General features: G+C 63.0%; 57 protein-coding genes and 1 tRNA gene (2 of these 58 cut by a window edge). 41 read left to right on the top strand and 17 right to left on the bottom strand.

The annotated features are described in order from the left end of the window. From bamA to ACYU8T_RS06990, 5 genes are all read left to right on the top strand, one after another. Positions 1–502, top strand: the final stretch of a protein-coding gene (gene bamA, locus ACYU8T_RS07010; protein ID WP_461159770.1) for an outer membrane protein assembly factor BamA. It extends 2,138 nt beyond the left edge of the window; the window shows 502 of its 2,640 coding nt (coding positions 2,139–2,640); its start codon lies off the left edge, out of view; it ends in the stop codon at positions 500–502. Beyond that, positions 502–1,164 carry an OmpH/Skp family outer membrane protein gene (locus ACYU8T_RS07005; protein ID WP_201513530.1) on the top strand — a complete coding sequence of 221 codons (663 nt, stop codon included), beginning with the start codon at positions 502–504 and terminating at the stop codon, positions 1,162–1,164. The genes bamA and ACYU8T_RS07005 overlap by 1 nt, the downstream gene beginning before the upstream one ends. 9 nt (positions 1,165–1,173) lie before the next feature. Then, positions 1,174–1,656 (top strand): 3-hydroxyacyl-ACP dehydratase FabZ, encoded by a 483-nt coding sequence (gene fabZ / locus ACYU8T_RS07000; RefSeq protein ID WP_461158934.1) that lies wholly within the window; start codon positions 1,174–1,176, stop codon positions 1,654–1,656. 107 nt (positions 1,657–1,763) lie between these two features. Next, a complete protein-coding gene (gene rpmE / locus ACYU8T_RS06995; RefSeq protein ID WP_097091292.1) occupies positions 1,764–1,988 on the top strand; it encodes a 50S ribosomal protein L31 in 225 nt (74 codons plus the stop codon). Positions 1,989–2,197: 209 nt separating this feature from the next. Then, positions 2,198–2,710 (top strand): RES family NAD+ phosphorylase, encoded by a 513-nt coding sequence (locus ACYU8T_RS06990; protein WP_461159769.1) that lies wholly within the window; start codon positions 2,198–2,200, stop codon positions 2,708–2,710. 100 nt (positions 2,711–2,810) lie between these two features. On the opposite strand, the gene aroB is transcribed toward ACYU8T_RS06990, so the two are convergent. Both aroB and ACYU8T_RS06980 read right to left on the bottom strand, forming a co-directional pair. Further along, positions 2,811–3,923, bottom strand: a complete 1,113-nt coding sequence (gene aroB / locus ACYU8T_RS06985; RefSeq protein WP_461158933.1) for a 3-dehydroquinate synthase — start codon at positions 3,921–3,923, stop codon at positions 2,811–2,813. Next, a complete protein-coding gene (locus tag ACYU8T_RS06980; protein WP_201513534.1) occupies positions 3,914–4,462 on the bottom strand; it encodes a shikimate kinase in 549 nt (182 codons plus the stop codon). The genes aroB and ACYU8T_RS06980 overlap by 10 nt, the downstream gene beginning before the upstream one ends. A gap of 82 nt (positions 4,463–4,544) precedes the next feature. Between ACYU8T_RS06980 and ACYU8T_RS06975 the strand changes: the two genes are divergently transcribed. The 5 genes from ACYU8T_RS06975 (at position 4,545) to ACYU8T_RS06955 (ending at position 9,979) form a co-directional block, all read left to right on the top strand. Further along, positions 4,545–4,733 carry a hypothetical protein gene (locus ACYU8T_RS06975; RefSeq protein ID WP_097091295.1) on the top strand — a complete coding sequence of 63 codons (189 nt, stop codon included), beginning with the start codon at positions 4,545–4,547 and terminating at the stop codon, positions 4,731–4,733. Between the two features lie 4 nt (positions 4,734–4,737). Then, a complete protein-coding gene (locus ACYU8T_RS06970) occupies positions 4,738–6,549 on the top strand; it encodes a hypothetical protein (RefSeq protein WP_461158932.1) in 1,812 nt (603 codons plus the stop codon). Between the two features lie 4 nt (positions 6,550–6,553). After that, complete coding sequence (locus tag ACYU8T_RS06965; protein ID WP_461158931.1) at positions 6,554–7,471, top strand: tyrosine recombinase; 918 nt, start codon at positions 6,554–6,556, stop codon at positions 7,469–7,471. 11 nt (positions 7,472–7,482) lie between these two features. Beyond that, positions 7,483–8,427 (top strand): acetyl-CoA carboxylase carboxyltransferase subunit alpha, encoded by a 945-nt coding sequence (locus ACYU8T_RS06960; RefSeq protein WP_097091298.1) that lies wholly within the window; start codon positions 7,483–7,485, stop codon positions 8,425–8,427. Between the two features lie 76 nt (positions 8,428–8,503). Then, positions 8,504–9,979: a M48 family metalloprotease gene (locus tag ACYU8T_RS06955; RefSeq protein WP_461158930.1), complete on the top strand. Its 1,476-nt coding sequence runs from the start codon at positions 8,504–8,506 to the stop codon at positions 9,977–9,979. 87 nt (positions 9,980–10,066) lie between these two features. Here the strand turns inward: ACYU8T_RS06955 and ACYU8T_RS06950 are convergent, their stop codons facing one another. Continuing rightward, a complete protein-coding gene (locus ACYU8T_RS06950) occupies positions 10,067–10,231 on the bottom strand; it encodes a Flp family type IVb pilin (RefSeq protein WP_461158929.1) in 165 nt (54 codons plus the stop codon). Between the two features lie 131 nt (positions 10,232–10,362). Next, complete coding sequence (locus tag ACYU8T_RS06945) at positions 10,363–10,548, bottom strand: Flp family type IVb pilin (protein ID WP_201513539.1); 186 nt, start codon at positions 10,546–10,548, stop codon at positions 10,363–10,365. An 81-nt stretch (positions 10,549–10,629) separates the two neighbouring features. Between ACYU8T_RS06945 and ACYU8T_RS06940 the strand changes: the two genes are divergently transcribed. Continuing rightward, positions 10,630–11,037 (top strand): (deoxy)nucleoside triphosphate pyrophosphohydrolase, encoded by a 408-nt coding sequence (locus ACYU8T_RS06940; RefSeq protein WP_461158928.1) that lies wholly within the window; start codon positions 10,630–10,632, stop codon positions 11,035–11,037. Positions 11,038–11,077: 40 nt separating this feature from the next. Here the strand turns inward: ACYU8T_RS06940 and bfr are convergent, their stop codons facing one another. The 3 genes from bfr to ACYU8T_RS06925 all read right to left on the bottom strand — a co-directional run bounded on the left by bfr (position 11,078) and on the right by ACYU8T_RS06925 (position 13,188). After that, positions 11,078–11,557: a bacterioferritin gene (bfr, locus tag ACYU8T_RS06935; protein ID WP_097091301.1), complete on the bottom strand. Its 480-nt coding sequence runs from the start codon at positions 11,555–11,557 to the stop codon at positions 11,078–11,080. Positions 11,558–11,717: 160 nt separating this feature from the next. After that, the gene (locus tag ACYU8T_RS06930) at positions 11,718–11,888 is read right to left on the bottom strand and encodes a (2Fe-2S)-binding protein (RefSeq protein ID WP_097091302.1); all 171 of its coding nucleotides are present in this window, start codon (positions 11,886–11,888) and stop codon (positions 11,718–11,720) included. Positions 11,889–11,943: 55 nt separating this feature from the next. Next, positions 11,944–13,188: a DUF418 domain-containing protein gene (locus ACYU8T_RS06925; RefSeq protein WP_461158927.1), complete on the bottom strand. Its 1,245-nt coding sequence runs from the start codon at positions 13,186–13,188 to the stop codon at positions 11,944–11,946. Between the two features lie 59 nt (positions 13,189–13,247). Between ACYU8T_RS06925 and ACYU8T_RS06920 the strand changes: the two genes are divergently transcribed. Beyond that, positions 13,248–14,015 carry a methyltransferase domain-containing protein gene (locus tag ACYU8T_RS06920; RefSeq protein WP_461158926.1) on the top strand — a complete coding sequence of 256 codons (768 nt, stop codon included), beginning with the start codon at positions 13,248–13,250 and terminating at the stop codon, positions 14,013–14,015. Between the two features lie 33 nt (positions 14,016–14,048). On the opposite strand, the gene purL is transcribed toward ACYU8T_RS06920, so the two are convergent. Further along, complete coding sequence (purL, locus tag ACYU8T_RS06915; protein ID WP_461158925.1) at positions 14,049–16,226, bottom strand: phosphoribosylformylglycinamidine synthase subunit PurL; 2,178 nt, start codon at positions 16,224–16,226, stop codon at positions 14,049–14,051. A gap of 105 nt (positions 16,227–16,331) precedes the next feature. Here purL and ACYU8T_RS06910 point away from each other — a divergent pair, with 105 nt between their 5' ends. Beyond that, positions 16,332–16,775, top strand: a complete 444-nt coding sequence (locus ACYU8T_RS06910; RefSeq protein ID WP_461158924.1) for a DUF805 domain-containing protein — start codon at positions 16,332–16,334, stop codon at positions 16,773–16,775. Between the two features lie 50 nt (positions 16,776–16,825). Here the strand turns inward: ACYU8T_RS06910 and ACYU8T_RS06905 are convergent, their stop codons facing one another. Next, positions 16,826–17,209 (bottom strand): hypothetical protein, encoded by a 384-nt coding sequence (locus tag ACYU8T_RS06905; protein WP_097091307.1) that lies wholly within the window; start codon positions 17,207–17,209, stop codon positions 16,826–16,828. Positions 17,210–17,379: 170 nt separating this feature from the next. On the opposite strand from ACYU8T_RS06905, the gene ACYU8T_RS06900 reads away from it, so the two are divergent. From ACYU8T_RS06900 to queA, 5 genes are all read left to right on the top strand, one after another. Beyond that, positions 17,380–17,640 carry an exodeoxyribonuclease VII small subunit gene (locus ACYU8T_RS06900; protein WP_461158923.1) on the top strand — a complete coding sequence of 87 codons (261 nt, stop codon included), beginning with the start codon at positions 17,380–17,382 and terminating at the stop codon, positions 17,638–17,640. 11 nt (positions 17,641–17,651) lie between these two features. Next, positions 17,652–18,560, top strand: a complete 909-nt coding sequence (locus tag ACYU8T_RS06895) for a polyprenyl synthetase family protein (protein ID WP_097092734.1) — start codon at positions 17,652–17,654, stop codon at positions 18,558–18,560. Between the two features lie 3 nt (positions 18,561–18,563). Continuing rightward, positions 18,564–19,076: a pantetheine-phosphate adenylyltransferase gene (coaD, locus tag ACYU8T_RS06890; RefSeq protein ID WP_461158922.1), complete on the top strand. Its 513-nt coding sequence runs from the start codon at positions 18,564–18,566 to the stop codon at positions 19,074–19,076. Between the two features lie 93 nt (positions 19,077–19,169). Continuing rightward, positions 19,170–19,928, top strand: a complete 759-nt coding sequence (locus ACYU8T_RS06885) for a peptidylprolyl isomerase (protein ID WP_461158921.1) — start codon at positions 19,170–19,172, stop codon at positions 19,926–19,928. A gap of 68 nt (positions 19,929–19,996) precedes the next feature. Then, positions 19,997–21,025: a tRNA preQ1(34) S-adenosylmethionine ribosyltransferase-isomerase QueA gene (queA, locus tag ACYU8T_RS06880; RefSeq protein ID WP_461158920.1), complete on the top strand. Its 1,029-nt coding sequence runs from the start codon at positions 19,997–19,999 to the stop codon at positions 21,023–21,025. A gap of 17 nt (positions 21,026–21,042) precedes the next feature. Here queA and ACYU8T_RS06875 read toward each other — a convergent pair whose 3' ends face one another. After that, positions 21,043–21,381: a DMT family protein gene (locus ACYU8T_RS06875; RefSeq protein WP_097091312.1), complete on the bottom strand. Its 339-nt coding sequence runs from the start codon at positions 21,379–21,381 to the stop codon at positions 21,043–21,045. 156 nt (positions 21,382–21,537) lie between these two features. Continuing rightward, positions 21,538–22,461, bottom strand: coding sequence for a DUF2171 domain-containing protein (locus tag ACYU8T_RS06870; protein ID WP_201513547.1), 924 nt, complete (start codon positions 22,459–22,461; stop codon positions 21,538–21,540). Between the two features lie 197 nt (positions 22,462–22,658). On the opposite strand from ACYU8T_RS06870, the gene ACYU8T_RS06865 reads away from it, so the two are divergent. From ACYU8T_RS06865 to ACYU8T_RS06850, 4 genes are all read left to right on the top strand, one after another. Then, a tRNA-Ala gene (locus ACYU8T_RS06865) sits at positions 22,659–22,734 on the top strand. Between the two features lie 70 nt (positions 22,735–22,804). Further along, on the top strand, positions 22,805–23,575 hold the full coding sequence (locus ACYU8T_RS06860; RefSeq protein ID WP_461158919.1) for an NUDIX hydrolase: 771 nt from the start codon (positions 22,805–22,807) through the stop codon (positions 23,573–23,575). 3 nt (positions 23,576–23,578) lie between these two features. Then, positions 23,579–24,304 (top strand): extensin-like domain-containing protein, encoded by a 726-nt coding sequence (locus ACYU8T_RS06855; RefSeq protein ID WP_461158918.1) that lies wholly within the window; start codon positions 23,579–23,581, stop codon positions 24,302–24,304. 155 nt (positions 24,305–24,459) lie between these two features. Continuing rightward, on the top strand, positions 24,460–24,744 hold the full coding sequence (locus ACYU8T_RS06850) for a DUF4242 domain-containing protein (RefSeq protein ID WP_461158917.1): 285 nt from the start codon (positions 24,460–24,462) through the stop codon (positions 24,742–24,744). A gap of 2 nt (positions 24,745–24,746) precedes the next feature. On the opposite strand, the gene trpE is transcribed toward ACYU8T_RS06850, so the two are convergent. Continuing rightward, complete coding sequence (trpE, locus tag ACYU8T_RS06845) at positions 24,747–26,288, bottom strand: anthranilate synthase component I (RefSeq protein WP_461158916.1); 1,542 nt, start codon at positions 26,286–26,288, stop codon at positions 24,747–24,749. Continuing rightward, positions 26,272–28,224, bottom strand: a complete 1,953-nt coding sequence (locus ACYU8T_RS06840) for a peptidylprolyl isomerase (RefSeq protein WP_461158915.1) — start codon at positions 28,222–28,224, stop codon at positions 26,272–26,274. Before ACYU8T_RS06840 ends, trpE begins: the two co-directional genes overlap by 17 nt. Before the next feature lie 174 nt (positions 28,225–28,398). Between ACYU8T_RS06840 and tpiA the strand changes: the two genes are divergently transcribed. The 3 genes from tpiA to ACYU8T_RS06825 all read left to right on the top strand — a co-directional run bounded on the left by tpiA (position 28,399) and on the right by ACYU8T_RS06825 (position 31,376). Beyond that, the gene (tpiA, locus tag ACYU8T_RS06835) at positions 28,399–29,142 is read left to right on the top strand and encodes a triose-phosphate isomerase (RefSeq protein ID WP_461158914.1); all 744 of its coding nucleotides are present in this window, start codon (positions 28,399–28,401) and stop codon (positions 29,140–29,142) included. A 130-nt stretch (positions 29,143–29,272) separates the two neighbouring features. After that, the gene (gene secG, locus ACYU8T_RS06830; protein WP_097091317.1) at positions 29,273–29,653 is read left to right on the top strand and encodes a preprotein translocase subunit SecG; all 381 of its coding nucleotides are present in this window, start codon (positions 29,273–29,275) and stop codon (positions 29,651–29,653) included. Positions 29,654–29,744: 91 nt separating this feature from the next. Continuing rightward, positions 29,745–31,376, top strand: coding sequence for a CTP synthase (locus ACYU8T_RS06825; protein ID WP_097091318.1), 1,632 nt, complete (start codon positions 29,745–29,747; stop codon positions 31,374–31,376). 115 nt (positions 31,377–31,491) lie between these two features. Here the strand turns inward: ACYU8T_RS06825 and ACYU8T_RS06820 are convergent, their stop codons facing one another. After that, entirely contained in the window at positions 31,492–32,763 is a 1,272-nt protein-coding gene (locus ACYU8T_RS06820) for a serine hydrolase domain-containing protein (RefSeq protein ID WP_461158913.1), read from the bottom strand. Positions 32,764–32,857: 94 nt separating this feature from the next. Continuing rightward, positions 32,858–33,994, bottom strand: coding sequence for a PQQ-dependent sugar dehydrogenase (locus tag ACYU8T_RS06815; protein ID WP_461158912.1), 1,137 nt, complete (start codon positions 33,992–33,994; stop codon positions 32,858–32,860). A 248-nt stretch (positions 33,995–34,242) separates the two neighbouring features. On the opposite strand from ACYU8T_RS06815, the gene rimP reads away from it, so the two are divergent. The 13 genes from rimP (at position 34,243) to ligA (ending at position 50,488) form a co-directional block, all read left to right on the top strand. Continuing rightward, positions 34,243–34,767 carry a ribosome maturation protein RimP gene (gene rimP / locus ACYU8T_RS06810; protein ID WP_461158911.1) on the top strand — a complete coding sequence of 175 codons (525 nt, stop codon included), beginning with the start codon at positions 34,243–34,245 and terminating at the stop codon, positions 34,765–34,767. A 12-nt stretch (positions 34,768–34,779) separates the two neighbouring features. After that, complete coding sequence (gene nusA / locus ACYU8T_RS06805) at positions 34,780–36,351, top strand: transcription termination factor NusA (RefSeq protein ID WP_097091322.1); 1,572 nt, start codon at positions 34,780–34,782, stop codon at positions 36,349–36,351. Between the two features lie 6 nt (positions 36,352–36,357). Continuing rightward, entirely contained in the window at positions 36,358–36,594 is a 237-nt protein-coding gene (locus tag ACYU8T_RS06800) for a tautomerase family protein (RefSeq protein WP_247231499.1), read from the top strand. 150 nt (positions 36,595–36,744) lie between these two features. Further along, positions 36,745–37,401 carry a DUF448 domain-containing protein gene (locus tag ACYU8T_RS06795; protein WP_247231497.1) on the top strand — a complete coding sequence of 219 codons (657 nt, stop codon included), beginning with the start codon at positions 36,745–36,747 and terminating at the stop codon, positions 37,399–37,401. A gap of 69 nt (positions 37,402–37,470) precedes the next feature. Continuing rightward, positions 37,471–40,062, top strand: a complete 2,592-nt coding sequence (gene infB / locus ACYU8T_RS06790; RefSeq protein WP_461158910.1) for a translation initiation factor IF-2 — start codon at positions 37,471–37,473, stop codon at positions 40,060–40,062. 122 nt (positions 40,063–40,184) lie between these two features. Further along, positions 40,185–40,583: a 30S ribosome-binding factor RbfA gene (gene rbfA / locus ACYU8T_RS06785; protein ID WP_201513560.1), complete on the top strand. Its 399-nt coding sequence runs from the start codon at positions 40,185–40,187 to the stop codon at positions 40,581–40,583. Positions 40,584–40,600: 17 nt separating this feature from the next. Next, positions 40,601–41,623: a tRNA pseudouridine(55) synthase TruB gene (gene truB / locus ACYU8T_RS06780; RefSeq protein WP_461158909.1), complete on the top strand. Its 1,023-nt coding sequence runs from the start codon at positions 40,601–40,603 to the stop codon at positions 41,621–41,623. Between the two features lie 19 nt (positions 41,624–41,642). Beyond that, positions 41,643–41,912 carry a 30S ribosomal protein S15 gene (rpsO, locus tag ACYU8T_RS06775; protein WP_021237747.1) on the top strand — a complete coding sequence of 90 codons (270 nt, stop codon included), beginning with the start codon at positions 41,643–41,645 and terminating at the stop codon, positions 41,910–41,912. A 177-nt stretch (positions 41,913–42,089) separates the two neighbouring features. After that, the gene (pnp, locus tag ACYU8T_RS06770; RefSeq protein WP_201513561.1) at positions 42,090–44,438 is read left to right on the top strand and encodes a polyribonucleotide nucleotidyltransferase; all 2,349 of its coding nucleotides are present in this window, start codon (positions 42,090–42,092) and stop codon (positions 44,436–44,438) included. Positions 44,439–44,644: 206 nt separating this feature from the next. After that, a complete protein-coding gene (locus ACYU8T_RS06765) occupies positions 44,645–45,661 on the top strand; it encodes a sensor histidine kinase (protein ID WP_461158908.1) in 1,017 nt (338 codons plus the stop codon). A 68-nt stretch (positions 45,662–45,729) separates the two neighbouring features. Then, positions 45,730–46,515 (top strand): outer membrane protein assembly factor BamD, encoded by a 786-nt coding sequence (locus ACYU8T_RS06760; RefSeq protein WP_097092738.1) that lies wholly within the window; start codon positions 45,730–45,732, stop codon positions 46,513–46,515. Positions 46,516–46,625: 110 nt separating this feature from the next. Further along, positions 46,626–48,287 carry a DNA repair protein RecN gene (gene recN / locus ACYU8T_RS06755; RefSeq protein WP_461158907.1) on the top strand — a complete coding sequence of 554 codons (1,662 nt, stop codon included), beginning with the start codon at positions 46,626–46,628 and terminating at the stop codon, positions 48,285–48,287. Positions 48,288–48,343: 56 nt separating this feature from the next. Further along, positions 48,344–50,488: an NAD-dependent DNA ligase LigA gene (gene ligA / locus ACYU8T_RS06750; protein ID WP_461158906.1), complete on the top strand. Its 2,145-nt coding sequence runs from the start codon at positions 48,344–48,346 to the stop codon at positions 50,486–50,488. A gap of 115 nt (positions 50,489–50,603) precedes the next feature. Here ligA and yghU read toward each other — a convergent pair whose 3' ends face one another. Next, the gene (gene yghU / locus ACYU8T_RS06745) at positions 50,604–51,476 is read right to left on the bottom strand and encodes a glutathione-dependent disulfide-bond oxidoreductase (protein ID WP_461158905.1); all 873 of its coding nucleotides are present in this window, start codon (positions 51,474–51,476) and stop codon (positions 50,604–50,606) included. A 94-nt stretch (positions 51,477–51,570) separates the two neighbouring features. Further along, positions 51,571–51,996, bottom strand: a complete 426-nt coding sequence (locus ACYU8T_RS06740) for a universal stress protein (RefSeq protein ID WP_201513565.1) — start codon at positions 51,994–51,996, stop codon at positions 51,571–51,573. 390 nt (positions 51,997–52,386) lie between these two features. Between ACYU8T_RS06740 and groES the strand changes: the two genes are divergently transcribed. From groES to ACYU8T_RS06725, 3 genes are all read left to right on the top strand, one after another. Beyond that, the gene (groES, locus tag ACYU8T_RS06735; protein ID WP_022681207.1) at positions 52,387–52,674 is read left to right on the top strand and encodes a co-chaperone GroES; all 288 of its coding nucleotides are present in this window, start codon (positions 52,387–52,389) and stop codon (positions 52,672–52,674) included. 130 nt (positions 52,675–52,804) lie between these two features. Further along, on the top strand, positions 52,805–54,451 hold the full coding sequence (gene groL, locus ACYU8T_RS06730) for a chaperonin GroEL (RefSeq protein ID WP_097091333.1): 1,647 nt from the start codon (positions 52,805–52,807) through the stop codon (positions 54,449–54,451). 309 nt (positions 54,452–54,760) lie between these two features. Further along, positions 54,761–55,372 carry the start of a putative bifunctional diguanylate cyclase/phosphodiesterase gene (locus tag ACYU8T_RS06725; protein ID WP_247231483.1) on the top strand. Its footprint extends 1,380 nt past the window's final position, so 612 of the gene's 1,992 nt are visible here — the first part of the coding sequence; its start codon is at positions 54,761–54,763; its stop codon lies beyond the right edge, outside the window.

Below are 55,372 nucleotides of genomic sequence, written 5' to 3'. Positions count from 1 at the left end.
TGACAGCCCAACTGGTTTCTCGCGTAGTTCGAGCGATAATAATGTTCGCGACGACGCATTGGGCGGTAAGATCTACTATCTGGCCCGCGCCGAAGTGGAAATCCCATTAGGATCGGGCGCTCGCGAAATGGGGCTTCGTCCGTCGATCTTTGTGGATGCTGGCGCGGTTGCTGGACTGCGTGACCCGGTGCCGACCAATTTCCCAGGCTATTGTTCGGTAACTCCAAACACGGGGACGACAGGGTCCGCCAGCACTGTTCGCGCTCCCGCGCTGGGACAGTGCGATCCAGCCCCGACGGGCTTCACGGCCGACTATCTCGACGGCACCGGATTTGAAGAAGTTTATCTCGGCGACACGCTCAAGCCGCGCGTGTCCGTGGGCTTTGGCGTCAACTGGAACTCGCCGTTCGGGCCGTTCCGCATCGACATCGCCAAGGCCCTGCTCAAGGAACCAGGGGACGACACTCAGCTCATCAGCTTCAACGTAGGGACTCAATTCTAATGAATAAGATGCTCAAGGCCGCGGCGCTTGCTCTTGCGCCCATGACTGCCATCGCGCTCTCCAGCGTGCCTGCCGCAGCTCAGTCTAAGACCGGGATCGCCGTTGCAGACCTGCAGCGGGCAGTCGCCACCAGCTCGGCTTATACCACCGCGCGCTCGCAGATTCAGACGACCTACAAGGCTCAGATCGACAGCTTCACAGCGCGCAAGAATGCGATCGACGCTGATTTGAAGTCGAAGGGCAGTGCGCTCGAAGCGGCCATGAAGGCTGCGGGCAACAAGCCCACGCCTGCGATCCAGACGCAGTATGAAGCCTATCAGAAGGCCGGTCAGAACGGCCAGGCCGAACTGCAGCGCCTGGGCCAGCCGATCGCGCTAGCCAATGCCTATGTCGAAGAGCAGATTTCGGCCAAGCTGTCGGATGCGCTGAAGTCCGCGATGACGAAGGCGAAGGTGGACCTGATCCTCGCGCCCGACGCGACCGTCTCCTATCAGCCGAGCGTCGATATCACGCAGCAGGTGGTGACGGAGCTCAACGCGCTGGTGCCGAGCGTCGGCATCACGCCGCCCGCGGGCTGGCAGCCCGGCGGCGCGCGCGGTCAGGCACCGACGCCTGCCGCCGCGGCTCCCGCCAACCCGTCGCAGCAGCCGACCTCGCGCTGATATCGGCCGATGACGGGGGAAGTTGAAGCGGCACCAGCCGCCATGGGCGCCATCGATATTCGTGGCATCATGGCAGCGCTGCCGCACCGCTATCCGATGCTGCTCGTCGACCGCGTGGCCAATCTCGTGCGCAACGAGAAGATCCACGCGGTCAAGGCCGTCTCGATCAACGAATCATTTTTCCAGGGGCATTTTCCTGGCCGCCCGATCATGCCGGGCGTGTTGATCGTCGAAGCGATGGCGCAGGCAGCAGGCGTGCTGACGGTCGAAACGCTCGATCTGCGCGGCTCGGGCAAGCTGGTCTATTTCATGAGCATCGACGGGGCCAAGTTCCGCAACCCGGTGGAGCCGGGCTGCCTGCTCGACCTGCATGTTGAACTGCTCCAGATTCGGGGCCGGGTCTGCAAATTCGTCGGCAAGGCATCGGTGGACGGCAAGCTGTGCGCCGAGGCGAACTTTGTCGCGATGATTGCCGACCCGCCGGAAGACTAAAGGCCGCGCGGGGCTTGCGTTCGTGGGAAATCCCATGTAACCGCGCGCCTTCGCAAGATTTCGCATCCATGGCCGGTCGGAAACCGGCCCATTGACGGAGCAGACCCATGAAGGCCGATACCCACCCCGATTACCACTTCATCACCGTCCAGATGACCGACGGCAGCACCTTCCGCACCCGTTCGACCTGGGGCAAGGAAGGCGACACGATGGCGCTCGACATCGATCCCAAGTCGCACCCGGCGTGGACCGGCGGTCAGCGTCAGCTGGAGCAGGGCGGCCAAGTGGCGCGCTTCAACAAGCGCTTTGGCGGCCTGACGCTGAAGAAGTAATCGCTCGGTCACATGAGCAAATGAAAAGGGCGCCCGACGAGGCGCCCTTTTTTTGTCTGTAACGAAGACGGCTGCAGGGAAGCTTGATCGCTTTCGACCGCGATAGCCATAGTGCTCAGCCAGTCATCTACCCCAAAGCGGTCGTTGTTTCCCCGTCGACCGACAAGTAGGCTGGCCCAGTGACGAACGATATCAGCCCAAGCTTGCGAATGGTCAGCGGCAGATTTTTCCGGTCTGTTCTCGCAGATCGGGTAGATGACGTCCTTAAGTCACCTAGTCCGGATAGTGCGGGTCGCTATCATCGTCCGGGCCAAGCCGTGCTCTACATGAGTCCGCAACTGGAATGGGCCATGATAGCAGTTTCGGGCTACATCCGAGAAGATGGCCGGCCCCGCGTCGTAGTTCCACTGATCGTAGGCGAAGCACATGTACTTGATCAACGCGATGAACATGCCTGCAGCCTTCTCGGCATCGACCGCGATTTGTCTAATGCGCAGTGGCGACAAGCCTTAATGGCCGGACGGGAGCCTCCATCCTGGCGCAACGCGGATGTGGCGCGTTCGGCGGGCGCGGATGGAATCATCGATCGTTCGCGCATGATTCCAGGCGGATGGCACGTAAATCTATTTCGGTGGAATGAGCTTGGCGGCCCATCTGTATTAGTTGCTGGAAAACCGGTTTTAATTCAGCTTTCAAGCGACGGCCCAAAGTGGGGCTTGTAGTCATCGCTGGACATAACTGTTCTTGGGACTTGGTCTCCCATAAATCACCATCGCGCACATCACCCGTCATCCCATAGGTGATGATGTCGGCATACCGTCCTTAAGCGTGAGCCACGCGGTCCTCGTCCAGAAACGCTGCCACATCATCCAACACGACGTCCTTCGACAGGAACGTCTTCCCGATGCCTCGCGCCAGCAGGAAGGGTAGAGTGCCTGCCGCCATTTTCTTGTCGTGCAGCATATGGGCCACCAAAGCAGCGCCGTCCGCTTCCACATGGGCGCTGGCAAGATCATGCGGCAGGCCCACCGACTTCAGATGCGCCGTCACCCGATCCGCATCCTCAGGCGCGCACAGCCCCAGCCGCGCGGAATAGCGGAAGGCGAGCGCCATGCCCGCCGCCACGCCCTCGCCATGCAGCAGCAAATCGGAAAAGCCCGTATCCGCCTCCAGCGCATGTCCGAACGTATGGCCAAGGTTCAGCAGCGCGCGACGGCCGGATGTTTCGCGCTCATCGTCGGCGACGATAGCCGCCTTCGCACGGACGCTGCGTTCAATCGCGAACTCGCGGGCATCGCGATCGCCGGTCAGCAGCCGATGCCCCTCAGCCTCACACCATGCGAAAAATTCGGGATCGTCGATCAGGCCATATTTCACGATCTCGGCATAGCCCGCGCGCGTTTCACGATGCGGCAGGCTGTCAAGGGTCGACGGATCGATGAGGACGAGGCTCGGCTGATAGAAGCTGCCGATCAGATTCTTGCCCGCGCTCGCGTTGATCGCGGTCTTTCCTCCAACCGAACTGTCGACCTGGGCGAGCAACGTCGTTGGCACCTGGATAAAGTGGCAGCCGCGCTTCAGGATGGACGCGGCAAAGCCCACGAGATCGCCGATCACGCCGCCGCCCAGCGCCACGACATGGTCGCCGCGCTCCACTTCCAGAGCCAATAGCTGATCGAGCAATTGCTCAAGGTGGCGCCAGCTCTTCGTCTGCTCGCCTGCGGGCAGGATGATGGGCTGAACCGTGATGCCGGTGCTGCGCAGGCTGTTTTCAAGCCTGGGTAGCTGTGCCTTTGCGACATTGGCGTCGGTCACGACCACCATCCTGCCGCCCCTTGCATAGGAACCAAGATGACCGGCCGCGCGATCCAGCGCGCCTTGTTCGATCACGATGTCATAGCTGCGCGCATCCAGCGCGACGCGGACTATTGCCATGCCGCCAATTTCTCCAAAATGCTCTCGACCGCCACTTCATGCGGCGCGGCAATGCTCTTCACGTGGATGGGGGCCAACGAGTAGACCGGGTTCCGAACTGCCGCCAATTCGGTCAGCACGACGCGGGGGTCCTTACCTTTCAACAAGGGGCGGCCTTCCCGCCGCGATACCCGATCGACCAGCGTGTCGATGTCGGCGTCCAGCCATATCGCGGTCGCCTGGTCAAGGATCAGGGCGCGCGTATCTTCCTGCATGAATGCGCCGCCGCCGGTGGCGATCACCTTGGGCTCATCGTCCAGCAACCGGGCGATCACCCGCCGCTCGCCATCACGGAAATAGCCCTCGCCATAGCGTTCGAACATTTCCGTGATGGTCATGCCCGCGGCCTTTTCGATCTCTTCGTCAGCATCCACGAAGGCAAGGCCGAGCCGCGCTGCCAGCCTGCGTCCGACCGTCGATTTGCCGACGCCCATCATCCCTATCAGGACGATGGAACCGCGCTTTGACTGCGGAGGCACGGATTTGCTGTTTCGCTGCATTGCGGAGGGGGCTATACATCCCCCCGTCGCGGAGGCAAATCGCAACTTTCCTCAACTAGACGGCTAGGCCGCACAAGGATCCATGAGAAGCAATCGTTCCTTCAGCACCTTCGAAAGCAGCTCACGCCGTCGCGGGACGCGCCTGCCACTCATTCCCATTGTTCTGATCGTCCTGCTTGCGGGTCTCGTCGCGCTGCTTTGGTCGCGTGGCGGCGAACAGCCGCAGCAGCGGGTGGAAAAGACCATCCCCGCCGAAAAGCTGGGCAAATAAATTCATGCGTCAAAGCCGGGTGAATGCGAAATGGGCGCTGGGGACGCTTGCGTTCGCTCTCGCGCTGCCGGTGATTGCGCAGGAGTCGCCGGAATCGCTCCTGCCCCCGGGCTTCGGAGAGGCGCCTCCGGCACCACCGCCTTCCGCGCCTCAGCCCGCGCGTCCGGCAACCCCCGGCGCGCCTGTGCCGATGGTTCAGCCCTTGCCGCCCAGCAGCGACGTACCGTCTGCGGACAACGCCTTGGCGGGCGAGGCGGTGGATGAGCTGTCCGAGGAAGAGCTGGCGGCGCAGAAGCAGAAATATGATCTGCCCCCCGGGGCGCAGCGGTCGCTGGACCGTGTTGGGCCGCTCACGCCCGCGCGGCTCGGCCTGGAACCTGATGCATTTGGCGGCCAGTCGGGCCTGTTTCTCGCGACATTGATGAAGGAAACGCGCGCGCCGGTCACGTCGCGCTGGGCGTCCATCCTGCTGCGCCGGGCGCTGCTTTCGGCAACGGACACGCCGCGCGATATCAATGGCGCAGACTGGGTTGCCGAACGGGCGTGGCTGCTGCTTCGGATGGGCGAAGCGGACAGCGCGCGGCTGCTGGTGCAGAGCGTCGATTCCGACAAGTTCACACCGCGCCTCTATGCCGTGGCGATGCAGACCTACTTGGCGACCGCAGACCCGGCCGGCTTGTGTCCGCTTTCCACCGGTGCGCTGCGCTATAGCAAGGAACCGGGATGGGACATGATGCGGGCGATCTGCCCGGCGCTGTCGGGTGATCAGGGTTCTGCCAGTGCGGCGCTCAACCAGGCGCAGCGGCGGGGGGTCGTGCGCGGCGTCGATTATCGCCTGGCAGAGAAGGTGGTCGGCACGGGATTCAATGCGCGCCGGTCGGTGAAGATCGAATGGGACGGCGTAGATGGGCTGACGGCGTGGCGTTTCGGCCTTGCCACCGCTCTTAATGTCGAAATCCCCGACGCGCTTTACGCCACGGCGGGGCGCCATGTGCGGGCATGGGAAGCGCGCGCGCCTGCATTGAGCGCGGTTCGCCGCCTGCCGGGTTCGGAAGCAGCCGCGCGACTGGGCGTTTTCTCCAATCAGGCGCTGGTCGGCTTCTACAGCCAGTTGGCCGCTGATGGTGATGCGACCCCCGAAATTGCCGACAAGGTCGATGCGCTGCGCAACGCCTATGGCGCAGGCTCGCCAGGAGAGCGCGTTCAGGGGATGCGGACGCTGTGGCGCGACAATGGTAACCCTGACTATGTCGGCCTGATCGCGACGGCGAAGGCGGCGGCCGCCTTGCCCGTCGTGACGATCGACGCGCGGGAGGCCGCCCATCTGGTCGCGTCCATGCTGACGGCAGGCTATGACCGCAGCGCCGCGCGGTGGAGCGGCGTCGCACGGCAGGCGGAAGGCGAAGGCGCGGGCGACCTTTGGGCTTTGCTGGCGGTGGGAGCGCCGAGCGCGGTGGTCGACATCAGCGAAGGGCGTGTATCCTCCTTCGCCGATGAGGCTGGCGCGGCAAAAGGCCAGATGTTGATTGCGGCTTTGGCGGGACTTGCCCGCCTCAATCCGCAGGCCAGTGCCTCCCTGGCGCAGGATAATGGCCTGAACCTTGCGGTGAACAGCCGTTGGGCGCGGGCGATTCACCAAGCCGCAGGGCGGGGAGAGAAAGCGACAGTCGCGTTGCTTGCCGCCGTGGGCATGCAGGCGGCGGAGTGGGATCGCCTGCCTGCCGCTCACCTCTATCACATCGTTGCGGCTCTGCATCAGGTCGGGCTCGACCCCGAAGCGCGGATGATCGCGGCGGAGGCCATAACGCGGATCTGAGCCCATGGGAGAGGATGGGGCGCTAATCGGCCGTTTTCTGGAGATGATGGCGGCGGAACGCGGTGCCTCGCGCAATACCTTGCTCGCTTATCGCGCTGATCTGGAAGGCGCGGCTAAGATTTTGGGTGGCCTCTCCGCCGCCAGCAAGGACGCCATTGCGGGGCTTGCCGCTGCCTGGGCGGAACTGTCCGCTTCTTCGGTGGCGCGAAAGGCTTCGGCACTGCGCGCCTTTTACGGCTTTCTGGAAGAAGAAGGGCTGCGCGGCGACAATCCTTCCGCTGCATTGCCGCGTCCGGTCACCCGGCGTCCCCTGCCCAAGATTTTGTCGGCGCAGGAGGTCGAATCTCTGTTCGCCTTGATCGAGGAGAAGCTCGCCGTCGCGCATCCGTCGCCGCTCGACCTTCGTCTCTCGGCCTTGATCGAGTTGCTGTACGGCTCAGGACTGCGCGCTACCGAACTGGTCTCCTTGCCGCGCAGGGCGCTGGCCGCGGACCGGCCGTTCCTGATCCTGAAGGGCAAGGGCGCGCGGGAGCGACTTGTGCCGATATCGGACCGGGCGCGAGCCGCCGTCTCCGCCTGGCTGCCGCACGTCCCTGAGACCAGCCCATGGCTCTTTCCCTCCGGCAAGAGCCATTTGAGCCGCATTCGCCTCTATCAGTTGGTGAAGCAGCTTGCCGCCGCAGCAGGCATAGCGCCGCAGCGGGTAAGCCCCCATGTGCTGCGCCATGCCTTCGCCACGCATCTCCTCGAAGGCGGGGCAGACTTGCGCGCGCTCCAGTCCATGCTTGGCCATGCCGACATTGGTACGACGCAGATATATACGCATGTCGACAGCCGCCGTCTGGTCGAATTGGTGAACAGCCGCCATCCACTGGCGACAATGCGCCATCGTTTCGTTGACGAAGAAGCGTCTGCACCCTAACGCCGTCGGCCATGGTTAGCTTTCTGGAATTTGAAAAACCTATCGCCGAGCTTGAGGCGCGCGTCATCGAACTGCGCGCGACGGCGAGCGCCGGTGATATCGATATCAGCGGCGAGATCGAGAAGCTGGAGCAGCGCGCCGCCAAGATGCTGGTGGACACCTATGCGAAGCTGACGCCCTGGCAGAAGACGCAGGTTGCCCGGCATCCCGATCGCCCGCACTTCAAGGATTATGTCGCGGGCATGTTCGACAATTTCATGCCGCTCGCCGGGGACCGGGCCTTTTCCGATGATCAGGCGATCATCGGCGGCCTGGCGATGCTGGGCGATCGCCGGGTGATGGTGATCGGTCATGAAAAGGGTGACGACACCGCCAGCCGCGTCCGCCACAATTTCGGCATGGCAAAGCCCGAGGGCTATCGCAAGGCAATCCGCCTGATGCAGTTGGCTGACCGGTTCGGCCTGCCTGTCGTGACGCTGGTCGATACGTCGGGCGCATTCCCGGGCGTTCAGGCCGAAGAACGCGGCCAGGCAGAGGCTATCGCCCGTTCGACCGAACAATGCCTGGCGCTGGGCGTGCCCATGGTCGCTGCGGTGGTGGGTGAGGGCGGCTCGGGCGGCGCGGTCGCGCTGGCTGCCGCGAACCGGGTGCTGATGTTCGAACATGCGGTCTATTCGGTCATTTCGCCTGAAGGTTGTGCCTCCATCCTGTGGCGGACCGCCGACAAGGCGAGCGACGCCGCCACGGCCATGCAGGTGACGGCGCAGCATCTCAAGGGTTTGGGCGTCATCGACCGGATCGTCACGGAACCCATCGGCGGCGCGCACCGCGAACCTGTGCAGGCGATCGCCAGCCTTGGCGCAGCCATTGGTGAAGAGCTGGACTCACTCGCAGGCCTCGGGCCCCAGGAACTTCGCACCGACCGGGCGGACAAATTTCTAGCCATCGGCGCTTGATCTCACTCTTCCTGAAGGAACATGCAGCCCGGAGCCTCGTTTCGTCCGGGTAACAGGTTCAGCATGTGGAGGAGCCGTGAATAAGGCATTGGCATGGACAAGCGGCGCGATTGCTATCGCGGCCGCCATCGCAGCACCGTCAGTTCTGGGGCAGCAACGCGCGATCCGGACGGTGACGTCGATCAGCCCGCAGGAAAAAGCAAGCGGAGCGAAGCAGCACCCGCAGCTGCTTAATGAATTTGGCGGCGCCTATACTGGCCCTCAGGCGAAATATGCCGAGACAGTGGGCCGTCGCATCGCCGTTCAATCCGGACTGTCCAACGCTCAAGGCGATTTCACCGTAACGCTGCTGAATTCGCCGGTTAACAACGCTTTCGCCATTCCCGGCGGCTATGTCTATGTGACCCGTCAGTTGATGGCGCTGGCCAATGACGAAGCAGAGCTTGCAGGCGTACTCGGCCATGAAATCGGGCATGTCGCGGCTCAGCATGGCCAGCGGCGACAGCAGGCGGCGCAGCGCAATGCCATTGGCGGAACATTGCTGCAGGTGCTGACGGGGGCCCTGCTGGGCGATTCTGCCTTTGCCGGGTTGCTGCAGAAGGGCATTGGCACGGGCAGCCAGTTGCTGACCCTCAAATTCTCGCGCACGCAGGAATATGAGGCCGACGACCTCGGCATCCGTTACCTTGCGTCCGCTGGCTATGATCCTCGGGCGCTATCGTCCATGCTGGCGTCCTTGGGTGCTCAAAGCAGTCTGGATGCGCGCGTGACGGGCAATGCGCGGTCTGTTCCGGAATGGGCGAGCACGCACCCCGACCCCGCGTCCCGTGTCGGGCGCGCGGCGCGTAACGCCTCCGCCCAGAAAACGTCCGCTGGTGCACGCAATCAGGATCAGTTCTTGAAGGCGCTGGACGGCGTCCTTTATGGCGACGATCCGCGGCAAGGCGTGATCGAGGGCAGCCGTTTCCGTCATCCAGACCTGCGCCTGGCTTTCACCGCACCTTCCGGCTTCGGCATGGAAAATAGCGCGAGCGCGGTCTCGATTTCCGGCTCTGGCGGGCAGGCGCAATTTGGTCGCGGCGCTTATTCAGGCGATCTTGGTGCCTATATCGACTCGGTCTTCGCTAAGTTGGGCGGCAGCAATAGCCGCGTGCCAGAAGGAGAGGTGCGCCGCACCACGGTAAATGGCATTCCCGCTGCGTGGCGCAGCATTCGGGCAAACGCCAACTCTACCCAAGTGGACGCGACCGTATTCGCCTATGATTTCGGCGGCGGTAAAGCATATCATTTCCTGCTCCTGACGCCTGCCGGGCAGGGAATAGGGCCATTCGCTCCCCTGGTGCAGTCGGTCACGCGACTCACGTCTCAGGAAGCAGCAGCCATAAAGCCGCGCCGCGTGAATGTGGTTACGGTAAAGGCAGGAGATACCGTGCAGTCGCTCAGCCGGCGAATGGCTTATCCGGATTATCAACTGGAAAGATTTCTCACGATCAATGCGCTCAAGGCTCAGGCAGTGCTTCGTCCTGGTCAGCGGGTGAAGATCATTATTTGAGATCTGGGCCGATCGTGCTGAGCGTGCGAGACAAAAAAGGCGGCGGGATCGCTCCTGCCGCCCTTTTCTAAAAGATCAGGTCGAAACTTACGTTCCCATGTTGCCCTGAACTTTGTTGAACGTGTTGGTCAGTTTGCCACCCAGGCTGGTCATCGCGCCGATAGCGGCGACTGCGATCAGCGCAGCGATCAGGCCGTATTCGATGGCCGTAGCACCCTTTTCATTCTTCAGCATCTTGCGAACGAACTTCATGTGAAGTCTCCTTGACTTGAATTCCCGTTTAACTACCCAGCCGCCCCGCTAGAAATAGGTCAGCAATGGACGGTTTATGAGGGTTAGGTTGACAAAGCTTTAATATCGTCGAGCAGGTCTGAGATTAATGGTTAATGCGCGAGAACTTCAGTTGCGACGTTGTTCCACATGCCCACGGTCTTGTTTGCGACGTTCGATACTGCAGCGATCATCGCGAGAAAAACGAGGGCCAAGATTAATCCATACTCAACAGCTGTTGCCCCCCGCTGACACTGCAACAATCCCGATCGGGACAGGCGTTTGATCACCCCACGCATTGTACCACCCGTTTATTGCAGACAGCCCCGCTTACCCCTGTAAAAGGGCCACAGTTAACAAACCCCTTTTGCTGGACTGATATGACGACAAATTTCCCGCTTCTGGTCGTTGCTGCAGCGTTGGTCGATCCGGACGGCCGGGTGCTGCTTCAGCAACGGCCCCCAGGCAAAGCCATGGCGGGCCTGTGGGAATTTCCTGGCGGAAAGGTGGAAATGGGGGAGGCGCCAGAAGCGGCCTTGATTCGCGAACTGGAGGAAGAATTGGGCATCCGCACCCATGCAAGCTGTCTTGCGCCCGCCGCTTTCGCCAGCGAGGCGCTTGGCGACAGGCACCTGCTCCTCCTGCTCTATGTTTGCCGAAAATGGGAAGGCTTGCCCGAAGCGCGGCACGCTACCGATCTGAAATGGGTGAGGCCCAATCAGATGTATGCGTTGGACATGCCTCCCGCCGACTTGCCGCTGATCGGCTTGCTCGATTCGCTGATTTGAGAAAGGGGGCAGGCGAACAAGCGCCCACCCACCTTATGAATCAATCTTCCGCAGCTTTGCTCTGAAGCTGGATATAATTCTGGATACCCATGCGTTCGATCATTTCGAACTGGGTCTCCAATGTGTCGACATGCTCTTCCTCGCTTTCGAGGATCGACTGGAACAGGTCGCGGCTGACATAATCGCGTACGGTCTCACAATAGGCGATCGCGTCCTTCAGGACGGGAAGCGCTTCATATTCCAGTGCGAGGTCGGCCTTCAGCACCTCTTCGACCGTTTCGCCAATCTTCAAACGGCCGAGCAGCTGGAAATTGGGCAGACCATCGAGAAACAGGATGCGTTCCGCGACCTTGTCCGCATGCTTCATCTCATCGATCGACTCTTCATATTCGAACTTGGCCAGCTTCTCGATGCCCCAATGATCGAGCATCCGGTAATGCAGGAAATATTGATTGATCGCGGTCAGCTCGTTCTTGAGGACCTCGTTGAGATAGTCGATGACCTTGGAGTCACCCTTCATGGCGCTGTCCTCCGGCTATTGGAATGAAAGCGTAACTATAGGGTGCGTGATCCGGTTTGTTAACCCGAAAGCCCAGGAAAACAGCCATTTTTCTCTAGCGCTATTGCGTCGAGTTCTCGGCGACTGAAGGGGATTAACTGCGGATGATTTGCAATGCTGATCAGGCGCTGGCACGCTCGGCAGCGATCAACGTGCGGGCGAAGGGGACGCACTGCCCGCATTTGGGACGACGGCCGAGACGGGCATAAGCGCTGCAGGGGGTATCCGCGCCACTGCGCACGGCTTCCTTAAGATCCTTTTCGCGAATGGCATTGCAGACACAGACGACCATGAGGCTCTCCCTGAATCGGGAAATATCTCAGATGATAATGGGTCGCAATAGAATATTAGATGCTGTTGCGAATCTTTTGCGTTTTTCCTCGCGCGAGGGTGCGCCAAAGCCATTCCGAAGGTCCGACGGCGAATCGGGCAAGCCATGCCGTCGACCACACCAGCATGAAAAGCCAGGCGCAGAGCACCAGCAGCGGCAATTGCGACGGCCGCAGCAGGGCAAATAGCCCGAGACCCCACCCATAAAATAGGGCGCACATGAAGAGGCTGCTGCCCAGATAGTTGCTGAGCGCCAACCGACCCGTGCGCGCAACCGCCATCACGATCCGCCGCTCACCATGGCCGACGAACACCCATAGGATCAGCGCTGCCCAGCCCACCGCGAGCGGGATGCGGAAGGGAAAGGACCAGGCAAGCGACGTGGCCAGGGATGGCAAGGCAGGGAAATCCCGCAGGATCAGCCAGGCTGCGAGACCCGCCATCGGAAGCAGCCCGATCAGGAAACAATGCTTGGCCGTGCGCCAATATTGCTCCGCTTGCCACCGTCCGGTCAGAAACCCGCCCTTCAGCATGGCCATGCCCATCAGCATGAAACCGAGCGTGTCGAACGCGCTGAGGAAAAAGGACCACCACCAATTGCTGACATAGAGCTCAAGATGATGCGCCACTATGGTTGCAAAGCCGCTCCGGTAGGTGGCGATTTCTTCTCGGATCGCGGGATCGTCCGGATTGCTCAATGCGCCGATATAGCGGGCAAAGCTGTCCTTGAGGGTTGCAGCGGCGTCTGGCGCGGCGGCCGTCTCCGCCCATCCATGGAGGCTAAGGACAAATGCCGTGCAGATCAGGAAATGAGCAAGGAAGAACAGGAACGCCCATTTGAGGAGCGACAGCGGCTCCTTACCGATGAACATCATCGCGACGAGCCCGATCAGGGCATAGTTCATCAATATGTCGCCGGACCATAGCAGCATATAATGCGCGAGGCCGAAGGCGAAGAGCCAGGCTGCCCGGATGATCTGCGCGCGCTGCCCGTTGCGCCCCGCCATTTCCTCGCGATCGATCAAAAGCAGCATCGACGCGCCGAATAGCATGGAGAAGAGGGCCCGCATCTTGCCGTCGAACAGCAGGAAGCTGGTCAACCAGAACAGCTTGTCGCCAACCGAAAGCGGCCCCGCGACGCTCGGATTGAAATAAGCGGTCTGCGGCAGGGCGAAGCTGCTGATGTTCATCCACAATATGCCCATCGCCGCGCAGCCGCGCAGCACGTCCATGGCGGCGATCCGGGATGAAGGGGCGATCATGTGGCAAGGTTCCTTAAAGACGCTGGAAAAGGCGGCGTTGCTCTGCCATGCGACTAGCCATGAACAGCGGCCGCAAGCAACGGATAAGCGAGGCGTTCGGCGCGGCGGCGGATCATTATGAGGATCATGCCGGTCCGCAGCGCGCGGCAGCGGCCTTGGTCGCCGACCTTGCTCAATGGCAGAAATCTTCCGGGGTGGAGCGCATTCTGGAAATCGGCTGCGGAACGGGGCTGTTGACCCGCGACATTCAGCAGCGATGGCCTGCGGCCGAACTGTTCGTTACCGACCTCTCGCCAGAAATGCTCGCGCGCACCGCGACCGGAGCCTTTGTCGCGGGCACTTTCCTCGCAATGGATGGAGAAGCGCCTGCCTTCGAAGGCGAGTGGTTCGACCTGATCCTTTCCAGCCTGGCCTTCCAATGGTTCGACGATCTGGAAGAAGCGATCGCTCGCTTGGTCGGCTTGTTGAAGCCGGGCGGAAGCATCATTTTTTCGACGATGGGGCGGGGGAGCTTCGCGGAATGGCGCGCAGCTCATGAAGCCTGCGGCCTGATACCCGGCGTCCCTGACTACCCGTCGATTGGCGAACTATCTTCCATGCTGGCCCGGTATGAAGACGCGTTCGTTTTCGAGGAAGACTATGCTCTCCACTGCGGCGGCGCGCGGGGCTTGCTCTCGCATCTGAAAGGGATCGGCGCGGTGGTGTCCAGCGAGGGGCGCCAACCCCTTTCCCCCAAGGACCTCAGAAAGGTGATGGCCGTATTCGATGCGGAGGGGGGCGATGATGTCTATCAACTGCTGTTCGGGCGGGTGACGAGGTCTGCCTGACCCGCCCCGCCCATCAACTCGCCAAATCCGCCCTTACAGTTCGGCATCCATCAAATTGGGGAAGAAGCCCTCATGTGCTAAGCGGAGATCGGCAAGGCTGACGCCCGCGACCTGGCCGCCGCCAACGGTCCCGATCTTCACCGCGCCCGGAATGTCCACGCCCGCCGCTGCTGTCACGACATAACGGCCCTGATCCTCGCCAAAGGCTGCTGCGGTGGTCAATTCTGTGCTGAGCTCTGCGCCCTTGCCGCTCGCGAGCGCCATTTCAGCGATGGCGACGAGCAGGCCGCCATCCGAAATATCATGAACCGCGCTGACCTTTCCGTCGGCGATGAGCGCGCGGACCGTTTCCGCATGAGCGCGCTCGGCGGCGAGGTCGACCTTCGGCGCTTCCCCGGCTTCGCGGCCTGCGATTTCACGCAGCCAGATGGACTGGCCAAGATGCGTGCCTTGGCCACCGATCAGCCAGATGGCGTCGCCCTCCTTCTTGAAGGCAACGGTCGCCATCACATCGATATCCTTGAGCAGGCCGATGCCGCCGATCGCAGGCGTGGGCAGGATGGCCGAACCGCCACCCGTCGCCTTCGACTCATTGTAAAGCGACACATTGCCCGACACGATCGGGAAGTCGAACGCGCGGCAGGCATCGCCCATGCCGTCGAGGCAGCCGGTCAGCTGCGCCATGATCTCAGGCCGCTGCGGATTGGCGAAGTTCAGGCAGTTGGTGACGGCCAGCGGCGTCGCGCCGACTGCGCTGATGTTGCGATAGCATTCCGCAATGGCCTGCTTGCCGCCTTCATAGGGGTCGGCATAGCAGTAGCGCGGGGTGCAGTCGGTGCTGATCGCGATGCCCTTTTGCGTGCCATGGACGCGGACCACCGCGGCATCGCCGCCAGGACGCTGCACCGTGTCGGCGCCGACCATATGGTCATATTGTTCCCAGATCCAACGGCGGCTGGCGATGTCGGGCGAACCCATGAGCTTTACCAGATCCGCGCCAATGTCGCTGCTTTCCGCGATCTCGCCCAGCGGCTCGACCTTGGCCCAGGCCTTATAGTCTTCCTTCCGCATCGATGGGCGGTCATAAAGCGGCGCATCATCGGCCAACGGAGCAAGCGGGATGTCGCAGACGGTCTCGCCCTTGTGCACCAGCACCATGCGGCCGGTGTCCGTCACATGGCCGATAACCGCGAAGTCCAGTTCCCACTTGCGGAAGATCGCTTCGGCGAAAGCTTCCTTGCCCGGCTGGAGCACCATCAGCATGCGCTCCTGGCTTTCCGACAGCATCATTTCATAAGCCGTCATGCCGGTTTCGCGCTGCGGCACGTCATCCATGTTGAGCTGAATACCGACGCCGCCCTTCGATGCCATTTCCACCGACGAGGAGGTGAGGCCTGCCGCGCCCATGTCCTGGATCGCGACGATCGCGTCGGAAGCCATTAGTTCAAGGCAAGCCTCGATCAGCAGCTTTTCGGTAAAGGGATCACCGACCTGCACCGTTGGGCGCTTGGCGTCCGCATCGTCGCCGAAGTCGGCAGAGGCCATGGTCGCGCCATGGATACCGTCGCGGCCCGTCTTTGAGCCAACATAGACGATCGGATTGCCGATGCCCGACGCGGCCGAATAGAAGATCTTGTCCGTCTCCGCGACGCCCACGGTCATCGCATTGACCAGGATGTTGCCGTCATAGGCCGGGTGGAAATTCACCTCGCCGCCCACCGTCGGCACGCCCACGCAGTTGCCGTAGCCGCCGATGCCATGAACCACGCCGCTGATGAGATGCTTCATCTTCGGATGATCGGGACGGCCGAAGCGCAGCGCGTTCATGTTCGCAACCGGCCGCGCGCCCATGGTGAACACGTCGCGCAGGATGCCGCCCACGCCCGTCGCCGCGCCTTGATAGGGTTCGATGTAGGACGGGTGGTTGTGGCTCTCCATCTTGAAGATCGCCGCCTGGCCATCGCCGATATCGACGACGCCCGCATTCTCGCCGGGACCGCAAATGACCTGCGGGCCTTCGGTCGGCAGCTTCTTCAGGTGGATGCGGCTCGACTTGTAGGAGCAATGCTCCGACCACATGACCGAGAATATGCCCAATTCGGTAAGGTTGGGCTCGCGCCCGAGGGCGTTCAATACGCGGTCATATTCTTCCGGCGAAAGGCCATGTTCGGCGACGATTTCCGGGGTGATCTGAGTGGCTGCGGTCGACATGAGCGCGCCTTTAGCCGGGGAGGGGCGGATAGACAATCCTTGGCCAGCCCAACTCGGGAAAACATGCTATTAATATGCGTTGGATCACGGCCGGGAGGACGGAAAATGGAATGGATGTTGTTGCCGCTGCGTCGCTACGCCCGTCTTTCGGGGCGGGCGCGGCCGAAGGAATATTGGATGTTCATCCTCTTCCTCCTGATCTGCTTCATCGCGATCAGCCTCATAGAGGGGCTGCTGGGGCTCAGCACGACGGAGCATTGGGTGCGGCGTGGGCCATGGTGGTTCGACACCGGTTATCAAACCCGCGGCGGCCCACTCACGGGCCTGTTCGGCCTCGCCATGCTGATCCCATGGCTGGCGGTAGCCGTGCGCCGTTTGCATGACACCGACCGGAGCGGCTTCTGGCTGTTGATCATCTTCTTTCCGTTGATCGGCAGCCTTATTCTGTTGGTGTTCTTCATCATGAGCGGGACGCGCGGGGCCAACCGCTTCGGTCCCGATCCGATTGAAGTTGGCGAGCCTGAACTGGCGTCCCCGTCGCCCAAATGAAAAAGGCCGGGCGGTGAGGCCCGGCCTGTGAAAGACATGGGAGGCGGTGATCAGGCCTTGCAGCTGATGCCGCTCTTGCCCGGAAGAGTTGCGATGATCTGCTTGCCGCTGCCTTCGACCGAATAGCCGCCTTCTGCCGTAAAGGGCTTGCCCGGCTCTGCCGCGACGAGCTTCGTCGGCGCGCCAGTCTTTTCAGTGCGGAGGTTCGCGGTCTTATCATCGCTCAGGAAGTCGACGAAGATCAGGCTGTTGTCCTTGCAACGATACTGATGGCTCACCTTCACGGAAGGGGGGAGTTCAACAGGCGCTGCGTTGGCGAGTTGCGCAGCCATCGGATCGGCGGGGCCGCCGACGACTTCGGGTTCATCATTCTTGTTGCAAGCGGAAAGGAGGCTGAGAGCAACGACGGAAATTAGGGGGAGATAATATTTCATAGCGGTCCTTCTATGTGCACTTGCTGACGCAAGCGTCAACGCAAAACTGCCAAAATCCCGCCATTCTTGTGGCTTCTTTCATGACGCTTTCGTGACGAAGTGGTCGGGAATCAGGGCTCCGGCACGGTGCGGACTTGACCGCGCCTCCAGCGCCCGCCAATGCAGAGATCATGGCCGAAGACAGCAAGACAGAGCCGGGCGACTTGTCCCAATTGTCGTTTGAAGATGCGCTGCGCGCACTCGAGACCATTGTCCGGCGGCTGGAGAGCGGCGATGTGCCGCTTGACGAGTCGATCTCGCTCTATGCCCAGGGTGAAGAGCTGCGCAAACGCTGTCTGGACCGCTTGCAGGCCGCCGAAGCCCGTATCCAGAAACTGACCCTCGACCAAAGCGGCGCCGTCACGGGTGCCCAGCCGTTCGGCGCGGATTGAGCGCCGCGATGATGGAGGGAAGGGCCTCCGGATCAGCATTGTTGGCGGATCGGGCATCTGCCGTCGCTGCCGCCATAGATCGCGCGTTCGATCTGTTGCTAGCCGTCCCGCAAGATCCGCGCGCGCGGCTTTATGAAGCGATGCGGCACGCCGCCATCGGCGGGGGCAAGCGATTGCGGCCACTGCTGGTGCAGGCCGCTGGCGAGTTGTTCAACATCTCGGCGGAATCGCTGCTGCGCGTCGGCCTCGCGATCGAGTGCATCCATGTCTATTCGCTGGTGCATGACGATTTGCCCGCGATGGATGACGACGACATGCGCCGGGGCAAGCCGACGATCCACAAGGCCTTTGATGAAGCGACCGCGATCCTTGCGGGTGACTGCCTCCACGACCTTGCCTTTGAAGTGCTGGCGGATGAGGAAACCCATCCTGATCCGTTCGTGCGGGTGGAACTGGTAAAGGCGCTCGCGCTGTCCAGCGGCCCGGCTGGCATGGCGGGCGGGCAGATGATGGATCTGGAGGCGGACGGCACCAGCTTCGACCTCGCCACCGTCACGCGGCTGCAACAGTTGAAGACCGGCGCGCTCATCGGCTTTTGCGTGGATGCGGCCGCCATCATGGCGCGGATTCCGGCGGAGTCCCGGACCAGCTTGCACGGCTATGCGCGCGACATCGGCCTTGCCTTCCAGATCGCCGACGATCTGCTGGACGTCGAAGGGGACGCCGACCTTGCGGGCAAGGCCGTGGGGAAGGATGCGGCGGCTGGCAAGGAAACCTTCGTCTCCCTGCTCGGGATAGAGCGTGCGCGGGAACAGGCGCGTCTGCTGGTCGATCAGGCCAAGGCGCATCTGCACGGCTTCGGGGCAGAAGCGGACCTGCTGCGCGCGATCGCGGATTATATCGTGGAAAGGGACCGGTAAGGCATGAGCAGTCAGCGGGTAGGGGTCTATCCCGGCACGTTCGACCCGATCACTTTGGGTCACATGGACATCATCCGCCGGGGCGCCAAGCTGGTCGACAAGCTGGTCATCGGCGTCACCACCAATATCGCAAAATCGCCCATGTTCACCGATGAAGAACGGCTGGAGATGGTGCAACGCGAATGCGTCGGTATCGACGCGGAGATCGTCGTTACCGGCTTCAATTCGCTGCTGATGGATTTCGCCGAATCGCAGGGCGCCAGCGTCATCATCCGCGGCATTCGGGGCGTCACCGATTTCGAATATGAATATCAGCTCACCGGCATGAACCGCCAGATCAACCACCGGATCGAAACCGCCTTTCTGATGGCCGATGTATCGCTCCAGCCGATCGCTTCGCGCCTGGTGAAGGAAATCGCGCTGTATGGCGGGCCGATCGACAAGTTTGTCAGCGCCCGCGTGCGGGATGATGTAGTCGCTCGGGTGGCGATGCTCGGGCAGAAGGGCGGCCAATAACAGGCCGCTCAGCCTTCGTTCAGTTGCCAATCGCGAAGAGCGCGCTATCAGGGCAGCTTCGCCTTCAAGGTCCAAATCAGGGAAAGCTTATCCATGCGGTTCAGTTCGGCGTTCAAGACCGTGGCGATCACTGTCGCTCTCTATGCGTCGGGCGGCGTGGCGCTGGCCCAGGGTGGCGCTCCTGGCGGCAATGGCGAAGAGATGAAGCGGGCGGAAGCCGCCGCGCGTGCTGAACAGAACGCGAAATCGATGGGTCAGGACGCAGAAGTGAAGCTGCCGCCTGCGACCGTGCCGGTGGATCCGGAAAATGTGTGGGATCTCGACCTGTCGAGCGGCGGGCGCGTGCGCATCCAGCTGCGCCCTGACATCGCCCCGCAGCATGTCGAACGCATCAAGCAGTTGACGCGTCAGGGCTTCTACAATGGCCTGAAATTCCACCGCGTCATCCCCGGTTTCATGGCGCAGGGCGGCGATCCCAAGGGTGACGGCACCGGCGGTTCCTCGCTCCCTGACCTTCAGGCCGAATTCAACCCGATGCCGCACCTGCGCGGCACCGTATCGATGGCGCGCGCAGCGGACGAGAACAGCGCCAACAGCCAGTTCTTCATCCTCTTCCTGCCGCGCATGCAGCTCGACAAGAAATATACCGTCTTCGGCCGCGTGATCGAAGGCATGCAATATGTCGATGCCATCGCTCCGGGCGAGCCGCCCGTCAATCCGTCAACCATTCTCCAGGCATCGATCGAAAGCGATGGCAAGCCGCCGGTAGCGGCGCTGCCCACGCCTCCAGCGCCCTCCATTGTCGCGCCCGCACCGGCCGCGGCAAAGAAGGCTGCACCGAAGAAGCGCTAAGGCTGAAGGAAGGCGGATCATGCCGGGCCACTCCGGCATGATGATCCTGCTTAGAGGATAGCGCCCGCATGCGCGTAGATCTGTTCGACTTCGAATTGCCTGCTGAGAGCATTGCTCTCCGGCCAGCATCACCGCGGGACGCTGCCCGCCTGCTGCTGGTTGACGGCGACAATCCGCTTGAGGATCGTACTGTGCGTGACCTGCCGAGCCTTTTGCGGCCCGGTGATGTGCTGGTCTTCAACGATACGAAGGTCATCCCCGCCCAATTGGAAGGGCTCCGTGGCCAGGCCAGGATCGGGGCAACGCTCCACAAGCGGCTCGGCCTCCGCCAATGGCAGGCCTTCCTGCGCAACGCCAAGCGGGTTCGCGATGGTGACCAGATAGATTTCGGCGCGGGCGTCACCGCTCTTGCCGGGCCGCGCGACGACGATGGCGGCGTCACCCTGACGTTCGAAGGCGATGAGCCCGTGGAGGTTCTGCTGGAGCGGGCAGGGCGCATGCCGCTGCCGCCCTACATCGCCAGCAAGCGGCCGACCGACGCGCGCGACCGCAGCGACTATCAGACGATGTTCGCGCGCGAGGATGGCGCGGTCGCAGCCCCCACGGCGGCGCTGCACTTTACCCCCGATCTGATGGCAGCGCTGGCGGATGCGGGCGTGGTGTCGGAAACGCTGACGCTGCACGTGGGCGCTGGCACATTCCTGCCCGTGAAGGCTGAAGATACCGACGACCACCGCATGCATGCGGAATGGGGCCGGATCGAACAGGCCACCGCCGATCGGCTGAACGCTGCCCGCCAGGCAGGCGGCCGCCTCATCGCCGTCGGCACGACCAGCCTGCGCCTGCTCGAAAGCGCCTGTGGCGAGGATGGCATCATCCGCCCCTTTGCCGACGAGACGCGCATCTTCATCACGCCCGGCTATCGCTTCCGCGCGATCGATGGCCTGATGACCAACTTCCATCTGCCACGATCGACATTGTTCATGCTGGTAAGTGCGCTCATGGGGCGAGAGCGCATGCAGGCGGCCTATGCCCATGCGATCGAGAGCGGATACCGCTTCTACAGCTATGGCGACTCGTCGCTGCTGCTGCCGTAAGCCGTAGCCCAGCCGCGCTAGGACCGGCCCACGAACAGAAAACCCACCGCCGCCATGATGCACAGAAATGCCGCCGCGTGCCGCCAGTGCAGCGGTTCGCCGAGAACCGTCACCATGAACCCGCCGAACACGATCAGCGCTATCGCTTCCTGAGCGATCTTGAGCTGCCCCGCGCTCCACCCGCTGGCGAAGCCGACGCGGTTCGCAGGCACGGCAAAGCAATATTCGATCAGCGCGATGCCCCAGCTGATCAGGATGACGATCAGGATCGGCTTTTCCATCCCGCCTTTCAGATGCCAATACCAGGCGACGGTCATGAAGATGTTTGAAACGACCAGCAGCAGGATGGTTGGCATGAACGGCCTCGACAGGTGAGGGATGGGCCTGTGCCATCGCCGGTAGGCAGAGCGCAAGAGGGGTGGCAGGCCTTATCGGCCGACGTCGCATAGCCTGTTCGGCGCACAAGAAAAAGGGCCCGGCATCGCCGGGCCCCTTCCGTCGCTCATCGGCAATCAGCGGTAGCGGTACGTGTCGCGCGAGCTGCTGGAACCACTGCTGCTCCAGCTATTCTGGTCGCGTCCTTCCCCGAACATCGCATTCTGCTCGCGTTCGGTGCGCCAGGCTTTGTGCGCTTCATCGGCGGTCTTTTCCAGCGTCACCCGCTGTTCGTCCACCGATCTGATCCAGGACGACGGAACGGAATGGTGCACGCCGCCTGCATCCTGATCGGTCTTGGTCAGGATGATGCGATCGCCGCTCAGCTTGTCGACGGTGCCGATATGTTGGCCGTCGCTGCCCACGACTTCCATATGTTCGCGGACCTGCTGCACCGCCTGCCGCTGTTCCGTGCGGCGCGTGCGCCAGCTGCCGAACTCATTGTTGAAGCGGTCGCGATGCTCGCGTTGATATTCCGCATAGTCGCGATCCAGTTCGTCGATCCGCTGCTGGCGCCAGGCATGATAGTTGGCGTCGTGATGCTCGCCATAATCATGCGTCGGTCCATAGGAGCGGACGCGGTTGCCATGATCTTCACTGCCAAACCCGCTGCGTTCGCCAGTGAAGGGCGCATAGCCCCGGTTCGGCAGATATTGGCTGCTGCGCGATGCTGACGCGAAGCCGATGCGGCTGCTTTCGTCGCGCGGGTCACCATAGGGACGGTTATAATATTCGTCATATTCGCGACGGCGTTCGGCTTCTTCATCGCCGAACCAGCTGCGAATCTCGTCACCTGCCCGATCGAAGAATCCGCGCTCTTCAGGATCATACTGCTCCGGTGCCCGTCGGCTATCAGGACCGCTGAACTGGCCACGCGTTCCATAACGATAGCTGCGGTCATCACGCCAGTCGCGCTGGCCTCGATAGCGGTCCGAGCCGCGATCCCAATCGCCGCGAGTCCTGTCATCGCCTCCATAGCGGCGTCCGCCTTGATAGCCCATGATACTTCTCCTTGGCTGCTGTTGCTACGGCCTCACAGCCGTTGTTTCACCAATGAGTGGAAAGGCGCATCGTTCCGGCCGTTACGTGGAGGTAACATCCATGTTTGGAACCGACCGGTCGCTCGGGCTGGCACGGGCAGATATGAGAAAAAGCCCGTTGCAAGGCAAAAGCGGCTCGCTTATAGGCAGCGCTCCTTGGGGCCGTAGCTCAGCTGGGAGAGCGCGTCGTTCGCAATGACGAGGTCAGGGGTTCGATCCCCCTCGGCTCCACCATCCTTTCTGAAGGAAGGGGTGGTCCTGAAGGACTTTACCGCCAGCATGATGCGCGCCTATGGCGGGTGTCATGACATCATCCAGCATTGAAGGCCGCTCGGCTGCGACCGCGATCATTGTCCGTGACATGCCCGATGGTCCTCCGCACATCCTGATGATGGAGCGGGCAGGGACGATGGCTTTTGCGGCGGGAGCTCTGGTATTTCCCGGCGGCGCTGTGGACGACGCAGATCGCGAACTCGCGCGCACCACGGGGGGCTCGGCGGATGTGGGAGAGACCGCTGCGCGCCTTGCCGCGATCCGGGAGACGCTGGAGGAAAGCGGCTTGGGTATAGGCTTTGCGGCCACGGCGGACCCGGCGCAATTGGCCGAGATGCGTGGAGCTTTGGCAGGAGGCGCGACCCTCTCCGCCATCCTCCAGACGCATGGGCTTGAACTTGCGCTGGATCATTTGACGCCGTTCAGCCGCTGGCACCCGGCGGACGCGGAAATGGCCGCGCGGATTTATGATACGCGCTTCTATCTGGCGCGCGCGCCTGAGGGCCAGGTTGCGACGGCTGATACGACGGAAAATGTTCGCCTGTTCTGGATGAGCGCAGGCGACACAATCGCCCTGTGCGACGCTGGCGGTGGCCGCATCATCTTCCCCACGCGCCGCAATCTTGAGCGGCTGGCGCTGTTCGGCAGTTTTGCCGAGATGGCCGCCCATGCCGCGTCCTTCCCCGTGGAAAAGGTCAGCCCGTGGCTGGAGGAAAGGGACGGCGTGCGCCACCTCTGCATCCCCGATCATCTCGGTTATCCCGTGACTTCGGAACCGATGGAGCATGTGCAGCGTGGTTAGCGCATGCGCCAGCTTCATATCATCCTGCGCAGGCTTCTTCTGCTTGGCGCACTCTGCGCCCTGGCGCTGATCGGCTATGCCTATCTGCGTCATCGGCCGCAGGACCTGCCCTGGACCGATTTGGACCTCGGCCAGCCTGTTGGAATGTTCACGGGCCGCAAGCTCGCCGCTCTGACCGGCGACGCCAACGGATGCCGCGCGCTGCTCGACCGGGCTGGCGTCAGCTATGTCGCGATGAAGCCTAAGGGAACCGGGCAGTGCCGCCACAGCGATGCTGTCCGCTTGCGGCAGGAAGATGGCGCGGCGAGCCTGTCCCCTGCCTCCGTCGCGCCATCCTGCCCGGTCGCCGCCGCGCTCAAGCTTTGGGAGTGGCAGGTGGTGCAACCCGCCGCAGAGCAGAGTCTGGGGAAGCCTGTGGAGACGATCCAGCATCTCGGCTCATACAGCTGCCGCCGCATCTACGGCCGCGCGCAAGGCAGTTTTAGCGAGCACGCCACGGCCGACGCGATCGACATCAGCGGCTTCATCCTGGAAGGCGGCAAACGCATCAGCGTTGGGCGCGATTGGCGGGGTGAGGGGAAGGAAGCCATCTTCCTGCGCGCTGTCCGGGACGGTGCTTGTCGGCTCTTCTCGACCACTCTGTCGCCCGACCATAACGCCGCGCATCATGACCATCTGCACCTGGATCAGGCGGAGCGGGGCAAGCTCGGCGGACGCCTGTGCCGTTAGAGCATCGTGCGCAAAAGTGGGAACCGGTTCTGCGCTTAAAACGATGCGACAACAAAAAACTAGAGCGCGCGACCTGCGTCCGATTAAGCGCAGCGCGCTCTAGCCTTTCGGTGGACTTGCGCGACCTGGAGGCATAGATTCGTCCCTCTTCCCGCATGGAGGTGGTCATGCCGCAGTTCGTGATAGAAAGGGAAATGCCCGGCGCTGGAAGGCTTCGGGGCGATGAACTCAGAAGCGCATCGCAAGGGTCATGCACTGTGCTGCGCGAGCTTGGACCCGACATACAGTGGGTCCACAGCTATGTGACGGACGACAAGATCTATTGTCTCTATCGCGCGCCCAGCGAAGAGCTGATCCGGCAGCATGCCGAGCTTGCGGGGCTTCCGGCCAACAGCATCGCGAGGGTTCGATCGACGATCGATCCCACGACCGCGGAATAGAGCTACTGGCCGAAGCCCGCCTGCCGGGCGAGATCGACGGCCTCCCGCGCTGCCGCGAGGAGCGCGCCGCTCTTCGCTTCGCACTCGCGCTGCTCATATTCCGGCGTCGAGTCGGCCACGATGCCCGCCCCCGCCTGAACATGCATGACGCCATCCTTGAGCACGGCGGTGCGCAGGACGATGCAGCTGTCCATGTTTCCGTCTGGCCCGAAATAGCCGACACCGCCGGCATAGGCGCCTCGCGTCTCGGGCTCCAGTTCCGCGATAATCTCGCACGCGCGGACCTTGGGTGCGCCTGACACGGTGCCTGCCGGAAACCCGGCGAAGAGCGCGTCCAGTGCGTCCTTCTCCGGTGAAAGGCGGCCGACCACGTTCGACACGATATGCATGACGTGGCTGTAGAATTCGACCGTATAGCTGTCGGTTACCGTCACCGACCCGGCAGTGGCGACCCGGCCGACATCATTGCGCCCGAGGTCGAGCAGCATCAGATGTTCGGCCCGCTCCTTGGGATCGGCGAGGAGGCTTTCCCGGTTGGCGGCATCCTCGACAGCACTCTTGCCGCGAGGCCGCGTTCCGGCGATCGGCCGGATCGTGACTTCGCCATCGCGCGCCCGCACCAGGATTTCAGGGCTGGACCCGATCAGCGCAAATCCGGGCAGATCGAGATAATAGAGGAAGGGCGACGGGTTGATCCGCCGCAAAGCCCGATAAAGCGAGATCGGCGGCAAGGTGAACGGACTGGTGAATCGCTGGGCGAGCACCACCTGGAATATGTCTCCCGCGACGATATAGTCCTTCGCGCGCTCGACCATCGCCTTGTAGCGGCCCGGCTCCAGAGCGGGCGTCACCTCGACATCGGCAATGTCCTGCGGGGCGGGGGTCTGCGGCAGGGGCGCGGCAAGACGCGCCGCCGTCGCATCTATCCGCTCCAGGGCCTGTGCAATCGCCGCGTCGGCATCGCTGAAGCTGCCCTTCCACACAGGCGCGACAAAATACAGCGCATCGGCCAGCCGGTCGAAGACAAGGATGATGGTCGGCCGCACGAACAGCATGTCGGGCAGCTCAAGCGGATTGGGTGCAGGCCGGGGCAGCTTTTCGACAAGGCCAACCGTCTCATACCCGAAATAGCCCACCAGGCAGGCGAGGGCAGGGGGAAGCGCCGGGTCAAGCTCCGCACGGCATTCCGCCACCAGCGCCCGCAAGGCATCCAGCGCGCCCGCAGTCTCCAGAACGAAGGCTTGGCGGTCGGCCGCCCACTGGCGATTGATCTCCGCCGTCTGGCCCTCCGCGCGGAAGACAAGATCAGGGGCGAGGCCGATCAGGCTGTAGCGACCCCGTACTGCGCCGCCTTCGACGGATTCCAGCAGAAAGTCACCGCGATCGGGCTCCAACAGCTTGAGCGCGGCGGAAATCGGCGTGTCCGTGTCCGCGATTTGCCGACGCCACACCAGCGCCGAATTACCAGCCGCCAGCGCGGCGCGAGCAGCCGCTATCCCGTCATTGCCTGCGCTGCTTGGCATCATCTTATTGAGCGCCGCCATTGGTGCTGGCGAGCGCCCGCTGCACGGTGGCGACAGCGGACGGGTTCCGGGTCACGCCAAGCTGTTTCTCGACCGCCCGTTCGAACTGCTGGCCATATTCCTGGCCCGCCACGTCGCTCAACTGGCTGCGGACCTGGTTGAGCAGGGCGGTCTGGCCGCCCGCGTCACCGGGCTTGATGCCGTTCAGCTGCACCACGAAATATCCGCGATCCTGACCCACTGGCAGCGTCTTCACGCTGTTCGTCGCCATGGAAAAGAGGATCGCCACTTCGGCGGGCGGACGCTGGCCCTCCCGCATGATGTCGGCGCGGCGGCCCCCCACCGTCTGGGGCGCGGGAAGGCGTACGCCAGCCTGCGCCACGGCATCGGCGAGCTTCATGCCCTTGGCGACCTTCGCCCGGATCTGCTCGGCCACAGCCTTCGCCTTGGCGTTGCCCTGCGCCAGCTTATACTGCGCAAGAACCAGCGGCTTCACCTTTGCAAGCGGCGGCGGCGCGGCGGCGCGAATCTCGGCAGGCGCGGCAAGGGCATAGCGCTGGTCAGGCGTGATCGGCACGAGTTGCGCATCATCGTCCTGGCTCATCTGGAATACCGGCGCCAGCAGCGGCTGGACATCGGCCGAAACCTGATAGGCCTGATCCTCGACCTGCTTGCCATTGGCGATCAGGAAGGGCGTCGTTTCCAGCTTCAGGCCGTTATCCTTGACCACTTCCTCGAAGCTGCCACCATCTGCGATCTGGTCTTCGACCTTGCCGGTGAACTCGCTCAGCAGGCGCTTCTGCTTCTGCGAGCGAAGCGTCGCCGCTATCTCCTCGCGCACGGCTGACAAGGGGCGGGCGGCAACGGTCTTGACGTTCGACACGCGCAGCAGAACCCAGCCGAGCGATCCACGGATCGGACCGGCCAGTTCGCCCTGCTTGGTCGCAAAGGCCGCGTTCGCGACGGCGGCAGAGGAAGAAGCGGTAAGGCCTTCGCGGCTCTGATCGGTAAGCGTCGATGCCTCCAGTCCAGCGGCCTGCGCGGCCGCGGCGAGCGACTTGCCCCCCTTGACCTGCGCTGCGATCGTCTTGGCGGCGGCTTCGCTCGGCACGATCAGCTGTTCGAAGCTGCGGCTTTCCTTGGCGGCATAGCTCGCCTTGTTCTGATTATAGGCTGCGGCGATTTCCGCGTCGGTCGGCTGCGCGGCCTGGGCGAAGCGCTCCCCATCGATCACGGCGTAGCGAATGCGCCGCTGTTCGGGAATCGTGAAGCGCGCGGCATTCTGCTGATAATAGGTCGCGAGTTGCGCATCGCTCGGGTCCTTGATGTCGGCGAAGGCGGCGGCGGGAACAGCGGCGATGGTGCCCTGACGCGCCTCCAGCAGCAGCGAGGCATAGGGCAGGACGACACTGTCGGGCAGCTTCACGCCAAGGCCGAGAGGCGCGAGCATCTGCCGCTCCAATATCTCGCGGGTGATGTCTTCGCGCAGCGCCTGCTCCGTGATCCGTTCGCGCACCAGCAGCTGGCGGAAATTATCCTGGCTGAAATTGCCTGCCGCGTCCTGAAACGCCGGGATCTGGGCGATCTGCGCATCGACGAGGCGCTTGGAGATATGGACGCCCTGATCCTTCGCATATTCCTTCAGCGTCATCGCGGCGACGAGTTGGTCATAGATTTGCGCGACCGCGCCCTGCGCCAGGAAATCGCCGATCTGGAGACCCGGAGTCGCCCGGCGCGCATTTTCGAAGACGCGCTGGACCCGCTCTTGCAGCTCTGTAACAGTCAGCCGGGTCCCGCCAGCCTTCGCCGCCGTCTCGCCACGGCCGCCCAGGGACGAGCCGAACTGGCCGCTGGACAAATCGCCCAAGATGAAGGCCGCCGCGATGATGCCGAGGAAAAGAAGCGCGAAAAGAGCGCCGAATTTCGAATGGATGAAGCGGCGAAAGACTGAAAGCATGGAGAGAAGTCCAACAAGGAAAGACTTTTACAGGCGGCCCGCTTTAGGGGCGGATCGTCGCGGCGGCAAGTGCGGCTTGGCTGGACAAATGCCGTCCCTTTGTCCATCGGCCTGCGGAAGGGCCGGTCTGTCAGGCTGGCGAATGGACGGATGACTTGAAAGGGGTACGGATCGATGGGCAGGCGCAAGCTGGTGGTCGGCAACTGGAAGATGAATGGCCTTCGCGCACAGCTGCCGGAAGTGGAAGCGATCGGCGCGCTTGCGGCCGAACGTCCGGTGGTCGAAGTGGGGCTTTGCCTGCCCGCGACACTGATCATGGCGGCCAGCCAAGTGAAGGGCGGCGCCTTCGTCGGCGCGCAGGACTGCCACATGAAGGACAATGGCGCGCACACCGGCTGCCTGTCGGCGGCAATGCTGGCGGAAGCAGGCGCGAGCTGGACGATCGTCGGCCATAGCGAGCGGCGTCAGGATCAAGGCGAAACCGACGCCGACGTCGCCGCCAAGGCGCTCGCGGCCAGGGCGGCGGGCCTCAAGGTGATCCTGTGCGTCGGCGAAAGCCTGGACGTGCGCGACGCTGGCGGTGCCGAGGACGTCGTTTCCGCGCAGCTGCTTGCCTCCTTGCCCGAAGGCGCGGCGGCCGATTGGCTGGCGGTCGCCTATGAACCCATCTGGGCGATCGGCACCGGTCGCATCCCGACCATGGAAGCGGTCGAAGCCATGCACAAGGCGCTGCGTGCAGCGCTCGCCAGCCGGATCGGCGCGGGTGAGGCGAACGCCATGCGCATCCTCTATGGCGGCTCGATGAATGGCGAGAATGCCGCCGAACTCATGGCAATCGAAGATGTCGATGGCGGCCTTGTGGGCGGCGCAAGCCTCACCGCTACGAAATTCGCGCCGGTGATCGCTGCCGCTGGTTGAGGCGGGAGGGGGCGGCCTTTCGGCCCTGCCCGGGATCTGATCAGCACGACGAAGCCCAGCGCCGGTTGCCCCCGCCGCCCATCGCCGCTATGGGCTCTCCAACGCACCCCATTCGGACAGATATTCTCGCATGTTCACCTTCATCCTCGTCGTGCAGGCCATCGTTGCGGCTTTGCTGGTCACCGTCATCCTGATGCAGAAGTCGGAAGGCGGCGGCCTGGGTGTGGGTGGCAGCCCGGCAGGGTTGATGTCCGCGCGGGGTGCGGCGGACTTCCTGACGCGCTCGACGACCGTCCTTGCGTCGATCTTCGTGCTGCTGTCGATCGTCCTTGCGGTGATCGCGTCGGTTCAGCACGCGCCGAGCGATATCGATACGTCGCTGGTGAAGCAGGCTCCCTCTGCCCCTGCGGGCCAGGCTCCGGCGACCGGCAATGCCGATCCGCTGGCCGGTGCGGCAGGCGCTGCGAGCAATGGCCAGGCGGCTAACGGCGCGGTTCCGCTCGCCAACTGAACTTTTTCGTTCAAATTTTCGATCTTTTTTGCTCGCGCGTGGATTCGCGCGCTTGCCCAACTTGTTTGTAAAAGGCTAAGCCTCCACTCCCATGGCGCGGTATATTTTCATCACCGGCGGCGTGGTCTCCTCGCTTGGTAAAGGCCTTATGGCCGCATCGCTCGCAGCGTTGCTGCAGGCGCGAGGTTTCCGTGTGCGTATCCGGAAGTTCGACCCTTATCTCAATGTCGATCCGGGCACGATGAGCCCGTATCAGCATGGCGAAGTCTATGTGACCGATGACGGGGCGGAGACCGACCTCGACCTTGGCCACTATGAGCGCTTCACCGGCGTTTCCGCGCGCCAGTCGGACAATGTGACGCAGGGCCGCGTCTACCAGACGATCATTCAGCGCGAACGGCGCGGCGATTATCTCGGCGCGACGGTGCAGGTGATCCCCCACGTCACCGACGAGATCAAGGCGTTCGCCACTGCCGACACCGATGACCTCGACTTCGTGCTGTGCGAAATCGGCGGCACGGTAGGTGACATCGAATCGCTCCCCTTCATGGAAGCGATCCGCCAGCTGCATAACGACCTCGATCGCGGTCAGTCGATCTTCGTCCATGTGACGCTGGTGCCCTACATCGCGGCGGCCGGCGAGCTGAAGACCAAGCCGACCCAGCACAGCGTCCGCGAACTGACGTCGCTCGGCATTCAGCCGGACATCCTGCTTTGCCGCTGCGAACATCCGCTGCCGGAAAGCGAGCGCAAGAAGATCGCGCTTTTCTGCAACGTGCGTCCCGAGGCCGTCATCCCCGCGCTCGACGCCAGCAGCATCTACGCCGTCCCCGCGCAATATCACGCGGAGGGCTTGGACGAGGAAGTGCTGCGCGCCTTTGGTATCCAGGGCGCGCCCAAGCCGTCGCTCGACCGCTGGCTCGACATCATGGATCGCCAGCAGAACCCCGAAGGCGAAGTGACGATCGGCGTCGTCGGCAAATATGTCGGCCTGCCCGACGCCTATAAGTCGCTCTACGAAGCGCTGACCCATGGTGGTTTTGCCAACCGGGTGAAGGTCAACATCAAGTGGATCGACGCGGAACTCTTTGAAAAGGGCGATGACGTTGCCGCCAGCCTTGAACCGATGCACGGCATTCTCGTCCCCGGCGGCTTCGGCGTGCGCGGTTCCGAAGGCAAGATCGCCTCGGTCAAGTTCGCCCGTGAACGCAATGTGCCCTTTTTCGGCATCTGCCTCGGCATGCAGATGGCCTGCATCGAAGGGGCGCGGAACACGGCCGGAATCCCGGACGCTTCGACCACCGAATTTGGCGAGACTTCAGAGCCGGTCGTCGGCCTCATCACCGAATGGATGAGCAGTGAAGGCCTGCAAAAGCGCACCGCCGAAACCGATCTTGGCGGCACGATGCGCCTGGGCGCCTATCCCGCCAAGCTCACCGGCAACAGCGTCGTGGCGGGCATCTACGGCACCGGCGACATCAGCGAACGGCACCGCCACCGCTACGAAGTCAACGCCGGCTATCGCGACAGCCTTGAAAAGGGCGGCCTGATCTTTTCAGGCATGTCCCCCGACGGCACGCTGCCGGAAATCGTCGAGCGTCCCGATCACCCCTGGTTCGTGGGCGTGCAATTCCACCCGGAACTCAAGTCCAAGCCTTTCGACCCGCATCCGCTGTTCGCCAGCTTCATCGAAGCGGCGGTGAAGCAGAGCCGGCTGGTCTGATCGCCCAACAGAGTCGATCGGTGGACTGTCTCTACCCCCGTCACCCCGGACTTTGATCCGGGGTCCCGCGTCGTTTCGTCCGGAAGGTGGGGTAGCCCGCTCCTCGCGCCGAGGTTCATGATGTCCGGGCTGAACCCAGATCGTCATGAACCGCTTTTGGCAAGTTCATTGCGAAATCGAAGACCGACATATTGTTGATCAAGCCGGTCACCCGAAGCCGCTGTGCGGGCACGATAAAGCCGATCGTCCCCGCAGCGCCCATCCAGCCGAACAGGCCTTTGAACCCGCCATGATCGGCAATGCAGCCGCCCGCGCCAAAGCCCACGACGCCCGGAATGCCAAGATAATCGCGCATGCTCACGCCTTGCGGCAGGAGGTTCGCGGTTCCAGCGGCCACGGCGTCCGGCGGCATGACCTCCGCCCGGTCCAGGCGTCCGTTATTCGCCAGCATGGCCAGGAAGCGATCATAATCATGGGCCGTTGATATGAGCCCGCCGCCGCCCGAAGGAAATGCGGGCTTGCTGAGGAATATCGAAGCCGGGCCCGCATCGACCTCCGTCAGCTTGGCGCTCCTGCCTGTATAGCTCGTGACGAGACGCGCCTTCTTGCTCTCTGGCACATAGAAGAAGGTGTTGCTCATGCCCAAAGGCGCGAAGAACCGCCGCTCCAGAAACTGCTCGAACGGCATGCCTGCCACGATCTCGATAATATGGCCGAGCAAATCCAGCCCCACCGAATAGCTCCACGCTGTTCCCGGGTTTGAAAGCAGGGGAGCCGCCGCCAGCCGATCCGCGAAATCCTTCAGGCTCGAAGGCGGGGCTTGCTCCAGCCGTTCCGCATGGCTGATCAGGTTCTGCCTCAGCCCCAGCTTTTCATATATCCCCTTGAGCGGCCCTTTGACCGCAGGCCCGCCACCAAGACCGGCGGTGTGCGTCAAAAGGTGGCGGATCGTCATCACGGAAGTAGCAGGACGAGTTTCAACGCCTTGCCCAGGATTGGCCAGTACGCGCGTATTCGCAAAGCCGGGGATGAAATCGGCTACTGGCTGGTCGATCTTCATCCGGCCTTCTGCGATCAGCAGCATTGCCGCCATGCCGGTGATTGGTTTCGTCATCGAATAGACGCGAAACAGGGTGTGCTCATCCACTTGGAGCGCGCTATCAAGCGCGATCGTGCCGCTGCTGATATAATCTGGGCGGTTTGTTCTTTCGCCGATCGCGACGATAGCGCCCGGAACAGCCCTTTCACCAATGACGCCATCCACCATCGAGCGGACGGCAGGAAAGCGTCTTGCGCCTGCGCGCGCATATCCGGGCGCAGCGCCCATCATCCCCAGGCAAATTGCGCTTTTCAGCAGATCGCGTCGCACGAATGCCGCATGTGGCATGGCCGTCCTCCCCCTCATTATCGATCACTATCGTGTCGATTGTCATGATGCGGGTCAACGGCTGACGCGGCACGTTCCTGTCAGCAGGATCGTCCTAATTAGCGGGCGTCAGCTTCAATAACCGCCCCTGCGAGCCCTGGCCGCCATCCTCCAGCAACCACAGCGCCCCGTTCGGACCTTGCTCGACCTCGCGGATGCGAGCGCCCATGTCCCACTGATCCGCTTTCGCCGCATTCTCCCCATCCAGCTTCACGCGCACCAGCGCCTTGCTCGACAGCCCGCCGATAAAGAGGGAATTCTTCCACTGCGGGAACAGATCGCCCGAATAATAGAGCAGCCCCGCAGGAGAGATTACCGGGTTCCACCAGACCTTCGGCGCTTCATAGCCATCATGCGCGCTATGGTCGGGGATCGGCTTTCCGTCATAATGATCGCCGTTGGACACCTTGGGATAGCCATAATTGAGCGCTGGCTTGATGAGGTTCACCTCATCCCCGCCCTTGGGGCCCATCTCCTGCTCCCACAGCCGCCCGTCCTTGTCGAACGCGATGCCGAGCAGGTTGCGGTGGCCATAGGACCAGACGGCAGGGTGGAAACCCTTCGCCGCCAGCGGATTGCCAGCAGCCGGCGTGCCGTCCAGGTTCAGCCGCAGTACCTTGCCCAGCGTTGCCTTCGGGTCCTGCGCCGGATCGAACTTCTGCCGCTCGCCATTGGTGAAGAACAGATATTTGCCATCGGGCGAGAAAGCGATCCGCCCGGAATAATGCCCATTGCCCTCGACATAGGGTGTCGCGCGGAAGATCGTCTTGACGCCATCGAGCTTCGTTGTCCCGTCGCTCGCCTGGTTGAAGATGCCCGTCGCCAGCGCCACGCCCTTGCCGCCGGGGCCGCTTTCCGAAAAGCTGAAATAAACCTTCCGATCCTGCCCGAACGTCGGCGAGAGGACGACATCCATCAACGCGCCCTGGCCCGCACTATCAACTTTGGGCATGCCGGCGACCGGTATCTTCGTCCCGTTCTTCGGATCGAACAGGATCATCTCGCCCGCCTTTTCCGTGATCAGCGCCCGCCCGTCCGGAAGGAACGTCATCGCCCAGGGCGAATCAAAGTCTGCAATCACCGACGTCTTGAACGGCTTTTCCGCAGCCGCGGCGCTGTTCTGACCCGTCGCATTCTCGGAAGAACAGGCGAGGAGGACAAGGGGTAGGGCAGTGATCAAAACCCGATTCATATCAACCTCCGTTCGCCCCGAGCCTGTCAAAGGGCTTCTCTTTTCATGAGAGAATGGAGGGGCTTCGACAAGCTCGGCCCGAACGGATCGGTCGCCCCCTGCCTGTAAAAGTCCCGTGCACGAATAATGTTGCAGCATTATCGCATCGCGCCTATATCGCCCTTGCTTCCTAACATCGTCAAACATGTCGGGGTCGCAAGCGGAAAGGCTTGCGGCGGCGGGAACGCACATATTCTGTTGGAGACTGCATGGCGGACATCGCCGAACTGACCGCGCTGATCGAACCGGAGGTGAAGGCCTTGGGCTTCGACCTCGTGCGCGTGAAGCTGTTCGGGTCGGGTGACGAATATACGCTGCAGATCATGGCGGAAAATCCGGTGACCAAGCAACTCGTGATCGAAGACTGCGCCACCATCTCGCGCCGCCTGTCCGATGTGCTGGACGAAGCTGATCCGATCGAGGAAGCCTATCGGCTGGAAGTCAGCTCCCCCGGCATCGATCGCCCGCTTACCCGCCTCCACGATTTTCTGGAATGGGCAGGGCATGAGGCGAAGATCGCCACGGCCGAAACGGTCGCCGGGCGCAAGAGCTTTCGCGGCATCCTGAAGGGTGTGGAGGGCGAGGAAATCCAGTTCCAGGATAACAAGGCCGGGGACGTCGCCATCCCCTTCGCGCTGGTCGGCGATGCCAAGCTGATACTGACCGACGCGCTTATTTCTGCTAGCATGCCGCTCTCCTCCGATGGGGCGGACGAGTTCGAAACCGAAGAGTAAGGGTTCACGACCATGGCCAACGCCATTTCCGCCAACAAGGCCGAGTTGCTCGCCATCGCGAACAGCGTCGCCAGCGAGAAGATGATCGACAAGGCGATCGTCATCGAGGCGATGGAAGACGCGATCCAGCGCGCCGCCCGCGCGCGCTATGGTGCCGAAAACGACATCCGTGCCAAGCTTGATCCGGACAGCGGCGACCTGCGCCTGTGGCGCGTCGTCGAAGTGGTCGAGGCGGTTGATGACTATTTCAAGCAGGTTGACCTCAAGCAGGCGCAGAAGCTGAAGAAGGACGCGGTCATCGGCGACTTCATCGTCGATCCGCTGCCTCCGATCGACCTCGGCCGCATCGATGCCCAGTCCGCCAAGCAGGTGATCTTCCAGAAGGTCCGCGATGCCGAGCGTGAGCGCCAGCACGAAGAATTCAAGGATCGCGTGGGTGAGATCATCACCGGCGTCGTCAAGTCGGTCGAGTTCGGCCATGTCGTGGTGAACCTCGGCCGCGCCGAGGGCGTCATCCGCCGTGATCAGCAGATCCCCCGCGAAGTCGTCCGCGTCGGCGACCGCATCCGCTCGGTGATCTTGAACGTGCGCCGCGAAAATCGCGGGCCTCAGATCTTCCTCAGCCGCGCACATCCCGAATTTATGAAGAAGCTGTTCGCGCAGGAAGTGCCCGAAATCTATGACGGCGTGATCGAGATCAAGGCCGCTGCTCGCGATCCGGGCTCGCGCGCCAAGATCGGTGTCATCAGCCGCGATTCGAGCATCGACCCGGTCGGCGCCTGCGTCGGCATGAAGGGCAGCCGCGTGCAGGCCGTCGTGCAGGAAATGCAGGGCGAAAAGATCGACATCATTCCCTGGTCGGAAGATACCGCGACCTTCGTCGTCAACGCGTTGCAGCCCGCGCAGGTCGCTCGCGTCGTCATTGACGAGGAAGAAGAGCGCATCGAAGTCGTCGTGCCTGACGATCAGCTGTCGCTCGCCATCGGCCGCCGTGGCCAGAACGTCCGCCTCGCCAGCCAGCTGACCGGCAAGGCCATCGACATCATGACCGAGGCTGACGCGTCGGAAAAGCGTCAGAAGGAATTCGTCGCGCGTTCCGAATTGTTCCAGAACGAGCTTGACGTGGACGAAACCCTTTCCCAGCTGCTGGTGGCCGAAGGCTTTGGCGAGCTGGAAGAAGTCGCCTATGTGGGCGTCGAGGAGCTGGCCGCGATCGAAGGCTTCGACGAAGACCTCGCCGCCGAGCTTCAGAGCCGCGCGCAGGAAGCATTAGAGCGTCGCGAAGCAGCCGCCCGTGAGGAACGTCAGGCGCTTGGCGTCGAGGATGCGCTGGCCGACATTCCGCACCTTACCGAAGCGATGCTGGTGACGCTGGGCAAGGCGGGCGTGAAGACGCTCGATGACCTCGCCGACCTTGCGACCGACGAACTGATCGCGAAGAAGCGTGTCGATCAGCGCCGCCGCCGCAACGAAGGTGCCGAGGACAAGGGCGGCATCCTTGCCGAATATGGCCTCAGTGAAGAGCAGGGCAATGAGATCATCATGGCCGCCCGCGCGCACTGGTTCGAGGGCGAGGAAGCCTAAGCCCCGATGCCTTTCGTAGACATCCGTCTGGCCGGAAACGCCACCCGTGAGCAGAAAGCGGCTATCGTCGCCGACGTCACCCAGTCGCTTGTCGAGCGGCTGGGGAAGGCGCCCTCTGCCGTGCAGGTGGTGATTTCGGAAATCGCGACGGAAAATTACGGGTCGGGCGGCATGTTGATTGCCGACCGCGCCGCCGAGCCCAAGCCAGGGGAGGACGCAAATGCTGCGGTCACTTCCCGATGAGAGGCTAAGGCTTCACTATTGTGAAAATCCTCCCCGGGAAGGGGAGGGGGACCGGCGAAGCCGGTGGAGGGGTGGTGCGCTGACGATAGGGGAAAACCCCTCCGTCAGCCCTTCGGGCTGCCACCTCCCCTTGAAGGGGAGGATTTCGGTATGACCGAACGCAAATGCATCCTCTCGGGCGATCGCGCCGATCCCGAAACGCTGATCCGCCTCGCCATCGGCCCGGAAGGTCAGGTCCTGCCCGACATCCGCGCCAAGGCGCCGGGGCGAGGCGCGTGGATCGGCGTCCCCCGCGCGGAACTGGAACAGGCCCTCGCCAAGGGCAAGCTCAAGGGCGCGCTCTCCCGCTCGTTCAAGACCGGCGATCTGCAAATCCCGGACACTCTGCCGGACCTGATCGAGGACGGGCTCCGCAAGGCGCTGCTCGACCGCCTCGGCCTGGAAGCACGCGCGTCGATGGTCCTCACCGGATCGGAAAAGATCGACGTCGCCTGCCGCCAGGGCAAGGTCCAGCTGCTGCTCCACGCCAGCGATGCGGCGGCTGACGGCAACCGCAAGCTCGATCAGGCGCTGCGCGTCGGGCAGGAGGCTGAAGGCACGGAATTGGCGGGCATCGTCTTGCCTGTGGACCGGAACGCCCTATCTATGGCAATGGGGCGTGATAACGTCGTCCATATCGCAGTGACCGACTCGCGCGCCGCGTCGCGTCTGCGTGCGGCTATTGGCCGCTTGGAAAGCTATCTGGGTTGCGCTACCGGGGCGCCCGTGCATGGGGAGCATGACTCCGCCGATGCGCAGGGCGTCTAGGCTGCATGGAATGAAGGCGCCGACGGGCCTTGCCGGTCGGATGGTAAGTGAAGGGTACAGTTCAGTCGTATGAGTGACAGCAAGGAAGACAAGCCGGTTCTGGGCCGCAAGCCGCTGGGCATCAAGCGGACCGTTGAATCCGGCCAGGTGCAGCAGCAGTTCAGCCATGGCCGCAAGAATACGGTCGTGGTCGAGGTGAAGCGGCGCCGCATCCTGGGCAAGCCGGGCGAAGCCGGTGCGCCTGCGGCTGCGCCCCAGGCTGATCCGACCCCGGCACCTGCCGCCGCCGCGCCTCCGCCGCAACAGCCGCAGGCGCGCGCGCCGCAGCCCGCTGCCCCCGCGCGCCCTGCGCCGCCGCAGAGCCTGATGTCGCGTCAGGAATTGCAGGCCAAGCTGCTGCGCGAGGCTGAGGAAGCCCGCATGAACGCGCTGGAAGAGGCGCGCCGCCGTGAGGATGCGCAACGCCTCGCCGCGACCGAGGACGAAAAGCGCCGCGTCGAGGAAAACCGCCAGGCGGCTGAAGCTGCCGAGGCCGAAGCCGCGCGCCGTGCCGAGGAAGAGGCGAAGGCCGCTGCTGCGCCGCCTGCCGCCGAGCCTGCGCCCGCTCCGGTCGAGGAACAGCCCGCGCAGCAAGCGCCCGAACAGCGCTCGGCGGCAGCCCCAGCGGCCGCCGCGCCGCCGCCGCGCCGCTTCACGCCCGTCACGCCGATCAAGCGTCCCGAACCGGCCAAGCCTGACCGCACCAAGCGTACGGGCGAGGATAATCGCCGCCAATCGGGCAAGCTGACCGTCACGCGCGCGCTTGCCGACGACGACAGCGCCCGCGCCCGTTCGCTCGCCGCCTTGAAGCGCGCGCGCGAAAAGGAGCGCCGCGCCCATTATGCCGGTGGCGCGCAACAGCGTGAAAAGCAGGTCCGCGATGTCGTGGTGCCTGAAAGCATCACCGTGCAGGAACTCGCCAACCGCATGGCCGAAAAGGGCGCGGACCTGGTGAAGGCCCTGTTCAAGATGGGCACTGCCGTCACGCTCAACCAGCCGATCGATCAGGATACGGCGGAACTGCTGGTCGAGGAATTCGGCCACCGGATCCAGCGCGTTTCTGAGGCTGACGTCGAAATCGGGATGGAAGGCGAAGTGGATGCGCCCGAAACCTTGAAGCCGCGGGCCCCGGTCGTGACCATCATGGGCCATGTCGATCACGGCAAGACATCGCTGCTCGACGCCTTGCGGGGAACAGATGTGGTCGCTGGCGAAAGCGGTGGCATCACCCAGCATATCGGTGCCTATCAGGTGACGACGAAGAAGGGCGATGTCATCACCTTCCTCGACACGCCGGGCCACGAGGCATTTTCAGAAATGCGCGCTCGCGGGGCCAACGTCACCGACATCGTCATCCTGGTGGTGGCGGCCGATGATGGCCTGATGCCGCAAACCATCGAAGCCATCAACCACACCAAGGCTGCTGGCGTCCCGATGATCGTCGCGATCAACAAGTGCGACAAGCCCGAAGCCAATCCGCAGAAGGTGCGCGAGCGCCTGCTGAGCGAGGAGATCGTGGTTGAGGATATGGGCGGTGACGTCCAGGACGTTGAGGTTTCAGCGCTCAAGAAGACGGGTCTGGACGAGCTGATCGACAAGATCCTGCTCCAGGCCGAAGTCATGGAACTGACCGCCAACCCCGACCGCCAGGCCGAAGGCAATGTCATCGAAGCGCAGCTCGACAAGGGCCGCGGCGCGGTCGCGACCGTGCTGGTGCGCAAGGGGACGCTGAAGGTCGGCGACACCTTCGTCATTGGTGCCGAAAGCGGCAAGGTGAGGGCGCTCGTCAATGACAAGGGCCAGAATGTGAAGGTCGCAGGGCCATCGACCCCGGTCGAGGTGCTTGGGCTCTCCGGTGTGCCTCTGGCAGGTGATCAGCTGACCGTCGTCGAGAACGAAGCCCGCGCTCGCGAAGTCGCCGCCTACCGTCAGGAACAGGCGACGAAGAAGCGGACCACGACGGCACCGACCAGCTTCGAGCACATGTTCTCGGCGCTCAACACCAAGGTCATCGAATATCCGGTGGTCGTGAAGGGTGATGTGCAGGGTTCGGTGGAAGCGATCGTATCGTCCTTGAACCGCATCTCGACCGACGAGATCAAGGTCCGCATCCTCCATTCTGGCGTCGGCGCGATCACCGAAAGCGACGTCACGCTGGCGGCTGCCAGCCGCGCGCCGCTGATCGGCTTCAACGTCCGTCCCAATGCCAAGGCGCGTCAGCTGGCGGAGCGCGAGAAGATCTCGCTGCGCTATTATGACGTGATCTACGACCTGCTCGAGGAAGTACGCGGCGAAATGGCGGGCCAGCTGGCTCCCGAGCGCATCGAAACCATCGTCGGCCGGGCCGAGGTGCTTCAGGTGTTCCCGGCGGGCAAGAAGGACAAGGCGGCCGGTCTGCTCGTCCTCGACGGCATCATCCGCAAGGGCCTCAACGCGCGCCTTACCCGCGACGATGTCATCGTGTCGCGCACCAATATCGCGTCGCTGCGCCGCTTCAAGGACGATGTCGCCGAAGTCCGCGCGGGCATGGAATGCGGTGCCGTGCTTCAGGACACGAACGACATCAAGCCTGGCGACACGCTGGAGCTGTTCGAGGTCGAAGAGCGCGCCCGGACGCTGTGATCCATGTTCCCCCTCCCGCTGGCGGGAGGGGGCTAGGGGGTGGGCTCGCCCTCTCCTGAATTGCATCGGCCGTTGGGGAGAGCCCACCCCCGGCCCCTCCTGTTCATGGGAGGGGAGGATCTATGTCCAATCAACCCGAAGGCCCCTCCGTCCGCCTCCTGCGCGTGGGCGAGCAGGTGCGTCACGTCCTGTCCGAAATCCTCCAGCGCGGCGACGTGCATGACGATGTGCTCGCCAAGCATGTCGTCAGCGTTACCGAAGTGCGCATGTCCCCCGACCTGCGCCACGCCACTGTCTTCGTGAAGTCGCTGCTCGGCCAGGACGAGGAAGCGGTGCTCAAGGCGCTGCGCACCAACACCGCCTATCTCCAGCGTGAGGTCGCGCACCGCATCCGCCTCAAATATGCGGCAAAGCTCAAATTCCTTGCGGACGAGAGCTTTGACGAAGGCAGCCACATCGACAAGCTCTTGCGGGACCCAAAGGTTGCACGCGATCTTGATCAGGCGGACGATCAGGACTGACGCCCCTGTTCACCCCGATGCACGGCTGGATCATCCTCGACAAACCCCACGGGCTCGGCTCCACCCAGGCGGTCAGCGCCGTCAAGCGCGCCCTTCGCCAAAGCGGGGCTGGCACGTGGAAAGTCGGCCATGGCGGCACGCTCGATCCGCTGGCGACTGGCGTGCTGCCGATCGCGATCGGGGAGGCGACGAAGCTCGCCGGGCGCATGCTCGACAGCGACAAGATTTATGACTTCACCGTCACGTTTGGCACCCAGACCGACACGCTGGACCTCGAAGGGAAGGTTATTGCGGAAAGCGATCACCGCCCGACGCTCGGCGAGGTAGAAGCGATATTGCCTCGCTTCACAGGCCCGATCGAACAAGCGCCGCCTGCTTATTCTGCCATCCTGATAGACGGCCAGCGGGCTTATGACCTTGCCCGGGCTGGGCAGGATGTCGAGATGAAGCTGCGCAGCGTGATGATTTACGAACTGCAGATTTCCTCTCTCCCGAAAGGGGGAGAGGATAGCGTAGCTTGTCCGCATGGCGGGCTAGCGGAGCTTGGAGAGGGGCAGGGCGCGTCATCCGCCTCTCCAACTCCGGCTAGGCAGCAAGCTGCCAAGCCTCCTTATCCTCTCCCCGCGAGCGGAGAGAGAATTCAGCAAATCACCCTCCGCGCCCATGTCTCCAAGGGCACCTATATCCGCTCCCTCGCCCGCGACATCGCGATCGCCCTCGGCACCGTTGGCCATGTCACCATGCTCCGCCGTGTGAAGGCAGGCCCGTTCACCCTGGAATCCGCTATTTCACTGGACAAATTGGACGAAGCTGCTAGGGGGCACGGCATCGCGCAGCTCATGCTGCCGTTGACCGCAGGGCTGGACGACATCCCGGCTCTTGCAGTCTCTCCCGACGACGCGCTGGCTCTCCGACAGGGGAAGGTGCTTGTGGGGAAACCGCATACCGGCCTCATGCTGGCGATGGAGGGCGATACGCCCGTCGCGCTGGTCGAGGCCAGTGGCCCTGAGATCAGGGTGGTGCGCGGCTTCAATCTCTAGATGTTATGAAAGGAAGCCGATGTCGATTACTGCTGAGCGCAAGGAAGCGCTGATCAAGGAACATGCTCGCGCCGAAGGCGACACCGGTTCGCCGGAAGTTCAGGTCGCGATCCTCTCGGAGCGCATTTCGAACCTGACCGAGCATTTCAAGGGTCACCACAAGGATAACCACAGCCGTCGCGGCCTGCTCATGCTGGTCAACAAGCGTCGTTCGCTGCTGGACTATCTGAAGAAAAAGGATGCGGGTCGCTATAACGACCTCATCGCAAAGCTGGGCCTGCGCAAGTAAGCCTGCTATAGAAGGGACGGCCCCCCAGCGGGGCCGTTTCCGATTCCGGGGCTCCTGCAATTCGGCAGGTTGTTCCGACCAAGGGGCCAGACGATGCTCCGAAACCGCTGCGGGCCGGTTTAGCCCGCATCACAGGCCCCGCCCGGCAATAGGGCCAGGCGGGCGAAGGAAAACATTATGTTCGATGTAAAGAAGGTATCAATCGAGCTGGGCGGAAAGACCCTCACGCTCGAAACCGGCCGTATTGCGCGTCAGGCTGACGCCGCCGTGCTGGCGACCTATGGCGAAACCGTGGTGCTGTGCGCCGTGACCGCCGCCAAGTCGGTGAAGGAAGGACAGGACTTCTTCCCGCTGACCGTCCATTATCAGGAAAAATACTCCGCAGCCGGTCGTATTCCCGGCGGCTTCTTCAAGCGTGAGCGCGGCGCGACCGAAAAGGAAACGCTGACCAGCCGCCTGATCGACCGTCCGATCCGCCCGCTGTTCCCCGAAGGCTTCTACAACGAAATCAACGTCATCGCTCAGGTGCTGTCGTTCGATGGCGAGAGCGAGCCCGATATCGTCGCGATGATCGCCGCTTCGGCTGCGCTGACCCTGTCGGGCGTGCCCTTCATGGGTCCGATCGGCGCCGCCCGCGTCGGTTACAAGGATGGGGAATATCAGCTGAACCCGTCGATGGACGAGGTGAAGACCGGCGAACTCGACCTGGTCGTCGCCGCCACCCAGAACGCGGTGATGATGGTTGAATCCGAAGCCAAGGAGCTTTCGGAAGACGTCATGCTCGGCGCCGTCCTGTTCGCTCATGAAGCGAGCAAGAAGGTCGTGGACGCGATCATCCAGCTCGCTGAAAAGGCCGCGAAGGACCCGTGGGAAGTCGCCAAGGGCGACGACCTGGATGACCTAAAGAAAAAGCTCAAGAAGCTGATCGGCAAGGACATCACCGCCGCCTACAAGCTGACCAACAAGTCGGCTCGCTCGGACGCGATCAACGCCGCCCGCGACAAGGCGAAGGCTTTCTTCGCTGAGGAAGGCCTCGACGCGCAGACCGTCATGGCTGGCATCAAGCTGACCAAGAAGCTGGAATCGGAAATCGTGCGCGGCGCCATCATCAAGGATGGCAAGCGCATCGACGGCCGCACCACCACGCAGATCCGCCCGATCGAAGCGATGGTCGGCTTCCTGCCGCGCACCCATGGTTCGGCGCTGTTCACCCGCGGTGAAACCCAGGCGATCTGCACCACCACGCTCGGCACCAAGGATGCTGAGCAGATGATCGACGGCCTGACCGGCGTTCATTACGAAAACTTCATGCTGCACTATAACTTCCCGCCCTATTCGGTCGGTGAAGTCGGCCGCTTCGGCGCGCCGGGCCGTCGCGAAGTCGGCCATGGCAAGCTGGCATGGCGTGCGCTGCACCCCGTGCTGCCCAGCAAGGAAGACTTCCCCTACACCATCCGCGTTCTGTCCGACATCACCGAGTCCAACGGCTCGTCCTCGATGGCGACGGTCTGCGGCGGTTCGCTGTCCATGATGGACGCGGGCGTTCCGCTGAAGCGGCCGGTGTCGGGCATCGCCATGGGCCTGATCCTCGACGGCAAGGATTTCGCTGTTCTCAGCGACATTCTCGGCGACGAAGATCATCTTGGCGACATGGACTTCAAGGTGGCGGGCACGGAAGCGGGCATCACCACCATGCAGATGGACATCAAGGTTGCCGGAATCACGCAGGAAATCTTCGAAGTCGCTCTGCGCCAGGCGAAGGAAGGCCGCGCCCACATCCTGGGTGAAATGAACAAGGCCCTGTCCTCGACCCGCACAGAACTGTCGGCGCATGCCCCGCGCATCGAAACGATCCAGATCGACAAGTCGAAGATCCGCGACGTCATCGGCACCGGCGGCAAGGTCATCCGCGAAATCGTCGCGGAGACCGGCGCGAAGGTCGACATCGACGACGAAGGCATCATCAAGATCAGCTCGTCCGACATCGACCAGATCGAAGCCGCCAAGAAGTGGATCCTCGGCATCGTCGAGGAAGCGGAAGTCGGCAAGATCTACACCGGCAAAGTCGTCAACATCGTCGATTTCGGTGCGTTCGTGAACTTCATGGGTGGCAAGGACGGTCTCGTCCACGTGTCCGAAATGAAGAATGAGCGCGTCGAAAAGCCGACCGACGTCGTGTCGGAAGGCCAGGAAGTAAAGGTCAAGGTCCTCGAGATCGATCCGCGCGGCAAGGTTCGCCTGTCGATGCGCGTCGTTGACCAGGAAACCGGCGAAGAGCTGGAAGACACCCGTCCTGCCCGCGAACCGCGCGGCGACCGTGAAGGCGGCCGTGGTGGCGACCGTGGCCGTGGTCCCCGTCGTGACGGCGGCGACCGTGGCGGTCGTGGTGGTGACCGGGGCGGTGATCGCGGCCCGCGCCGTGATCGCGGGGATCGTGGCCCGCGCGGTGAAGGCCGTGGCGGCAACGGCGGCGGGGACGATGACGGCTCCAACGCCGGTCTGCCCGATTTCCTGACTCAGGACTGATGCTGGCCGGTCATCCGGCTATGCTGAGCATCGTGCGCAAAAGTGGGAACCGGTTTTGCGCTTAAAACGATGCGACAACAAAAAACGACATGAGAAGGGCGCTCCTGACCGGGCGCCCTTTTTCATTGGGCTAGGCATTCTTGATTTCGATCAATTGGAGATGCAAAAACTTCTGTTACTGTGCCCTGCGATTTCGGGGGGATAAGATGCAGCGTGCCAATGAGAGGTTCGTCGAGCGCCTTCCTCTCGTCCTCAAACGCCCTGTTTACGCCTACGCCATTTCGGCGGCGTTTTGCGGCATCGCTCTGATCCTCAGGCTAGCTGCGCAGAGCTTCCTCCCCATCGGCTACCCGTTCGTATCCTTTTTCCCGGCGGTCATCCTTTCGACTTTCCTGTTCGGGCTGCGTCCCGGGATATTCACCGGGATATTGTGCGGTTTCCTATCCTGGTATTTCTTCATTCCCTCAGGACTGGGCGGCAGCTTTGGCGGGGGTGTGATCCTCGCCCTCATTTTCTACACGGCCGTGATCGGGATCGACATAGCGCTCATCCACTGGATGCAGCGGGCCAATTTCAATCTTGCCGTCGAACGGGAACGCAGCCGGGCGCTGGCGGAAAATCGCGAACTGCTGTTCCACGAATTGCAGCACCGCGTTTCCAACAATCTGCAAGTTGTCGCCGCGATGCTGTCGCTGCAAAGGCGGCACATCGATGATCAGGTGGCGGCACGAGCGATGGACGATGCCGCCAGCCGTCTTGCCCTGATCGGCCGGATCAGCCGGGCGCTTTACGATCCAGCGGAAGAGGGACAAGACCTGCATGCCTTCCTGACGCGGCTGACCGCAGACGTCCTTGAAGCGAGCGGGCGGAGGGATATTCAAGTCACCGTCAGCGCCCCGCCGGGCCTGACGCTGGACTCCCATGTTGCCGTGCCGCTCGCGCTTATCGTGGCGGAGGCGGTGAGCAACGCCATCGAACATGGATTGCCCCATCGCGGCGGAACGATCGAGGTGTCGCTGGAGGATTCGAGCGGGGCCTTGTCCCTCAGGATCGCCGACGATGGCGACGGCCTTGCCCCCGATTTTCGGATCGAGAAGGGCAATTCCCTCGGCCTGCGCATCGCAAGCGCGCTGGCGAGCCAACTTAGCGCCCAGTTCGGCCTGCATCCCCGGCCGGAAGGCGGCGCAATCGTGCGGCTGGACCTCCCTGCGCAGGCGCGTTGATGGGCGGCAAGCGTTCACCCGCTATTCTGCCGCTTGGCGAGTGCCATTCGCTCCGCTATGACCCGGCCATGCTGACGAAAACCATGACGCGCATCGGCGCGGCTACCGCTCCGCTTCTGCTTGCCGCTCTGCTCGCCGGCTGCGCCACGTCGAAGAACAAGGCCGACACCCAATATGTCGCCCGTGACGTGTCCACGCTCTACAATGCGGGCAAATACCGGCTCGATCGCGGCCAGTATAAGATGGCCGCCGCCCTGTTTGACGAGGTGGAACGCCAGCATCCCTATTCCCCATGGGCGCGCCGGGCGCAACTCATGTCCGCGTTCAGCTATTATATGAACAAGGACTATAGTGAATCGATCGCCGCGTCTCAGCGCTTCCTGGCGATCCACACCGGCAACAAGGACGCGCCCTACGCCTATTATCTGATCGCGCTCTGCTATTATGAGCAGATCGCAGACGTCACCCGTGACCAGAAGATCACGCAGCAGTCGCTGGATTCGCTGGGCGAACTCATCCGCCGCTATCCCGACACCCGCTACGCCGCCGATGCCCGGCTGAAGCTCGATCTGGTCAATGATCACCTTGCGGGCAAGGAGATGGAAGTAGGCCGTTTCTACCAGCGCCGTGGGCAGTGGCTGGCGGCTACATTGCGTTTCCGCACCGTCATCGACAAATATCAGACGACCACCCACACGCCCGAAGCGCTGGAGCGCCTGGTCGAAAGCTATCTGTCGCTCGGCATCCCCGCAGAAGCGCAAAAGGCTGCGGCGGTCCTGGGCCGAAATTATCCCGGCTCCAAATGGTATGAGCGCAGCTACAAGCTCATGCGGGAACATGGCGGCAAGGCGTAACTGCCGATTTACCGTCACCCCAGCGAAAGCTGGGGTCTCAGGCCATTGGGCACGGCCCGGCGGCACGAGATCCCAGCGTCAGCTGGGATGACGTTTGGAGATCGGCCGCATTGCTGACCAATCTTTCCATCCGCAACGTCGTCCTGATCGAGGCGCTGGACCTGGAGTTCGGCACGGGCCTTGGCGTGTTGACGGGCGAGACCGGCGCGGGCAAGTCCATCCTCCTCGATTCGCTAGGGCTTGCGCTCGGCGCGAGGGCGGACAGCGGCCTCGTCCGCAGCGGAGAGGCGCAGGCGAGCGTCACCGCCACCTTCGACATTCCGCGCGCCGACCACAGGGCTGCCGAGCTGCTCGCCAGCAACGGCATCGAACTGGACCCGGGCGAACCGCTCATCATCCGCCGCACGCTTAAGGCTGACGGGGGCAGCCGTGCGTTCGTCAATGATCAGGCCTGCTCAGCCGCCTTGCTCCGCGACCTTGGCGGCACGCTCGTCGAAATCCACGGGCAGCATGATGATCGCGGGCTGCTCAACCCGCGCGGGCATCGCCAGCTGCTGGACGCCTATGGCCGCTGCGACAGCGCGTCAGTCGCCAGGGCATACGCCGCCTGGCGCGAGGCAGCCGACCGGCTCGCCGGAAGCCGCGCGGCGGTAGAGGTGGCGGCGCGCGACCGCGACTATCTGACGCACGCGGTTGAAGAGTTGTCGCGTTTCGGCCCTGAACCCGGCGAAGAAGCGGCGCTGGCCGAGGAACGCGCCACCATGCAGAAGGGCGCGCGTCTCGCCGATGATCTGTCGGCCGTGACCGAATGCCTCACCGGCTCCGACGGCGGGCTGGCGCAACTGCGGCAGGCGGCGCGGCGGCTCGATCGCATGGTCAGCGAATATGAGCCGCTCGCCGAAGTGCTCGCCGCCCTCGACCGCGCCGTGATCGAAGCGGGCGAGGCGGAGGATCGGCTGGCGAGCGCCGCCGATGCGCTCAGCTTCGATCCCGCGCGCCTCGATGCCATCGAAACGCGCCTGTTCGACCTGCGCGGGCTGGCGCGCAAGCATCAGGTCGCCGCCGATGACCTCGCCGCCCTGCGCGACGACATGGCGGCAAAGCTGGCCGCCATCGAGGGTGGGGAGGAGCATATCGCTGCGCTGGAAGCCGATGTCGCCGCCACCGCCGCCGCCTATCGCGACGCTGCCCAGACGCTCTCCGCCCAGCGCAAGGACGCCGCCGCGCGGCTCGACGCGGCTGTGGCAGCGGAACTTGCGCCCCTTAAGCTCGACGCTGCACGCTTCCGCACCACCGTTGCCACGCTCGATGAAGGGCAATGGAGCGCGCAGGGCATGGACCGGGTGGAGTTCGAGATTTCCACCAATCCCGGCGCGCCCTTCGCACCCTTGGTGAAGATCGCTAGCGGAGGCGAACTGTCGCGCTTCATCCTTGCGCTGAAGGTCGCGCTGGCGGAGCGGGGCGGGGCGGACACGCTGATCTTCGACGAGATCGACCGGGGCGTCGGCGGCGCGGTGGCATCGGCCATCGGCGACCGTCTCGCGCGCTTGGCGCAGAGCAACCAGATCCTGGTCGTTACCCACAGCCCGCAGGTCGCGGCGCGCGGCGCTGGCCATATGCTGATCGCCAAGGCCAGCGACGGCACGGTCACTCGCACCGGCGTCCATGCGCTCAGCGATGGCGAGCGGCGGGAGGAGATTGCCCGCATGCTCTCCGGCGCGGAGATCACCGCAGAGGCAAGGGCGCAGGCGGATCGGCTGCTCGAAGTCTGACGCTGCCATCGAGCAAGCGTCTCGACAAGCCCGCCCTGAACGGGGATGGAGCAGTTATGAGTGACTCGATCGACCCGACCCAGATGACCGAAGCGGAAGCCGCCAATCGCCTGATGCGGCTCGCCAGGGAAATTGCCCGGCACAATCGGCTCTACCATGATCAGGACCAGCCCGAGATCACTGACGCCGCCTATGACGCGCTGATCCGCGAGAATAACGCGCTGGAGGCTGGGTTTCCGCAGCTTGTCAGGGCGGATTCCCCTAATGCCCAGGTCGGCGCGGCACCCACTTCGGGATTGAAGAAGGTCCAGCATGCGGTCCGCATGATGAGCCTCGACAACGGCTTTTCGGACGAGGACATTGCCGAGTTCATTGCCCGCGTCCGCCGTTTCCTCGCGCTGCCGGACGGGGAGCCCGTCGCCCTGACCGCCGAACCGAAGATCGACGGCCTGTCCTGTTCGCTCCGCTACGAAAAGGGGGAACTGCGCCTCGCCGCGACCCGTGGCGACGGCACGACCGGTGAGGATGTCACCGCCAATGTCCGCACCATCAGCGACATTCCCGATCGCCTGACCGGGGGAAATCTGCCCGACCTGTTCGAGATACGGGGCGAAGTCTACATGGCGAAGGCCGACTTCGTCGCGCTCAACCAGCGGCTGCTCGCCGAGACGGAGGACCCGGAAAAGGCGCGGCAGTTCGCAAACCCGCGCAACGCCGCGGCGGGATCGCTGCGGCAGAAGGACCCATCCGTCACCGCCAGCCGCCCGCTGCGCTTTCTCGCCCATGGCTGGGGCGAAGCGAGCAGCCTTCCGGCAGAGACGCAGCTTGGCGTCATGCAGGCGATCTCCAACTGGGGCCTGCCGGTCTCTGACATGCTCACCTGCGTGGACTCGCTCGACGCATTGATCGCTCATTATCGCGGGATAGAGGCAGCGCGCGCCGACCTTCCATTCGACATAGACGGCGTCGTCTACAAGGTCGACAGGCTCGACTGGCAGCAACGCCTTGGCTTTGTCGCGAAGGCGCCGCGTTGGGCGATCGCGCACAAATTCCCTGCCGAACGCGCGCAAACCACCCTCGAAGCGATCGATATCCAGGTCGGCCGCACTGGCAAGCTGACCCCCGTCGGACGGCTGACCCCCGTCACGGTGGGCGGCGTCGTCGTCTCCAACGTGACGCTGCACAATGCCGACGAGATCGAGCGCCTGGGCGTCCGTCCGGGCGACCGCATCGTGGTGCAGCGCGCGGGCGACGTCATCCCGCAGGTGGTCGACAACCTCACCCGCGACGAAGAGCGCGCGCCCTTCATCTTCCCCAATCATTGCCCCGTCTGCGGATCGGAAGCCGTGCGCGAAGAAGGCGAGGTCGATATCCGCTGCACCGGTGGCCTCATCTGCGGCGCACAGCGCTTCGAAAGGCTCCGCCATTTCGTCAGCCGTGGCGCGCTCGATATCGAAGGGCTAGGCGAGAAGACGATCCAGGAATTTCTCGACCTTGGCTGGATCACCGAACCGGCCGACATCTTCCGCCTCAAACAGCATCGCGCCGCGCTGCTGGGAAAAGAGGGATGGAAGGAAAAGTCCGTCGACAACCTGCTCACCGCGATCGAGGCGAAGCGCCAGCCGGACGCCGCGCGCCTTCTCTTTGGCTTAGGCATCCGCCATATCGGCGCCGTCACCGCCCGCGACCTGCTCAAACGCTATACCAGCCTGCCCGGCATCAGGGCGTTGGGGCAAGACATCATAGCCCTGCGCGACAGCAGCACCGCCGCTGAAGGCGAGGAGGAAGCACGCTTCCGCAACCGGCTGGACAAGGCGATCGCGGAGATGATCGGCGTTGAAAATGTGGGCTCCGCCGTTGGTCATGCGCTCGCCGATTTCTTCCACGAACCCCATAATCGAGAGGTTTGGGACGACCTGCTGTCCGAAGTGTCGCCCCCCGATTATGTAGTCGAAACCACCGCCAGCGAAGTGACCGGCAAGACGGTCGTCTTCACCGGCAAGCTCGAAACGATGAGCCGCGATGAGGCCAAGGCGCAGGCGGAACGGCTGGGTGCAAAAGCGGCAGGATCGGTCAGCGCCAAGACGGATCTTGTGGTGGCCGGGCCCGGCGCCGGATCGAAGCTGAAACAGGCTGCGGCCCTGGGAATCCCGGTGATCGATGAAGCGGCCTGGGCAGAAATCGTGAAGGCAGCGGGGTAGGGGGCGACTCTGACCAGATCCGTCATCCCAGCGAATGCTGGGAATCTCAGGAGGATAGGGCGCAAGACGAAGGAGACCCCAGCTTCGCAGGGTGACGCAAGGGATGCTGTCGGAGTCAACCCGCCGCCTGAACCTTGTCCTGCGTCTTCGTATCGAAATCACTCGCATCATGCCGCTCATGCAGCTGCTCTTCCAGCGGCCCATTCGCGCGATTGACGATCCGGCCACGCTTCACCGCAGGCCGGGCATCCACCTGCTTCGCCCAGCGCTGAACATTGGCATAGCTCTGCACGTCCAGAAATTCGCCAGCGCCAACATAGGTGCGGTCCAGCGCCACCCCGCCATACCATGGCCAAATCGCGATATCGGCGATCGTGAACTCATCCCCGGCGACATATTCATTCTCGCCAAGCTGCCGGTCCAGCACGTCGAACTGCCGCTTCACCTCCATCGTGTAGCGGTTGATGGCATATTCGATCTTTTCAGGCGCATAGGCGAAGAAATGGCCAAAGCCGCCGCCCAGCAACGGCGCGCTGCCCATCTGCCAGAACAGCCATGACAAGGTCGCGGTGCGTTTGGGCGGTTCGGTAGGCAGGAACGCCCCGAACTTCTCGGCCAGATAGACCAGGATCGCGCCCGACTCGAACACCCGCTGGGGCGGCGAAACGCTGTGGTCCATCAGGGCCGGGATCTTGCTGTTCGGATTGACAGAGACAAAGCCGCTGCCGAACTGGTCGCCTTCGCCGATGTTGATCAGCCAGGCGTCATATTCCGCGCCGTGATGGCCCTCCGCCAGCAGCTCCTCCAGCATGATCGTCACTTTCTGCCCGTTGGGCGTGCCCAGCGAGTAGAGCTGCAATGGATGCTTGCCGACCGGCAACGCCTTGTCATGGGTAGCGCCTGCGACCGGCCGATTGATGTTGGCGAAGGCGCCACCATTATCCTTGTCCCATGTCCAGACCCGGGGCGGAGTATAGCTGTCGGTCATTAGGCGATTTCTCCCACGGTGCGATGTCGCCTCGCAGGTAGGAAGTTGAACGGCGCGCCGCAACCGCTCGTCCCGCCCGTTTTACCGATCCGGTCTATGCCCGCACGACCAGCACGCTGACAGGCGACTGGTGGACGATGGCCGACGCGTTCGATCCCAGCAGCTTTGAAGATAGCGATGGTTGATGCGATCCGATGACGATCAGGTCGGCGCCTTGCCGTTCGGCCTCTGCCAGCACTTCGTCGCGAACACGGCCGCGCCGCGTCGCTATTTCCACCTGATCATCGCCGATGCCAAGATCGTCGCACCATTGCCGCATGGCTGCCAAGGCGTCCTCCTGTTCCCGCGCATCGAAATCGCCCGCCAAAAGGTCTGAATAGCGGGAGGGCAGGTGATAGCGGACATAGAGCAGCCGCAGCCGTCCCTGCGGTCCTGCAATCGCGCTGGCCCGCGCCAACGCCGCCCGGCCATTGTCGGGATCGCTGACGTCTATCGCAACGATGATCGTGGAAAACTGCATCCTTCGCTCCTGTTTCTGCGGTCTGCTAGCCAAGGCAACGTCGGCAGGAGGGTGGGGATGCGGCCGACATGAAAGAACGCGCACCGGCAACGGCAAGGCGATAGTCGCAACAATCCCGCAAGCTGGCGCTCCGCGCGTGACAAAGCCATCGATCAGGCGCAACAACGCCGCCGGGCTCTGAAGGGGCCTTCAATCCTAAAAAAATATGCCTCCTTGTCTTGACGGTTATTTTCACCGCTCCATATTCCGCAGCGCTGGCACTCTCTAACCAGGAGTGCTAACAGCAACTGGTTCATACGGGAGAAGGAACGGCATCAGGCAGATTCGCTGGGGGGATTTTCCCGCGATCGCCCGCCCGACCCATCCCAAAAAGAGGGAAAGGTACTCAACATGGCATTTCGTCCGTTGCATGACCGCGTTCTCGTCCGTCGCGTAGAGGCGGAAGAGAAGACGGCCGGTGGCATCATCATCCCCGACACCGCCAAGGAAAAGCCGCAGGAAGGCGAAATCGTCGCTGTCGGCACCGGCTCGAAGGCTGAAGATGGCAAGGTGACGCCGCTGGACGTCAAGGCTGGTGACCGCATCCTGTTCGGCAAGTGGTCGGGCACGGAAGTGAAGGTCGACGGCGAAGACCTGCTGATCATGAAGGAATCGGACATCCTGGGCGTTGTCGCCTAAAGGCGACGGGCTCGGGTTCGTTGCGTAAAGCTGCGAACCGGACCGCTATTCCAATTTCCCGCGGATTTCAGCCACTCAGAACGGTGTGAACTTCGCAAGATTTGCAATTCTCAAAGAGAGGTAAAAGATCATGGCAGCGAAGGACGTAAAGTTTTCGCGTGACGCTCGTGAGCGCATCCTGCGCGGCGTCGACATCCTGGCCGACGCGGTCAAGGTGACCCTGGGCCCCAAGGGCCGCAACGTCGTCATCGACAAGAGCTTCGGCGCGCCCCGCATCACCAAGGATGGCGTCAGCGTCGCCAAGGAAATCGAACTGAAGGACAAGTTCGAGAATATGGGCGCCCAGATGGTCCGCGAAGTCGCTTCGAAGACCAACGACATCGCTGGTGACGGCACCACCACCGCGACCGTTCTGGCTCAGGCCATCGTTCGCGAAGGCATGAAGTCGGTTGCTGCCGGCATCAACCCGATGGACCTGAAGCGCGGCATCGACCTCGCCGTCTCCAAGGTGATCGAGGACGTCAAGGCTCGCTCGAAGCCGGTCGCCGGTTCGAACGAAGTCGCTCAGGTCGGCATCATCTCGGCCAATGGCGACGTCGAAGTCGGCCAGAAGATTGCCGAAGCCATGGACCGCGTCGGCAAGGAAGGCGTGATCACCGTGGAAGAGGCCAAGGGTCTCGACTTCGAACTGGACGTCGTGGAAGGCATGCAGTTCGACCGCGGTTACCTGTCGCCCTACTTCGTCACCAACCCGGAAAAGATGCAGGTCGAACTCGCTGACCCCTACATCCTGATCCACGAAAAGAAGCTGTCGAACCTGCAGTCGATCCTGCCGATCCTCGAAGCCGTGGTGCAGTCGGGCCGTCCGCTCCTCATCATCGCGGAAGACATCGAAGGCGAAGCGCTGGCGACCCTGGTCGTCAACAAGCTGCGTGGTGGCCTGAAGGTCGCTGCGGTCAAGGCGCCTGGCTTCGGTGACCGCCGCAAGGCCATGCTGGAAGATATCGCCGTCCTCACCAAGGGCGAAGTCATCTCCGAAGACCTCGGCATCAAGCTTGAGAACGTCACGCTCGGCATGCTCGGCACCGCCAAGCGCGTCACCATCGACAAGGACAACACCACCATCGTCGATGGCGCTGGTGATGCCGAATCGATCAAGGGCCGCACCGAGCAGATCCGCGCGCAGATCGAGACGACCACGTCCGACTACGACCGCGAAAAGCTGCAGGAGCGTCTCGCTAAGCTGGCTGGCGGCGTTGCCGTCATCAAGGTCGGCGGTGCTTCGGAAGTCGAAGTCAAGGAGCGCAAGGACCGCGTCGATGACGCGCTGCACGCAACCCGCGCAGCCGTTGAAGAAGGCATCGTCCCCGGTGGCGGCACGGCTCTCCTCTACGCGACCAAGGCTCTGGAAGGCCTGAAGGGCGCCAACGACGACCAGACCCGTGGTATCGACATCATCCGCAAGGCAATCGAAGCGCCGCTGCGCCAGATCGCCCAGAATGCGGGCGTTGATGGCGCCGTTGTCGCTGGCAACCTGCTGCGCGAAAATGATGAGACCAAGGGCTTCAACGCCGCGACCGACACCTATGAGAACCTTGTCGCCGCTGGCGTCATCGATCCTACCAAGGTCGTTCGCGCTGCTCTGCAGGACGCGGCTTCGGTCGCTGGCCTGCTGATCACCACCGAAGCGACGATCGCTGAACTGCCCGCCGACGACAAGGCGCCGATGGGCATGCCTGGCGGCGGCATGGGTGGCATGGGCGGCATGGACTTCTAAAGCGATCGTAACAGTCGGGCTTCGGCCCGGCTGTGGTTCGATCGCGATGGCAAAGTCCCTCGCTCAAGCGAACAGGGAAGGGCCGGGGAGCAATCCACCGGCCCTTTCATTGTCGGCTGGAGAAATTTTCAGCCTCCGATCATTCCCGGCCTTCGTCATGCCAGCGGAAGTCGGCATCTCAAGCGCAAAGCTCAGCCCAAACCTGAACTATCGACCCACTTCGGGCGCCACCCGATAGCTCCATTTTGGGCATCTTCCCCTTCCAAATTTACCAAATGGAAATCATGTTTAGCCAAAGGTGGCGGAGACGTGTCGTGCCTCTTCCATCATTGGAGCGCAAAACTGCGCGCGCATCTTGCGCCCGATACTCAGCAAAGCGCTGAGGTGCAGGACAGCCTTGTCAAATCGCTCTACGCGTCACCTGCATCGTTGATGATCGGCGCCTTGGCTGGCGGAGCGCTCAGCTTCGTCGTCGCCTACCATGCTGGCCGGGCCGAAATCACGACGATCGCGACCTTGATTTTCCTGGTCGCGGTCAGCCGATCCATCTCTGCCGTCTACTTTCTGCGGCAGCTGGCTCATCATGAGGGGCCAACGCAGCAAGCCTGGGGCCTGGCCTATGAACTGGGCGCGTGGGGCTATGCCGCATTGCTCGGTCTGCTCGCTTTCTCGACGCTCATCTTAACCGGAGACGCGTCGCTGCATATTTTAAGCGTCTGCCTTGTCGCGGCCTATTCAGGCGGCATTGCCGGACGCAATGCCGGGCGTGTGCATATCGCGGTTGGCCAGACCTGCTTTGCGCTGCTTCCGACCTCGCTCGGCCTCTGCATCGCGGGTGGGCTGGGCTATTGGGTGCTGGCGACGATGTTGTTCCTGATGATTTTCGCCATGGCGGAAATCACCCGCACGACCCACCGGATC

The sequence above is a fragment of the Sphingobium sp. TomMM35A genome (assembly GCF_054771735.1).
The sequence above is the reverse complement of the archived record's forward strand: the minus strand, read 5'-3'. Positions and strand labels throughout refer to the sequence as shown.

Bases quoted from the DNA above. Each gene is read 5' to 3' on its own strand.
- rimP (WP_461158911.1), top strand. From the start codon at position 34,243: ATGGCGGACATCGCCGAACTGACCGCGCTGATCGAACCGGAGGTGAAG.
- ACYU8T_RS06905 (WP_097091307.1), bottom strand. From the start codon at position 17,209: ATGAAATATTATCTCCCCCTAATTTCCGTCGTTGCTCTCAGCCTCCTT.
- ACYU8T_RS06940 (WP_461158928.1), top strand. From the start codon at position 10,630: ATGACGACAAATTTCCCGCTTCTGGTCGTTGCTGCAGCGTTGGTCGAT.
- ACYU8T_RS06740 (WP_201513565.1), bottom strand. From the start codon at position 51,996: ATGCAGTTTTCCACGATCATCGTTGCGATAGACGTCAGCGATCCCGAC.
- nusA (WP_097091322.1), top strand. From the start codon at position 34,780: ATGGCCAACGCCATTTCCGCCAACAAGGCCGAGTTGCTCGCCATCGCG.
- trpE (WP_461158916.1), bottom strand. From the start codon at position 26,288: ATGGCGGCGCTCAATAAGATGATGCCAAGCAGCGCAGGCAATGACGGG.
- ACYU8T_RS06975 (WP_097091295.1), top strand. From the start codon at position 4,545: ATGAGAAGCAATCGTTCCTTCAGCACCTTCGAAAGCAGCTCACGCCGT.
- ACYU8T_RS06980 (WP_201513534.1), bottom strand. From the start codon at position 4,462: ATGCAGCGAAACAGCAAATCCGTGCCTCCGCAGTCAAAGCGCGGTTCC.
- ACYU8T_RS06825 (WP_097091318.1), top strand. From the start codon at position 29,745: ATGGCGCGGTATATTTTCATCACCGGCGGCGTGGTCTCCTCGCTTGGT.
- truB (WP_461158909.1), top strand. From the start codon at position 40,601: ATGCACGGCTGGATCATCCTCGACAAACCCCACGGGCTCGGCTCCACC.
- groL (WP_097091333.1), top strand. From the start codon at position 52,805: ATGGCAGCGAAGGACGTAAAGTTTTCGCGTGACGCTCGTGAGCGCATC.
- ACYU8T_RS06930 (WP_097091302.1), bottom strand. From the start codon at position 11,888: ATGGTCGTCTGTGTCTGCAATGCCATTCGCGAAAAGGATCTTAAGGAA.
- ligA (WP_461158906.1), top strand. From the start codon at position 48,344: ATGAGTGACTCGATCGACCCGACCCAGATGACCGAAGCGGAAGCCGCC.
- ACYU8T_RS06850 (WP_461158917.1), top strand. From the start codon at position 24,460: ATGGAGGTGGTCATGCCGCAGTTCGTGATAGAAAGGGAAATGCCCGGC.
- ACYU8T_RS06885 (WP_461158921.1), top strand. From the start codon at position 19,170: ATGCGGTTCAGTTCGGCGTTCAAGACCGTGGCGATCACTGTCGCTCTC.
- ACYU8T_RS06900 (WP_461158923.1), top strand. From the start codon at position 17,380: ATGGCCGAAGACAGCAAGACAGAGCCGGGCGACTTGTCCCAATTGTCG.
- ACYU8T_RS07005 (WP_201513530.1), top strand. From the start codon at position 502: ATGAATAAGATGCTCAAGGCCGCGGCGCTTGCTCTTGCGCCCATGACT.
- ACYU8T_RS06840 (WP_461158915.1), bottom strand. From the start codon at position 28,224: ATGCTTTCAGTCTTTCGCCGCTTCATCCATTCGAAATTCGGCGCTCTT.
- coaD (WP_461158922.1), top strand. From the start codon at position 18,564: ATGAGCAGTCAGCGGGTAGGGGTCTATCCCGGCACGTTCGACCCGATC.
- ACYU8T_RS06960 (WP_097091298.1), top strand. From the start codon at position 7,483: ATGGTTAGCTTTCTGGAATTTGAAAAACCTATCGCCGAGCTTGAGGCG.
- purL (WP_461158925.1), bottom strand. From the start codon at position 16,226: ATGTCGACCGCAGCCACTCAGATCACCCCGGAAATCGTCGCCGAACAT.
- secG (WP_097091317.1), top strand. From the start codon at position 29,273: ATGTTCACCTTCATCCTCGTCGTGCAGGCCATCGTTGCGGCTTTGCTG.
- bfr (WP_097091301.1), bottom strand. From the start codon at position 11,557: ATGAAGGGTGACTCCAAGGTCATCGACTATCTCAACGAGGTCCTCAAG.
- pnp (WP_201513561.1), top strand. From the start codon at position 42,090: ATGTTCGATGTAAAGAAGGTATCAATCGAGCTGGGCGGAAAGACCCTC.
- ACYU8T_RS06925 (WP_461158927.1), bottom strand. From the start codon at position 13,188: ATGATCGCCCCTTCATCCCGGATCGCCGCCATGGACGTGCTGCGCGGC.
- ACYU8T_RS06965 (WP_461158931.1), top strand. From the start codon at position 6,554: ATGGGAGAGGATGGGGCGCTAATCGGCCGTTTTCTGGAGATGATGGCG.
- rpsO (WP_021237747.1), top strand. From the start codon at position 41,643: ATGTCGATTACTGCTGAGCGCAAGGAAGCGCTGATCAAGGAACATGCT.
- ACYU8T_RS06815 (WP_461158912.1), bottom strand. From the start codon at position 33,994: ATGAATCGGGTTTTGATCACTGCCCTACCCCTTGTCCTCCTCGCCTGT.
- ACYU8T_RS06765 (WP_461158908.1), top strand. From the start codon at position 44,645: ATGCAGCGTGCCAATGAGAGGTTCGTCGAGCGCCTTCCTCTCGTCCTC.
- ACYU8T_RS06800 (WP_247231499.1), top strand. From the start codon at position 36,358: ATGCCTTTCGTAGACATCCGTCTGGCCGGAAACGCCACCCGTGAGCAG.
- aroB (WP_461158933.1), bottom strand. From the start codon at position 3,923: ATGGCAATAGTCCGCGTCGCGCTGGATGCGCGCAGCTATGACATCGTG.
- rbfA (WP_201513560.1), top strand. From the start codon at position 40,185: ATGTCCAATCAACCCGAAGGCCCCTCCGTCCGCCTCCTGCGCGTGGGC.
- queA (WP_461158920.1), top strand. From the start codon at position 19,997: ATGCGCGTAGATCTGTTCGACTTCGAATTGCCTGCTGAGAGCATTGCT.
- ACYU8T_RS06910 (WP_461158924.1), top strand. From the start codon at position 16,332: ATGGAATGGATGTTGTTGCCGCTGCGTCGCTACGCCCGTCTTTCGGGG.
- ACYU8T_RS06990 (WP_461159769.1), top strand. From the start codon at position 2,198: ATGGTCAGCGGCAGATTTTTCCGGTCTGTTCTCGCAGATCGGGTAGAT.
- ACYU8T_RS06760 (WP_097092738.1), top strand. From the start codon at position 45,730: ATGCTGACGAAAACCATGACGCGCATCGGCGCGGCTACCGCTCCGCTT.
- ACYU8T_RS06860 (WP_461158919.1), top strand. From the start codon at position 22,805: ATGACATCATCCAGCATTGAAGGCCGCTCGGCTGCGACCGCGATCATT.
- ACYU8T_RS06895 (WP_097092734.1), top strand. From the start codon at position 17,652: ATGGAGGGAAGGGCCTCCGGATCAGCATTGTTGGCGGATCGGGCATCT.
- rpmE (WP_097091292.1), top strand. From the start codon at position 1,764: ATGAAGGCCGATACCCACCCCGATTACCACTTCATCACCGTCCAGATG.
- ACYU8T_RS06970 (WP_461158932.1), top strand. From the start codon at position 4,738: ATGCGTCAAAGCCGGGTGAATGCGAAATGGGCGCTGGGGACGCTTGCG.
- ACYU8T_RS06855 (WP_461158918.1), top strand. From the start codon at position 23,579: ATGCGCCAGCTTCATATCATCCTGCGCAGGCTTCTTCTGCTTGGCGCA.
- ACYU8T_RS06820 (WP_461158913.1), bottom strand. From the start codon at position 32,763: ATGCCACATGCGGCATTCGTGCGACGCGATCTGCTGAAAAGCGCAATT.
- tpiA (WP_461158914.1), top strand. From the start codon at position 28,399: ATGGGCAGGCGCAAGCTGGTGGTCGGCAACTGGAAGATGAATGGCCTT.
- fabZ (WP_461158934.1), top strand. From the start codon at position 1,174: ATGACGGGGGAAGTTGAAGCGGCACCAGCCGCCATGGGCGCCATCGAT.
- ACYU8T_RS06870 (WP_201513547.1), bottom strand. From the start codon at position 22,461: ATGGGCTATCAAGGCGGACGCCGCTATGGAGGCGATGACAGGACTCGC.
- yghU (WP_461158905.1), bottom strand. From the start codon at position 51,476: ATGACCGACAGCTATACTCCGCCCCGGGTCTGGACATGGGACAAGGAT.
- infB (WP_461158910.1), top strand. From the start codon at position 37,471: ATGAGTGACAGCAAGGAAGACAAGCCGGTTCTGGGCCGCAAGCCGCTG.
- ACYU8T_RS06795 (WP_247231497.1), top strand. From the start codon at position 36,745: ATGACCGAACGCAAATGCATCCTCTCGGGCGATCGCGCCGATCCCGAA.
- ACYU8T_RS06920 (WP_461158926.1), top strand. From the start codon at position 13,248: ATGAACAGCGGCCGCAAGCAACGGATAAGCGAGGCGTTCGGCGCGGCG.
- groES (WP_022681207.1), top strand. From the start codon at position 52,387: ATGGCATTTCGTCCGTTGCATGACCGCGTTCTCGTCCGTCGCGTAGAG.
- ACYU8T_RS06950 (WP_461158929.1), bottom strand. From the start codon at position 10,231: ATGAAGTTCGTTCGCAAGATGCTGAAGAATGAAAAGGGTGCTACGGCC.
- ACYU8T_RS06875 (WP_097091312.1), bottom strand. From the start codon at position 21,381: ATGCCAACCATCCTGCTGCTGGTCGTTTCAAACATCTTCATGACCGTC.
- ACYU8T_RS06945 (WP_201513539.1), bottom strand. From the start codon at position 10,548: ATGCGTGGGGTGATCAAACGCCTGTCCCGATCGGGATTGTTGCAGTGT.